Source organism: Streptomyces sp. NPDC107581 (assembly GCF_055657175.1).
The window spans coordinates 54,497-112,167 of sequence record NZ_JBVKBH010000016.1; the positions used below are offsets into that span (position 1 = coordinate 54,497).

The following is a 57,671-nucleotide window of genomic DNA, read 5'->3' on the forward strand; positions in this document are numbered from 1 at the left end:
TTCGGTGTCGTCGTCACTCCGGCATTCGCTGCCCCCTCCTCACTGAAGTCCCCCCGCATTCCGTGGTAGGGGAGGCGCCCCCGTCCCTCCCCCCCGCCCCCTTCGCCGTGTGTCACTCGGTCGCCCCGCCCGGCAGGATCCGCCGGAACCCGGTGTACGGGACCAGAGCGTCGGGCAGCAGCACCGAACCGTCGTCCTGGACACCCTGCTCCAGCAGCGCGGCCACCGTCCGGCCGATCGGGAGCGCCGAGCCGTTCAGGGTGGCCGCCGGCGTCTTGCGGCCGTTCGCCCCCTTGACCCGGATGTCGGCGCGACGGGCCTGGAAGGTGCCGCAGTCCGACACCGAGGAGATCTCCCGGTAGGAGCCGCCGCCGGGCAGCCACACCTCGATGTCGTACGTCATCCGCGCCGAGAAGCCCATGTCGCCCGCCGGCAGCAGCACGGTGCGGAAGGACAGTCCGAGCCGGCGCAGACACTCCTCGGCGTGCACGACCATCAGCTCCAGCTGCTCCTGGGCCGCCTCGGGAGCACAGATCCGCACCAGCTCCACCTTCTCGAACTGGTGCAGCCTGAGCACGCCCCGGGTGTCCCGGCCGTACGCCCCCGCCTCGGCGCGGAAGCAGGGCGTGCGGGCGGTGAACGCATACGGCAGGGTGCGCGCGTCCAGGAGCTGCCCGGCCACCAGGTTGGTCAGCGGCACCTCGGCCGTCGGGATCAGGAACAGCTCCCGGTCGCCGACCTGGGTGCGGAACAGGTCCTCCTCGAACTTGGGCAGCTGCCCGGTGCCGGTCATGGTGTCCCGGCCGACCAGGAACGGCACCGACTGCTCGGTGTAGCCGTGCTCGCGGGTGTGCAGATCCAGGAAGAAGTCGCCGAGGGCCCGCTCCAGCCGGGCCCCGGCACCGTGCGCGACGCTGAACCGGGCGCCGGAGAGCCGGGCCGCCGCGGGGGAGTCCAGGATGCCGAGCGCCTCACCGATCTCGGCGTGGTGCCGGGCCCCGTCCGCCGGACGCGGCGCCGGACCCCCGCGCCGTACCTCCACCGCCTCCTTCTCCGAGTCGCCGTCCGGAACGGCGTCCAGCGGCAGGTTGGGGATGCCGAGCAGCAGGTCGGTCAGCTCCCCGGCGGCCGTGCGGGCGGCGGCCTCCGCCTGCTGCACCTCGGCGCGCAGCGCGCGGGCGGCCTCCTTCTCCGCCTCGGTGGGCGGACCGGAACGACGGGCCTTGGCGGTGCGGTTCAGCTCGGTGCGCAGCCGGGTGACTTCCCCCTGCGTGGCCGAGCGGGCGCGCAGAGCGGCCGTCAGGGCGTCCAGGTCCAGGGTGTAGCGGCGGCGCGCCAGACGCCGTACGGCGTCCGGACCTTCCTCGATCAGCTGCTGGGCGTCATGCATGGCGGTCTCCTGACAGGACGGGGGCGGCGGGCGGCACGTCCGGCACGGCGGTGTGCCGGGTGCCGAGCAGGCGGTAGCGCACCGGCCGGGCCGAGCGCAGCCGGGCGGCGTACAGCAGGCCGCCCAGGGCGACCAGCACCAGCAGCCAGGGCAGGGCGGCGATCACCCGGGACGGGGAGCCGGTGAGCATGTCGAAGTTGCCGACCACCAGCCAGACGGAGGCGGCGAGTCCCGCGAAGCCCAGCAGCGGGGCCACGGTGTCCCGCCACCAGTGCCCGTGGCCCTCGCCGCGCAGCCGCAGCCCGAGCACGGACAGCGCGGCCAGCGCCTGCAGGGCGACGATGCCCAGGGTGCCGAGGCCGAGCATGCTGGTGGTCAGATCGGCGTACGGGTCGAGACCGGCGACGGCGAACCCGCCCACGACCACCGCGGTCAGCGCGCTCTGCGCGAGGCTGGCCCGGTGCGGGGAGCGGTGCCGGGGGTGCTCGGCGGCCAGCGCACCGGGCAGCAGACCGTCCTCGGCGAGGACCTGCGCATAGCGGTTGGCGGCGCTGTGCAGGGCCAGCGTCGCCGCGAACAGGCTGGTGCAGAGCAGGATCTGCAGCCCCGTGCTGCCCGCCTTGCCGAGGAAGTCGTCGCCGAGGACGAAGAACAGGTCGCCCATCTGCTTGCCCGCGACCTCGCGCACCCGGTCGCTGCCGACCGCACCCACCGCCAGCCAGCTGGTCAGGGCGTAGAAGCCGGCGATCAGGACGACGGCCGCGTAGGTGGCGCGCGGCACGCTGCGCCGCGGGTCCTTCGCCTCCTTGCCGTACAGGGCGGCCGACTCGAAGCCGATGAAGGACACGAACGCGAACATCAGCGAGACGCCGGCGCCGTGCCCGACCGCGACGTGCGGGGAGAAGGAGGCGGTGGGCAGCGCGTGCACGCCGTGCCGGGCGAGGATCGCCACGTCCAGGGCGGCCAGCACACCGATCTCGCCGAGCATCAGCAGGGCCAGCACCCGGGCGCTGAGGGCGATCTCCCGGTACCCGAGCACGGCCGTCAGGACCAGCCCGACCGCCGCGCACCACTCCCAGGACACCGTCAGCCCATGGGCCGCCAGCACCAGTTGGGTGAAGTAGCCGAGCGCGCCCGCAAGGCCGATGGTCGCGCAGTTGTAGGAGAGCAGGGCGACGTACCCGGCCGCGACCGCGGGCGGCCGGCCGAGCCCGTCGGCGACGGAGGCGTAGAAGCCGCCGGAGCCGCCGGTGCGACGGGCACTGACCGCATACCCGACCGAGAAGCACAGCAGGGTGACCCCGGCGAACAGGAAGGCCGCCGGCACACCCGCGCCGTCACCGAAGGCGAACGCGAGCGGGACGGTACCGACCATCGCGGACAGCGGGGCCGCGGCGGCGACGATGAGGAAGAGGATGTGCCCGGTACCGAGCCGGCCGGACGGGGGCGGGGAACCGCTGGTGGACATGGGGAACTCCAGGGATTCTCAGGAAGATGGGGAGAGGGACGGAGAAAACGGGAGACAGCCGCCCGCACCGGATGGGCGGACGGCTGTCGAAACACCCCGGGACGGGCGGCACAGCCGCCCACGAAGGGGCCCGGGGCCCTATCGATGTGCGGCTCCGCCGCGCGGGCGCGACCGGCCGAAGACGATCCGCACCCGCGGAACTGCCCGTCCGGGCGGCCGCTCAGGCGGGGGCGATCGCAAGTGATGTGTTCTGCCCGCCGAATCCCAGCGAGTTGCTCAGTGCCAGATCGATGGGCATGGAGGTGAGCGTCTGGGCCAGCTTGATCTCGATCCGCGGATCGGGCATGACCAGGTTGGCCGTGGGCGGAATGACTTCGTGCTCGACACTCAGCACGGCGAACGCGGCCTCGACCGCGCCGGCCGCTCCCAGCAGATGACCGGTGACTCCCTTCGTGGAGGTGACCAGCGGGTCCCCGCGCAGCGCCCGCTGGATCATGCGGGCCTCCGACAGATCGTTGAGCGGGGTCGAAGTCCCATGGGCGTTGACGTGCTGCACATCGTCCGGGTCCGCGCCCGCATCGGCGAGGGCCGCGCGTACGGCCGCCTCGATGCCGGCGCCGTCCGGGTGCGGCGACGTCATGTGGTGGGCATCGGCGGTGGCGCCGTACCCGATGATCCGGCCGTGTACGTGCGCGCCCCGGGCACGGGCGTCCGCGACCCGCTCCATCACGAGGATCCCGGCGCCCTCACCGGCGACGAAGCCGTCCCGGTCCACATCGAACGGTCGTGATGCGGACGAGGGGTCGTCGTGCCGCCCGGACAGCGCACCCATCTGCGCGAACCCGGCCATGACCAGTGGGGTGATCATGGCCTCGCTGCCGCCGGCCAGCACGATGTCGCACCGGCCCAGCGCCAGCAGGTCCCGGGCCGTCCCGATGGCGGTCGCGCCCGACGCACAGGCCGTCGCCACCACCAGGTTGGGCCCGGTCGCCCCGAACTCGATGGCCGTCTGACCGGCCAGCATGTTCGGCAGCTGCATGGGCAGCAGCAGCGGCGACACGCGGTCGGCGCCCTGCTCGCGCAGCACGTGGTGCTGGTCCTCGACGGTGCTCGGACCGCCGTCGGCGCAGCCCAGCACCACACCCACCCGCGCTCCGTCCCAGGTCTGCGGGTCGAGGCCCGCGTCGGCCACCGCCTCGTGCGCGGCGACCAGCGCGAACTGCACGAACCTGTCCAGGCGGTGGGCGCGCCTGGCACTGAGCAGGGTCTCGGGATCGAAGGAGGGTACTCGGCAGGAGATCTTCACAGGGTTGTTCGCCAGCACCGGATCGAGGGCGGCGGCCGGCCTGCCGTCGCAGACCGCCGCCCAGCTCGGCCCGACCCCTATTCCACCCGGGGTGACCAGGCCGAGCCCGGTGACGGCGATGTCCATCCCGGCCATCAGACCGTCGCGCTCCGCTCCTCCATGAGCCGGACCATGTCGGCCACGGTCTCGGCCTCCAGGAGGTCGTCGTCGCTGATGTCCAGGTCCAGCTCGGACTTCAGCAGCAGTGACAGCTCCACCACGGCCAGCGAGTCCAGCTCGATGTCCTCCCGGGTGGCCTCCGGAGTGATCGCCTCGGACGACACCTTGAGCTTGTTGGACAGGATTTCCTTGAGCTGCTCCAGCATCTCGGTTCCTTTCGAGGGTGTACGCGGGCCGCGTACCGCTGAATCGATATGAGTGACTGACGGTCGGTCAAATGGTCTGCAGCTCCGGCCAGACGACCGTGGCCGCGCCCCACGAAAGGCCTCCGCCGAACGCGGTGAGCAGCACCCGGTGGCCCTCGGTGAGCCGTCCCTCGGCGGTGGCCTCGGAGAGCAGCAGCGGAATCGAGGCGGCTCCGGTGTTGCCGACCCGCGCGATATTGCTCAGCTGCCGCTCGGCGGGGATGCCGAGCCGTTCCGAAACGGCCGTCAGGATCCGGGCGTTGGCCTGGTGGGCCGCGAACCGGTCGACGTCGTCCAGCTGCCAGCCGGCCCGTTCGACGGCCTGGTTGCACGAGGCGGTCATACGCTCCACCGCGTGCCGGTAGGTCTCCCGGCCGGCCATCTGGAAGTAGTGGTCCTCCGGGGCGACCGGCCGGTCGGTGGACCGCTGCCGGGAGCCGCCGGCCGGCACCTCGATCAGATGGCTCAGCTCGCCGTCGCTGCCGAGCACCATCGGACCGACGGCCCCGGGTTCGTCGGCCGAGCCGGCGCGCAGCACCACCGCGCCCGCGCCGTCCGCGAAGATCACCGCGGTGGAACGGTCGTCGGGGTTGATGATCGTGGTGAACGCGTCCGCCGCGACCAGCAGCACCCGGTCCGTGACCCCGGCCGCGATGAGCCCGGTGGCCGAGGCCAGGCCGTACAGGAAACCGGAGCAGACGGCCGACACGTCGAAGGCGGCCACCTGCCCGAGCCCCAGCCGCGCGGCCACCTGCGGCGCGGTCGCCGGGCAGGGCTGGTCCGGGGTGGTGGTGGCCAGCACCACCGCCCCGACCCGTTCCTCGCCCGCCGACTTCAGTGCCCGCAGACCCGCCTCCACCGCCAGGTCGCCGGTGGAGGTGCCCGGGGAGATGAAGTGCCGCTGGGCGATCCCGGTGCGCGTACGGATCCAGGCGTCGGAGGTGTCCAGCCGGGCGGTCAGGTCGTCGTTGGTCACCACGTTGGGCGGGACGTACGACCCGATGCCGGTGATGACCGCGGCCCGCCCGGTACTCATGCGCCGGCCTCCGAGGCGAGGACCCCGACGGGCAGGCCCATGTAGTCCATGCGGACCTCGGCCATCTCGTCGGTCCACTGCTCGGCCATGTCGTAGCGCTGCTCGGCGGTGGTGTCGAGCAGCCGCACGCCCGGCCAGATCTCGTAGTCCCCGATCCTGTCCGCGTGCTGGAGCATGCCCTCCTGGAACAGCTCCTCGCGGTGGATGACGAACTCCCGGTCGGGGATCTCGTCCCACAGCTTCACGCCCGAGCGCAGGATCTCCAGCAGCCGCGGCTTGTACTCCGGGTGCTCGATCACATGGTCGCGCAGGATGGTGCTGGCCACCGTGAGGTGGCGGATCTCGTCGATCGCGGTGCCGCGCGAGATCTCGCCGGTCGCCGGGGACAGCGGGGTCCACTTGCGCTCGCTCAGCTCGGCGGCCGGGGCCAGCACGCCCTCGATGATGATGGCGAACACGGCGACGCCGCCGGGGAAGTCGGCCTGGTCGCGCACGATGTCCAGGGTGAAGTCCACCACCGGGTCGAGGACCCGCTTGCGGTAGTCCCGGGCCATGTCCTCGATGTCCTTCAGCAGCGTGCTCGCCGGGACGCCCAGCTCCACCAGGTGCTGGCGGAAGACCCGGGCGTGCCGGGCCTCGTCGATCAGCTGGGTGGCGTAGAACTCCATCTGCGGGATGCCGGGCGCGATGGACACGTAGTGCCCGAGCAGCCGGGTGGCCAGCTCCTCCGCCAGTGCCCGGAAGCCGAACTCCAGCACCAGCGCCTGGCGCAGCGGGCCGGGTGCCTTCAGGAAGTCCGGGGTGATCGCGCTCTCGTGGTGGCCGGTCACCCCGCGGTCGCGCAGCGTGCCCTGGGCCACCGAGGTGATCCAGTAGGCGAGGTCGCACTCCTCGGGGCCGAGGGTGAGTTCCTTGGCGCCGTCCAGCAGACCGGGTGCCTTGTCCCAGTCCGCCTCAGGAGCAACGGGTGCGGTCATGATGCGGCGGCCTCCTTCGCCGGGCGCAGGGAGCCGGCGAACAGCCCGCCGGCGTAACTGAACAGGGGGAGCCGTCCGTTGTCGGCGGTGGCGCGGACGACATGGCCGAGCAGCAGCTCGCTGTCGCCCGCCGTCTGCGCGGAGTGGAACCGGCAGACGTAGTGGGCGAGCGCGCCCGCGATCAGCGGGGCGTGCGCATACCGGTCCGCCGTCCAGGCCAGGCCCGCGAAGGCCGCGTCGCCGTCGGGGCGGGAGCTGTCCGCGAACCGCCGGGCCACGTCGGCCTGGTCGTCGCCGAGCACGTTGATCGCGAACCGCCCCTCGGCGGCGGCCAGCCGGGCGAAGGACGAGCCCGCCCGCAGCACCACACCGACCAGCAGCGGCGAGCGCGAGACCAGGGTGACCGTGCTCGCGGTCGTGCCGTGCATCCGCTGCTCGGGGCCGGTGGTGAGCACCGACACCGGGGAGGCCAGGTGGTACAGGGCCCGGCGGCGATCGGCCGGGTCCTGCCGGACCGCCCGTCGGACATCGGTCGCGGTGGTCATCGCACGGCCTCCGTCTCCCGCACCACCGGCCGCGCCGTGACGTGTCCGACCGGCACCGGGTCCATCGCGTGCCCGACCGGCTTCGGATGGGGCAGGCCCAGATCGTCGAGGAGCCGCAGATAGCCCTCCTGGCGCACCGGTTCGAAGGGCAGGGCGAAGGACTTCATGAAGTTGCCGAACAGGCCGCGGTCGCCGAACAGATGGAACGGCAGCACCAGCAGCGCCCACTCGGGCTTGACCAGCCAGCACCACAGCGCGGCCACCGCGCCCTGCGTGATGAGGCTGTGCATGGTGTTGTACAGGACGTAGTACGCCTTGTGGATCGGCCGGCCGCCGCTCTTGCGGAACGCGATCGCGCCGGGGATGTAGCCGATCAGGTCGATGTAGAGAAACAGCCCGATCGCCGGCAGCCAGCGGATGTCGCCGAAGTGGTAGGCGATCAGGCCGGTGGTGACGGCGAGGCCCACCAGGTACTCGGCGCGGTGCAGCGAGTAGGTGCGCGGTGTCTCGAACGGGTTCGCCTGGTCCATGGTCAGCTCCTCGGCAGATTGCTAGGCGCCGACCGCGGCGGGCTGGGTGAGTTCGATGCCGCCCTGGATGCGCACGGCCGGGTACAGCCCGGTCAGCGCCCAGGCGACGGTCTCCTTGATGACCCGCTCGGCGATCGGGTCGAGGATGCCCTCCAGGCTCGGGATGCCGAAGTCGAAGTCGGCGTCGAAGCGGACGGTGACGTCGTCCCCGGCCTGCTGGACGGACCAGGTGCCGGTGAAGGAGTCGAAGTCGCCGTCGGACTGCTCGAAGCGGATCTGTCCGCTCTCGGGGAGGATCTCGTCGTCCTCGGTCCAGCGCAGCAGGCCGCTGCGGAAGTGCAGCTCCCAGCTGGAGGAGGCCTTGGGGTCGGGGTAGGTGGCGTGCACCGTGGTCGCGTTGACGTGGGGCGCCAGGTCCGGGTACTTCTCCCAGCGCCGTACGGCGTGCAGGACCGTTTCGGCCTGCTCCGCGGGTATCAGGGCATCGAGTTCGACGTGCCGCACGATCAGTTACCGCCTTCCGGCATCTTGGCCGCGCCCTTGATCAGGTCGCGAGTGGCCAGGTCGAAGGAGTTGACGAGGAAATCCACGTCGGTGTCGTCCAGCACGGCGGGCGGGGTGAACCGCACCACCGAGCTGCCGTTCATGGAGTGGTTGGCGACCACGCCGTGGTTGAACAGTTCGATCAGCAGCTCGCCGGCCAGGCCGGCCTCCACGAGCTCCACGCCGATGAGCAGGCCCCGGCCGCGCACGTCCACGACCAGCTCGGGAATGTTGCGGTGGGCGACCTCCGCGATCCGCGGCAGCAGCCGGGCACCGAGGTCCATCGCCCGGGTGACCAGGCGCTCCTCCTTGACGGCCCGGATCGCGCCCTGCACCGCGGCCATCAGCACCGGCTGCCCGGAGAAGGTGGCGGTGTGGACGTACGGGTCCTTGTCGAAGGGGCGGAAGGCCTTGCGGGTGGCGACGGCCGCCGACACCGGCATCACGCCGCCGCCGAGCGCCTTGCCGGCCAGCAGGACGTCAGGGACGACGCCCTCGACGTCCGCTCCCCACCACTCGCCGAGCCGCCCGAAGCCGGACTGCACCTCGTCGAGGATCAGGAAGCCCTCGTACTCGCGGACCAGTTCCTCGACCCGCTTGAGGTAGCCCTTCGGCGGGATGATCACACCGCCCTCGCCCTGCACCGGCTCCAGGATCACGCACACCTCGCCGGGGTGCGCCCTCAGCTCGGCCTCCAGGGCGTCGGCGTCACCGAACGGCAGGTGCAGGAAGTCCGGGACGAGCGGGCGGAACGGCGCCTGGTAGACGTCCTTCGCCGTCGCCGACAGGGCACCCAGCGTCTTGCCGTGGTAGCCGCCGCGCATCGAGACGGTCCGCTTGAAGCCGCCCGCGCGGGCCAGCTTCAGACCGGTCTCCACCGCCTCCGCGCCGGAGAGCGCGAAGTGCACACGGTCCAGTCCGGGCGGCAGCACCGACACCAGTGCCTCGGCGGCGCGGGCCACCGTCGGCTCCAGGAGGATGCGGGTCGCCGTGGGGTGGGTGCGCAGCTGGCGCTCCACCTCCTCCATGACGATCGGGTGGCGGGCGCCCATGATGAACACGCCGTAGCCGCCGGCGTTCAGGAAGCGCTCACCGTCGCTGGTGGTGAGCCAGGCGCCCTCGGACGCCACCTCCATGTGGCTGCCGAACAGCTCGGCGAGCGTGGCCCGGCCCTTGCTGAGGTGGGCCCGGTACAGACTGAGGATCTCCGCCTCGTAGGCGGCGGCCGACGCCGCCGGCGCGTGGGGGGATTCCTGGATGGTCGTCACTTGTCGCTCACTCCAAGGGATGTGGGTGGGGCGGGTCTCGGCCGGGCGGCCGGCGGCGCCGGTGCGGTACGGCGCCCCGAAGGGACGCGGGGCTGTGTCGGTGTGCGGCTCCGCCGCGCGGGCGTGACCGGCCACGGACGGCCCGCAGTCGCCCCACCGCGGGGCGCTCACGCCAGGACCAGCGGCCCCCCGCCGAAATACGCGAGAAGCGGCTCGGCGGCAGCGATGCGGGACGGCGGGTGGAAGGCCAGCGCACGCGTCGCCGCGGCGGCCTGCGCACTCGCCGAGTTGCTGATGAAGTCCAGACCGCCGAGCAGTTCGAGGGCCCGTCCGACGATGTCCGGCAGCGCGTTCTGCACCGCGTACCGGGCGACCAGCACCCGGGCCACCGACTCCTCGTCGCCCGGCTCCCGGCCGGTGCCGCGGGCCACGCCCTCCAGCAGGGAGAGGGCGGCCTCCATGTCGACGGCGAGCGCGGCCCGCTCCTGGACACCGCCCCGCTGCCGCTCCAGCACCTGCTCCACCAGCGCCGCGGCGGAACCCGCGTACCCGGCGGAGATCAGCATCTCGAACCACACGAACCCGGCCGACTGCAGGTCGTCCAGGCGCGTCGGGTCGTCGGCGCCGGCCCGCACGACCATCTCCGCCGGGACGAACACGTCCTCCAGGCGCACCTCGTCGCTCTCGGCGCCGGCCAGCAGGTCATTGCCCCAGAAGGGGTGCACGGACATGCCGGGCGCCTCGGCCGGGACCAGCGCCAGCGCCAGCTCCGGCTCCCCGCCGTCCTCGCCGTGGATGGCGATCGACGCGGTGAGCAGGCTCATCGAACGGGACAGGCTGCACGGCTTCTTCGCCCCGGACAGCAGGAAACCGCCCTCCACCGGGCGTGCGGTCACGGCCGGCTTCAGGATGTTCTGCGCGGTACGGCCCTCGGCCCAGCCGGAGGCCATCACCTGCTGCTCGGGCACGATCCGGTGCAGCAGTTCGGTCTGCGCGTCGGTGAGCCGGCCCGCCTTGACGGCCAGCGAGTACAGCATGGCGGCGGTGAAGTGGTGCATGGACACGGCCGCGACCAGCGACGGCGACAGCGCGCCGAGGGCCAGCTGCACCCGCAGCGCCTCCAGCGGGGCGGCGCCGTGGCCGCCGTAGCTCTCGGGTATGAGCAGGCCGACCCCGCCGTGGATGCGGAACAGGTCGAGCACGGGGCTGCCGGGCCGCTCCCGCTCGGCGTACGGAATCTGGTCCAGCTCCTTGAGCAGTCCGGGGTGGAACCGCTCGCAGACGGTCCGGGCAGCATCGAGGGAACGCACGGGAAACCTCCGGAAGACGTCGAAACCTGCTGTCAGGCGCCGAAGACCGCGTCGTACGGGCTCACGTCGCGGGCGATGCTGACTCCCTGGATGTGAGAGGTCTTGAGCATCGGGTAGTTGGCCTCGCCGAACGCGCCGCCGGTGCGGCCGGTGCCGCCGTGGCTGGGCAGGTACGGCAGGAAGCCGATGTGGGAGTCGTTGACCTTGAGCAGACCGCCGTTGACCACACGGCGCACGAAGGTCTCGATGACGTGGTCGGAGCGCGACCACAGGGAGTTGCGCAGCCCGTAGTCGTTGCTGTTGACGAACTGCAGGAAGGCCTCGAGCAGGGCGTCGTCGTTGTCGCGTTCGGCGATCACGATCGGGACCAGCGGGAAGAACGTCTCCTCACGGACCACGTCGTAGGTCCGCGCCCGGTCCAGGCCGTCCACCCGCACCACCGTCGGCTGCAGGAACACACCCGTCTCCGACACGGTGCCGTCGACCTCGGTGCGGTTGCCGCCGGTGACCAGCTCGGCGCCGTTGTCCAGTGCCTGGCGCAGCAGCCGGAAGAAGCGCTCGCTGCGCCTCACCGGCGACAGCAGGACGTCCTCCTCCTCGGGCAGGCCCGGCTTGATGCCCTTGACCTGCTCCTTCACCTCGGCGATCAGCGCGTCGGCGATCTCCGGGTGCACCAGTACGTAGTTGGGGACCATGCAGATCTGACCGGAGCCGTAGAAGGCCTCCGTGATGGCCTCGGCCGCCCACTTCACGTCGGCGTCCTTCCACACCACGATGCCGTCGTTGCCGGCGAGTTCGAGGATCGGCTTCTTGCCGTGCGCCACGCACTGCTGCTCGAAGCGCAGGCCCTCCTGGCTGCCGCCGATGTAGAAGATGTCGTTGATCAGCGGGTCGGCGATCCAGCGGTCCATGGTCTGCTTGGGGTTGGAGCACACCGCGTTGAGCACTCCGGCCGGCGCGTCGGCCTCCTCCAGCAGCGGCGCGACGATGTCCCGCAGCAGCCACATGGTGGACAGCGCGATACTGCGCGGCGCCCGCACCACCACGGCGTTGCCCGCCATGAGGGCCAGCACGCACAGGGCGGCGCTCGGCAGCGGGGCGTTCTGCGGCGGGTTGAAGGCGACCACACCGTCCGGCTGGCGCTGCAGGATCAGCTTGCGCCCGTTGTACTCCTTCTCGACCTGCATCTGCTTCACGTACCAGCGCAGGGAGCCGGGGGCGTAGATCTGCAGCAGGCAGCTCAGCTCCCAGCGGGCGAGCTTGACCGGGTGGGACTCGGCGACCAGCATCTCCAGGAACTCGTCCTGGTGCGCGATGAGTTCCTCGCGGAAGCGGGTGCCCAGCTGCATCCGCCGCTCCAGCGGGACGGCGGCCCAGTCGGGGGCGGCCGCGGCGGCCGCCTGGGTGGCCAGGTCGATGGCGGAGTCGTCCGCGATCGCGCAGCGCCCGACGACGTAGGGGTGCTGGGCCGCCTCGGACTCCGGGTCCTGTTCGAGGGAGCGCTTCAGGCTCACGCTGGTGAACACGTCTTCCAGCAGGGAGCGCCCGCTGACGGTGTAGACCCAGCCGTCTCCGGCGACGTCCTTGCCCGCGATGTAGAGGTCGTAACTCTTCAATCCGGAAGGTGCCTCAGCACTCTCCTCCTGCGCGGCTTCGCGAAGCATCTTCAGCCTTTCGGATATGGCGTGTGGATTTCTTGAAGCAATGCGAGCCTGGCAGCGGAATCTGACCCCGCGCTGACACGTGACTGACCGGCTCGATCCGGCCAACCCGGCGGGCCCGCGGTCGTCAGCGGGGCGTCAGCCGGCGCTGCTTGCATGACGGCATGTCACCTGTCGACAGCACCATCGAGCGGCTGCGCGACCTGCCGCGCAGCGAACTCGCTGAAGAGATCGAGACAATCGTCCTGGAGAAATTCAAGGTCATTCTCCTCATGGACGATTCCGAGGATCTTCCGCTCGACGTCAGCTATTTCGATCTCGGACTCACGTCGCTGCGACTGACCGAGATACGGCAGAGCCTGGAGCAGCTCCTCGATCTGTCGATCAACGTCAACGTGCTCTTCAACGAGCCGACGATCACCCACCTCGTGGACCACCTGACCCAGGCCATCCAGGAAGCTTGAGGAGTCGTTCCATGCCGCGTACGGAATCAGAGCAGGCGCCCGAGCCGGTCGCGATCGTCGGAATCGGTCTGCGGTTCCCCGGCGGCAGCGGCTCGCCCGACGAGTTCGACGCCTTCCTGCGGGAGGGCCGCAGCGGAATCGGCCCGATACCCCGGGACCGCTGGGACGTCGAGGCGTTCACCCCCGAGGGACCCGACGACAAGGGCAAGATCCGCGCCTCGGCCGGCGGATTCCTCGACCGTATCGATCTCTTCGACGCCGGCTTCTTCAACATCTCCCCGAAGGAAGCCCGCTACATGGACCCCCAGCAGCGGCTGCTCCTGGAGACCGCCTGGCAGGCCCTGGAGCACGCGGGCATCGACCCGGCGCCGCTGCGCCGCGGCAACGGCGGCGTGTACATCGGCGCCAGCTCCATCGACTACGCCCTGGAGCTGGACTCGCTGCCGTACGAGGAGATGGACGGCCACCTGGCCTCCGGCATCACCATGTTCCCGCTCTCGGGCCGGCTGTCCTACTTCCTCGGCTGGCGCGGCCCGAGCATGAGCGTCGACACCGCCTGCTCGTCCTCCCTGGTCGCCCTGCACCTCGCGGTCCAGGCGCTGCGCGCCGGCGAGAGCGACATCGCGCTGTGCGGCGGCGTCAACGCCCTGCACCACCCGCGCATCCCGGTGATGTTCTCCAACGCCCAGATGCTCGCCCCGGACGGGCAGTGCAAGACCTTCGACGAGTCCGCCGACGGCTACGCCCGCGCCGAGGGCTGCGGCCTCGTCGTCCTCAAGCGGCTCTCCGACGCCGAGCGCGACGGCGACCGGATCCTCGCCCTGGTGCGCGGCACCGCCGTCGGCCAGGACGGCGACAGCGCCGGTCTGACCGTGCCCAACGGCCCTGCCCAGGAGAAGGTGATCCGCAGCGCGCTGGCCGCTGCCCACCTCGCGCCCGAGGACGTCCAGTACGTCGAGGCGCACGGCACCGGCACCCCGCTCGGCGACCCCATCGAGTTCGGCGCCATCGGCGACGTGTTCGTCGACTCCCACACCAAGGACCGCCCGGTGCTGGTCGGTTCGGCCAAGACCAACCTGGGCCACATGGAGCCCGCCTCCGGCATGGTCGGCGTCATCAAGACCGTGCTCCAGCTGCGCTCCGGCACGGTCTACCCGCACATCAACCTCACCACCCCCTCCGGCCGCATCCCCTGGGACCTGTACCCGCTGCGGGTGCCCACCGCGTGCGAGCCCTGGGAGGCGGACGTCAGGCGCGCCGTCGTCAACAGCTTCGGGTTCGCCGGCACCATCGGCGCGGTGGTCCTGGAGCAGGCGCCGGAGCCGGCCGGGCGGCCGCGGGACGAGGACGGCGCCGCACCGCTGTTCACCCTGTCCGCGAAGAACGCCACCGCGCTGCGTGAACTCGCCGCACAGTACCGACGGTTGCTGGAGGACCGGCCGGACGTCTCGACCGCCTCGCTGTGCCACAGCGCCAACACCACCCGCGCCCACCACCCCTACCGCGTCGCCGCACCCGTCGCCGACCGTGCCGCGCTGGAAAAGCTCCTCGACCGGGCCGCCGAGCAGGAGCACGAGGGCCCTTCGGGCATCCGCAAGACCGCGTTCATGTTCACCGGCCAGGGCTCCCAGTACGCCGGCATGGGCGCCGCCCTCTACGCCGCCTTCCCCGTCTTCCGCGGCCACGTGGACGAGTGCGACCGGCTGTTCGCCGCACACCTCGGCCGCTCCGTGCGCGAGCTGCTCCTCGGCACCGCCGACGACCCCGAGGCCATCGACCGCACCGAGTACACCCAGCCCGCCCTGTTCACCCTGGAGTACGCCCTCGCCCAGCAGTGGATGGCCTGGGGCGTGCGCCCGAACGTGCTGATCGGGCACAGCATCGGCGAGGTCGTCGCCGCCGCCGTCGCCGGACTGTTCAGCCTGTCCGACGCCGTCACCCTGGTCGCGGCCCGCGCCCGGCTGATGCAGTCGGTACGCAGCGAGGGCGGCATGGCCGCGATCACCGCACCCGTCGACGAGGTCGCCCCCCTCCTGGAGGGCCACGCCGACCTGGCGCTGGCCGGGATCAACGCCGTCGACCAGACGGTGATCTCGGGCGCCACCGCCGCCCTCGACGAGGTGGTCGCCCACTTCACCGAGCAGGGTGTCCGCGTCGAACGCCTCACCGTCTCGCACGCCTTCCACTCGCCCCTGATGGCCGAGGTCTACGACGACTTCCGCGCCGCCCTCGACGGCATCACCTTCCACGAGCCGAAGATCAGCCTCATCTCCAACGTCACCGGACGCCTCGCCCGGTTCCGCGAGATCGGCGACCCGGACTACTGGGTACGGCACATCGGCCAGCCCGTCCGCTTCCTCGACGGCATCCGGGCCGTCGCCAAACGCGGCCGGCACGCCCTGATCGAGGTCGGCCCGCAGGCCGGGCTCACCGCGCTCGCCCGGCGCAGCGTCACGGTCGAGGACCACCTGTGGCTGGCCAGCCTGCGCCGCCGCGACACCACCATCGAGACCACCCTCACCGCGCTCGCCGGCTACTACGCGGACGGCCTGCCCGTCTCCTGGAGTGGCTACCACGCGGGCCACCCCGCGCCCGACCGGGTGGACCTGCCCACCTACGCCTTCCAGCGCAAGCGCTACTGGCTGCCCTCCACCACCCCCCGCAAGGCAGCCGCCAACGGGACCGCCCGGCACCTGCTGCTCGGCACCGAGGAGCGCTTCGCCAGCGGAGTGCGGGAGTTCAACGCGGAGTTCACCACCGAGGAACTCGGCGCGCTCGCCGACATCGCCGACGGCGGCCGGACCGTCCTGCCGGCCGGGGCCTACGTCGACCTGCTGCTCGCCGTCCAGGACGCGGTCCGGGGTCACGCCCGCTCCGCCGTGCGCGACCTGAAGCTGCTCGCCCCGCTGGAGCTGCCCGCCGAGACCCTGACCGCGCTGACCACCCGCTGGCGGCCGCGCCCCGGCGGCGGCGCCGAGGTGGAGGTGTTCACCGTCGTCGGCGGCGAGGAGAACCTGCACGCCACCGCCGTCGTCGCCGCGGAACCCGAACCCCTCGTCCCCGTCTCGGAGCTGGCCGAGCTGGACGCCACTCTCGCCCCGGCCGGGCAGCAGATCGACGACGAGGACATCTACACCGACCTCGCCTCCGTCGGCCGCCCGCAGGGCCCCCGGATGCGGCTGCTGCTGCGCGCCGCCCGGCACGGGGACGGCCTGGTCACCGGCGAGCTGACCGGCCGTGACGCCGGCGCCGTCGAGCACGTCCCGGCCGAGCTGCTGGAGGCCGCCGCCCAGGCCCTGGTCGTCCTCGACCCCGAGGGCCCGGTCTTCGTGCCGCGCGAGATCGCCTGCGTACGGCACTTCCGCAAGCCGCGCGGCGAGAACCTGCGGGTCCTCGCCCGGATCCGCGGCGACCAGAACCGGCGCCTGGCCGATGTGCTGCTGCTGGAGAACGGGGACCCGGTCGCCGAACTGCTCGGCGTGCGCCTGGCCCGGCCCGAGGGCCGCAGCGGCCGCCGCCAGTTCCTGCACCGGCCCGAGTGGGTGCGCCGGGCCCTGCCCGCGCCGCAGACCGCGCCCGTCCAGCGGCACGCCGTCCTGCTGGACCCGTCCGCCGTCCGCGCCGCCGAACTCGCCGGCGAGCCCGGACTGAAGGTCACCTGGCTGACCGAGCCGGCCGAGCTCAAGAGCGCCCTCGACGACCCGACCGTCACCGACGTCGTCCGGGTCTGGCGCACCCGGCCCGGTGAGATGTCCGTGGCGCGGCTGCGCGCCGAGTGCGAGGAGAACTACCGCGAACTGCTCGCCCTGGTCGGCGCGCTGGACGCGGCCGGCCGGTCCTTCCCGCCGCGGCTGTGGCTGATCACCCAGGGCGCCCAGGCGCTGCCCGGCGACCCCGCGGGCGACGGCGGTCACCTCGCCGCCGCCACCCTGTGGGGCTTCGGCCGGGTGCTGCTCACCGAGTACCCGCAGTACCGGGCCACCCTCGTCGACCTGGCCCCCGGCAGCGCCCTCACCCCGCTCCTGGAGGAGTGGCGGACCGAACCCGCCGGCGAGTACCAGGTCGCCCACCGGCCCGGCCGCCGCTACGTCCGCCGGCTGCTCGCCGGCGACGACTCGCTGCACTGGACCGGCGACTTCGAACTGCGCGCCGCCGAGTCCGGCGACCTGTCCGACCTGGCGCTCGTCCCCGCCTCCGACCACGCACCCGGTGACGGCGAGGTCCAGGTCCGGGTCCGCCTCGTCGGTCTGACCGCCGAGGACGCCCGCACCGCGCTGGACACCGGCCGCGCCGACCGCGAAGAGGAGGGCGCGCACGAGGAGGAGCCCCCGCCCGTGCTCGGCCGCACCGCCCACGGCACCGTCCTCGCGGTGGGCGAGGGCGCCGGGTTCGCGCCCGGCGACGAGGTCCTCGTCCGCCACGACGGCACCTTCCGCTCCACGCTCACGCTGCCCTCGACGGCCGTGGTGCACGCCGCGCTGCCCGAACCCGCCGACGCCGCCCGCCACTTCGGGCTCGACGAGACCGGCGAGGCACTGCGCTCCACCCTCGCCGACCCCACCGTCCCGGTCTGGGTGACGCTGCCCGAGGACCCGGCGGCCGAGCAGGCGGCCCACGCCGACGCGCGCCCGGCGGGCCTGCGCACCGACCGCACCTACCTCGTCACCGGCGGCCTCGGCGGCCTCGGCCTCGCCACCGCCCGCAAGCTGGCCGAGCTCGGCGCCAAGCACCTGACCCTGGTCAGCCGCAGCGGCAGGCCCGCCCCGGAGGCGGCGCCGCTGCTCGCCGAACTCGCCGAGGAGGCGGAGGTCGACATCGTCCGCGCCGATCTCGGCCGCGCCGAGGACGTCACCCGGCTGGTGCGCCACATCGAGGCCGGGCAGCACCTCCTCGGCGGCATAGTGCACGCGGCCGGCGGTTCCTACGACGAGCGGCTGATCTCCGAACTGACCTGGGAATCCATCGAGGACCAGCTGGAGGCGAAGGCGTACGGCGGCTGGCTGCTGCACGGGGCCGCCGAACAGGCCTTCCCCGAACTGGAGTTCTTCGTCGTCTACTCCTCGGTCTCCTCCGTGCTCGGCGGCTTCGTCGCCCAGGGGCACTACGCGGCCGGCAACGCCGCCCTCGACGGTCTCGCCGACTGGCGCTCCCGCCGCGGCCTGCCCGGACTCGCCCTCAACTGGAGCTCCTGGTCCCGGGTCGGCATGTCCTCCCGCATGGACGACGTCCTCATCCAGGAGCTGGAGCGCGGCGGCGTCCACCTGTTCTCGCCGACCCGGGCCCTGAACACCCTGGTCAGCCTCTGGGACCGGCCGCGCAGCCAGCGCGTCGTGGGCGACTTCGACTGGGACCGCTACATGGCGGGCCGGGCCACCGGCGACCTCTTCTTCGACCGGCTCGCCCGCCAGGCGCCCGAGGAGGACGGCGGCCTCGACGTCGCCGCGCTCGCCGCCCTGCCGACCGAGGACCGCGCCACGGCCATCACCGGCCTGGTCCGGGAGAAGGTCGCCGCGGTGCTGCACCTGGAAGAGGGCGACGAGCTGGATCCGAACACCGAGTTCGTGTCGCTGGGCCTGGACTCGCTGATGGCCCAGCAGGTCAAGGCCGGCCTGGAGCAGGCGTTCCGGCTGCCCCTGCCGGCCTCCCTCACCCACGACCATCCGACGGTACGGCAGCTCGCCGGCTTCCTCAGTGAGCGGCTCGCCCCGGCACCGGCCGCGTGACGGACGTTAAGGACACCCGACCATGACTGACATCTCCAGTGACACACCGCGGGAGCGCTGGACGCTCCACCACTCCGCCCGGGCCCACGCCGGAAGCCGCCCCGACCACCCGGCGGTCATCTGCGAGGGCCGCGTCACCACCTACGAGAAGCTGCACCGCGACAGCAACCGCGCCGCGCACGCCCTGCACACCAGCGGGGTCAGGCGGGGCGACCGGGTCGCCTACCTCGGCCGCGAGTCGGTGAACTACTACCTGGTGATGATCGCCTGCGCCAAGGCCGGCGCGGTGCTGGTGCCGGTCAACTGGCGGCTCACCCCGAGCGAGGTCGACCACATCCTGCGCGACTCCGGCGCCGCCCTGATCTTCGTCGACGACGAGTTCTGGGACACCGTCGCCACCGTCCGCCACCAGCTGCGCGGACTGCGCCGGGTGATCCGGGTCGACGGCACCGACGCCGACGGCGAACCCGCCCGCGGCGCCGGACTGCCCGCCTGGGCCGCCGACCAGCCCGACAGCGACCTCACGCCCGGCACCGGCCCGGACGACGCGGTCATCCAGATCTACACCAGCGGCACCACCGGACTGCCCAAGGGCGCGGTCCTCGCCCACCGCAGCTTCTTCACGCTGCCGCACGCGAGCCGTGAACGGGGCGTGGACTGGATCGACTGGCTGCCCGAGGACGTCGGCCTGATCTCCCTGCCGGGCTTCGGCGTGGCCGGCATCGGCTGGTTCCTGCACACGTTCAACGCCGGCGGCACGAACGTGATCATGCCGCAGTTCGACCCGCAGGAAGCGGTCCGCCTCATCCGTGAACACCGGGTCACCACCACCTTCGCCGCCCCGGCCATGCTCCAGGCGATGGCGGCCGAACGTGGGGCGGGACCCGAGGCGTTCGCCTCCCTGCGCAAGATCGCCTACGGCGCGGCCCCGATGTCCGAGACGCTGCTCAAGCAGTGCCTGGAGACCTACCGCTGCGAGTTCGCGCAGATCTACGCCAGCACCGAGACCGGCAGTGTGGCCGTCTGTCTGCCGCCCGAGGCCCACCACCCCGGCAGCACCGTGCTCACCTCCGTCGGCAAGCCCTGCCCCGGAAACGAGCTCAAGGTGGTCGGCCCCGACGGCGAGACCCTCCCGGCCGGCGCCATCGGCCAGATCTGCGTCCGCGCACCCTCCCGGATGCTCGGCTACTGGAACCTGCCCGAGGCCACCGCCCGCACCCTGGTGGGGGAGTGGCTGCACATGGGCGACGCCGGCTACCTCGACGAGGACGGCTACCTCCACCTGTGCGACCGCATCAACGACACGATCATCGTCGCCGGCCAGAACATCTACCCGGCCGAGGTCGAGAAGGCACTCGCCGCACATCCGGCGGTCGCCGACGCGGCCGTGGTCGGACTCCCCGACGAACGCTGGGGCGAGAGCGTGCACGCGGTGGTGGTGCTGCGCCCCGGCGCGAACGCCACCCCCCGGGAACTGCTGCTGTCCCTGCGCGGCCGCATCGCCGACTACAAGATCCCCGGCACCTACCACTTCACCGACTCCCTGCCCCGCAACCCGTCGGGCAAGATCCTGCGCCGCGCGGTCCGCGAGCAGCTGACGGCCCCGGCCAGGGACGCGCTCTCCGGAACGGTCGTCTGACGCCCCACCCACCAGCTGAAAGGAACCTCATGCCTTCCGACTCCGGGGACATTCCAGGGACGCGGGGAACTGCGCGACCAGCCCCCACCGGCTCGCGGACCGCGGACGACCGCCGGCCCCCCTTGCAGATCGGCATTCTCCTGCCCACCCGGGAGCAGGCCATCAACGGCACCTACGCGGCAGCGCCGTTGCTGGACTTCGCCCGCCAGGCGGAAGCGCTCGGCTTCGACTCCCTGTGGGCCGGAGACTCCCTCACCGCCCGCCCCCGCCTGGACCCCCTGGTCGTCCTGTCGGCCGCGGCGGCGGCCACCGAGCGCATCGCGGTCGGCACCGCGGCCCTCACCCCGGCGCTGCGCCACCCGCTCATCGGCGCCAACATGGTCGCCAGCCTCAGCCACGTCGCCGCCGGCCGGCTGATCCTCGGCCTCGGCTCGGGCTTCCCCATGGCCGAGACCGAGGAGGAGTTCGCCTCGGTCGGCGCCTCCTTCCAGGGCCGCGTGGGCCGCCTGGACGAGATCGCCGCACTGTGGCGCACGGCCTGGCACTCCGGCGAGGAGGGCGAACCCACGGAGTTCCAGGGCAGGTTCTGGCAGGCGGAGAACCTGGACCGGCTCCCCGCGCCCGCCCTGCCCGGCGGCCCGCCCCTCTGGCTCGCCGGCAGCGACACCCCCAAGGTGCTCGCCCGCGTGGCGACCCGCTACGACGGCTGGCTGCCCTTCCTGCCCGACGTCGAGGCCTACGCCCGCGCCCGCCGCCGTATCGCCGAGCTCGCGCAGGAGGCCGGCAGGCGCCCCGACGCGGTCGTTCCCGCGCTGTACGCCACCGTCACGGTCAACACCAGTGAGAGCGCGGCCAAGGCCGAGCTCGAGCACTACATCAGCCACTACTACGGCCGCTCCCTGGAGCAGATGCAGACCATCCAGGCCTACGCCTGGGGCAGCGCCGAGAAGTGCGCCGAGTGGCTCGGCGGCTATGTCCGCGCCGGTGCCCGGCACCTGGTCGTCCGGATCGGATCCCTCGACCCCGAGCCGCAGCTGAAAGAGATCGCCGAGGTGCTGCTGCCCGCGGTGCGCGCCGTCGGCCAGTCCACCACCGTTGGGAGCACCCAGTCGTGACCAGTGCCATCGCCGCCGTCGGCCAGGACATGTCCCGCGCGGGGCAGTGGTTCCATCCCGTCGAGCCCTCCTCCGACGCCTCGATCCGGCTGTTCATGCTGCCCCACGCCGGTAGCGGCGCCATCATCTACCGCGACTGGGAGCGCCTGCTGCCCCCCGACATCGCCCCGCAGGCGGTCACCCTGCCCGGCCGGCACAACCGCCGCGACGAGCGGACGTACGAGGAGTTCGAGCCGCTGCTGGAGGCGCTGCACGAGGCCGTGCTCGACGACCTCGACGACCGCCCGTTCGCTCTGTTCGGACACTGCCTCGGCGCCCAGCTGGCGTTCCGGCTGACCATCCGCATGGAGGAGGAGGGCGGACCCTCGCCCGTCATGCTCGGCACCTCCGGCTGGTCCCCGCAGGGCTTCTTCAAGCCCACCGAGGAGCAGAGCCGGATGCCCGAGCCCGAAATGGTCGACTGGATCAAGAAACTGGGCTCCTTCCCGGCGGAGATCTACGACAACCCCGAGATGCTCGCCCTGGTCGTGCCCGCGCTCCGCGCCGATCTGCGTGTCGCCGCCGACCACGACGACGACGGCGCCAAGGTCGCCTGCCCGCTCGCCTCCTACGGCGGCCGCTCCGACCCGCTGCAGGAGCACCCGGACGCCATGTCCCACTGGGCCGGGCGCAGCCCCACCTACCTGGGCCACAACGAGTACCCGGGCGGCCACTTCTACATCGACACCCACGGCCAGTCCGTCACCGCCCACTTCGCCCACCGGCTGCAGCGCATCGTCGCGACCCGGTCGGCCTGACACCGCACGGGCAGCGGCCGGCCGCGAGGCGCGCCCGGCCGCCGTCGCCCGCGCTCGGGACGGGATCCCGCGCCGGCGCCCCGAGCAGGGAAAAGAGATGTCATGAAGTTCGAGAGCGATCTGTTCGTGGCCTCGGCGGCCTCCTGGCTGCCGGACGTCCTGCCGCTGAGCGACGCCGTCGCGCAGGGCCTCGTCGACGAGGAACACCGGCACCTGGGGTACGAGTCGATCGCGGTGGCGGAGGGGATCTCCGGTCCGGAGATGGCGGTCAGGGCAGGGCGGCTGGCGCTGGAGCGGGGCGGCATCGACCGCGCGGAGGTCGGTCTGGTCCTGCACTCCTTCTGCGGCTACCAGGGTCACGAGATGTGGCCCGCGGCCGCCTACGTGGCCCATGAGACCGTGGGCGCGACGGTGCCCGGTCTCGAGGTCCAGCAGCGCTGCGCCGCGGGCCTGGGCACCCTGTGCCTGGCGGCGGCCCACATCAGCGCGGGCTTCACCGGCGCCGCCCTGCTCACCACGGGCGACCACTTCGCCCCGCCGTGGGTGGACCGGTGGAACGGGCAGCTCAACTTCATCTTCGCCGACGGCGGCAGTGCGCTGCTGCTGTCGGGCCGGCGCGGTTTCGCCCGGGTCGTCGCGGCCTGCATGGGGGCCGACAACTCGCTGGAGCGCTGGAACCGGGGCCTGGAACCCTTCGGCACCGTGCCCGGCAGGGAACTGCCGTTGCGGCTGCGCCGGCGGGGCCTGCAGCACGCGGCCACCCCCGAGGCCGAGGGCTCCTGGGAGCGCTACCAGAACGCACTGTGCGCCACCACCGCGCGTGTCCTCGCCGACGCGAACGTCACCACCGAGGACATCGCCCGGGTCGTCGTGCCGCAGATCCACCGCGGGGAATCACCCGAGAACTACGAGGTGCTGGGCTTCAGCGAGAAGCAGAGCGCCTGGGACCTGGGCCGCCGCGTCGGGCACGTGGGCGTCGGGGACCAGTTCCTCGGTCTGGAGCACCTGGTCCAGCAGCGGTCCGTGGGTCCCGGCGACCTCGTCCTGCTGGTCGCGGCGGGGGAGGGGTTCAGTTTCTCCGCAGTGGTCGTGGAGATCCTCGACGTTCCGCACTGGTCGTAGCGGGGGTCCGGGGTGTGGGGTTCTTCGGTGTTCCGTACGGGTTGTAGTGGGGGTCCGGGGTGTGGGGTTCTTCGGTGTTCCGTACGGGTTGTAGTGGGGGTCCGGGGTGTGGGGTTCTTCGGTGTTCCGTACGGGTTGTAGCGGGGGTCCGGGGTGTGGGGATCCCCGATGTCCCGTGCCGGTCCCGGCGGGGCTGCGCCGGGGCTCGTCCCGGGTCAAGTCCGTACAGGCCTCCGGCCGGTGTGTCCCGCGCCCGCCGGAGGCCGCCGCGTCAGCGCGGTGTCAGCGGGCCGCGGGACAGTGGTCGTCCGTCGCACACGGGAAACCGTTGCTGGATGCGCGCAGACGGGGGACGTCCGCGCCGAAACCCCGAGCGAAGGAAACAGACGCCATGAAGTTCGACGACCTCTACATAGCCTCGGCAGGCTCCTGGCTCCCGGACGCCCGCCCCCTGAGCGACGCCGTCGCGCAGGGCCTCGTGGACGAGCAGCACCAGAACCTCGGCTACGAGTCGATCACGATCGCCCACGGTGTCTCCGGCCCCGAGATGGCGGTGCGCGCCGGGCGGCTCGCGCTGGAGCGGGCCGGGACCGACCACACCGACGTCGGCCTGGTGCTGCACTCCTCCTGCGGCTACCAGGGCCACGACATGTGGCCCTCGGCCGCCTACGTCGCCAACGAGACCGTGGGCAACCTGGCACCCGGCTTCGACCTCCAGCAGCGCTGCAACGCAGGACTCGGCTCGCTGTGCCTGGCCGCCGGGCACATCGCGGCCGGTTTCACCTCCGCGGTGCTGCTGACCAGCGGCGACAACTTCGCCCCGCCGTGGGTCGACCGCTGGAACGTCCAGCTCAACCTGATCTTCGCCGACGGTGGCAGCGCCCTGCTGGTGTCGAGCCGGCCGGGCTTCGCCCGGGTCGTCTCCGCCTGTGTGGGCGCCGACAACTCCCTGGAGCGCTGGAACCGGGGACTGGAGCCGTTCGGGACGATACCGGGAGGGGAGATGCCGGTTCCGCTGCGCGCCCGCGGCGTCCAGCACGGCGCCACCGCCGAGGCCGAGGGCTCCTGGGAGCGCATCGAGGCCGGGCTGACCGACATCACCGCGCGGGCGCTGGCCGACGCCGGTGTCACCGTCGAGGACATATCCCGGGTGGCGACACCGCTGATACACCGCGGCGAGTACCCGGAGAACTACGACGTGCTGGGCTTCACCGAGAAGCAGAGCACCTGGGACCTCGGCCGGCACGTCGGGCACATCGGCGCGGGCGACCAGTTCCTCGGCCTCGAACACCTCGTCAAGCAGCGGTCCGTGGGCCCCGGCGACCTCGTCCTGATGGTGGCGGCCGGAGCCGGCTTCAGCTTCTCCGCCGCCGTGATCGAGATCCTCCGCGTACCCGACTGGCAGTAGCCGCGTGTCCGCCGGCTCCGGTCCGCAGTGGCCCCGACCGGACACACGCAGGACAAGAAAGGAACCGTCAACCATGTCCCTGCAAGAAGCGCGGACTTCCGCCGCCCGGACCCGGGAGCGGGCACCGGCCGGGCCGCACTGGGCCACCCTGCCCCTCATTCTCGTCGGCACGTTCGTGATCACGCTGGATGTCTTCATCGTGAACGTGGCCATCCCCGAGACCCAGCGCGACCTGCACGCGAGCGCATCCGCCGTCGAGTTCGTCGTCGCCGGGTACGCGCTCGCCTACGCCGCCGGGCTCATCACCGGCGGCCGGCTCGGCGACCTGTACGGCCGCCGGCGGATGTTCCTGCTGGGCGTCGCGCTGTTCACCCTCGCCTCCGCGTGGGCGGGCATGGCGCCCACCGCGGGGCAGCTGGTCGTGGCCCGTGTGGCACAGGGCCTGGCCTCCGCACTGATGGGCCCGCAGGTCCTGGCGATCATCGGCGTCACCTACGAAGGCCAGGCCCGGGTACGGGCCTTCAACGCGTTCGGGCTGACCATGGGGCTCGCCGGCGTCTTCGGACAGCTCATCGGGGGCCTGCTGATCCACGCGGACATCGCCGGCCTCGGCTGGCGGACCTGCTTCCTGGTCAACGTGCCCGTGGGCATCGGCGCGCTGCTGCTCGGGCCGCGGCTGATCCCCGAGTCCCGGGCCGAGGGCCGGCCCAGGCTGGACCCGCTCGGCATGGTCCTGGTCTCCGCGGGGCTCGTCGCCGTGGTGCTGCCGCTCGCCGAGGGCCAGCAGAAGGGCTGGCCGCTGTGGACCTGGCTGTGCCTGGCCGCCTCCCCGGTGCTGCTCCTGCTGTTCGCCGCCCACCAGCGGCGCCTGGCGGCGGCCGAGGGCAGTCCCCTGGTCAACCCCGTGCTGTTCCGGAAGCGGCCGTTCACCATCGGCGTCATGACCAGCCTCGTCTACTACTCCGGGATGTCGTCCTTCTTCCTGGTCCTCGCCCTGTACCTGCAGTCCGGTGTCGGGCTGAGCGCCCTGGAGTCGGGGCTGGTGTTCCTGCCGCTCGGCGTGGGCTTCCTGGTCACCTCGATGCTCGCCCGCAAGGTCGCCGCGGCCCTGGGCCGTCAGACCCTCGCGGTCGGCGCCCTGGTGCTGCTGGCCGGGCTCGGCGGGCTGTGGGCCGCGGTCGAGCACATCGGCACGCACGGCGCCGTGGCCTGGCTGGTGCCCGGTCTGATGGTGGGCGGCGCCGGCATGGCCATGGTGATGGCGCCGCTGGCCTCCATCGCCCTCGCCGGCACCGACCCGCGCTACGCGGGAGCCGCCTCGGGCGTGCTCTCCACGGCCGCGCAGGTCGGCGGTGCGGTGGGCGTCGCCGCGGTCGGCGTGATCTTCTACCACGTGCTGGGTGACGCGAGCACCAGCCAGGCGTACGCGGACGGCTTCATCGCCAGCCTCGGTCTGCTCGGCCCGCTGGCCCTGGGCGTCGCGCTTCTGGTCCAGCTCATCCCGAAGCCGAAGCAGCAGGCCTGAGCAGGCGGTTCCGTACCGCCCGCGGCAGGCCCGGGCAGGCGTTGCACAGCACCTGCGGCGGGCTTGAGCAGGCGTTGCGAACCGCCTGCGGGAGGCCTGAGCGGGCGGTTGCGTACCGCCCGCGGCAGGCCTGAGCAGGCCCTTCGTACCGTTTCAGCGTCCGGCCGTCCCTCCCGTGCGGGAGGGGCGGCCGGACGTCTGTGTGCGGTGCGGGCGTCGCGGTCCGCTCCCTCTCCACGGACGTGCGGCGGGCGGGCACGCCGGCCGGGCCGGCGCGCTCGCCCCCGTGCGGGCCCGACGTACCGTCAGTAGACGGCGTGGCTGAGCCAGAAGTCCAGCAGCGCACGGTCGCCCCGCACCGTCACGCGCGGGGACTGCGGCCGCAGCCGCCCCTTGACCACGAGGAGCAGGTCCGAGGGCGCGGCGACCACGGTGGCGTCGGCCGCCTCGGTGTCCCCGGCGTTCCGGGTGATGCGCACACCCTCCGGCGCACAGGTGACCAGCCAGTCCGAGACGCCTCCCGACGACGGCTCGGCGGACCGGAAGGACAGCGTCTGACCGTCCCGCGGCACCTCGGCGAACAGGGGCGATATGAACCGCCTGGCCTCGGGCACCCCGAACGCGGCCAGACAGTAGTCCACGCAGTCCAGGGCGATGTCCGTGTCCAGCTCGAACGGCAGCCCGGCCAGCAGGGCGGCGTCGCCGCGGTGCACGGTCGTCTCGAACATCGCCCAGCGCGGCCAGAACTCCTTGTTCTGCTTGCCGTGCGGCGCCCAGATCGGCACGTCAGGGCCGACCGAGTCGATCGCCTCGAGCAGCCGGTCCGCGCCCTCGGTGACGAACCGCTCCCGCAGCCCGGCGTCGTCGAGACGGTCCTCGGGGCCGGTCTCCTGCGTCCCGAGCTCGGCCACCCGCTCGGTCCAGCTCTTGTCCTCGTCCGCGGCACCGGAGGGGGCCCCGGGCGCGATGAATTCGGTGCTCCGTGTCGTCAGGATCGTCGTGGCCCAGTCATGGGCCTGGCGTAAGTGCCGTACCAGGTCACCCAGCGTCCATCCCGGGCACGTCGGCACCGGCGTGGTCAGCGGGCCGGCGCTCGCCGCCTTGGCGAAGCGGGTCGCCTCCAGGCGGATCTCGGCGCTGTAGCGGCTCATGGGCAGGGGCGGATACGTATGTGCGGTCATCGTGGCCTCACTCAGCTCGACAGGACTCGCAGAACTCGATGCGCGCGGCGGACCTCGGCCTTTGTCGCATCCCGTCCATCGGATCACAGGGTGCCGACCGGACGCGATGCTTCCCCGGCCGTCGGTTTTGCCGGGCGGCGTCAGCGGTGTGTCAGTACCGGGTCAGCCGCGTTTGTCAGAGTCGTTCCTGTCGCACGCTGCCCCCGCCGGAGCCGCCCGGCTCGTCCGAGCCGCGCGAACCCGTCAGGCGGGGGAGCCCCCATCGTTGCCGACCCGGTCCGCCGCCGGTGCGTCCGACGTGAGGAGAACGCTCGCCATGGCAGACACCGCAGCCCCGGGGCCCACCCGGGCCCTGATCCTGGCCAACCCGGCCTCCGGCAGCCACAGTCCCGAACTGGTGCGTCAGGTGCGGGAGCTGTGCGAGTCCTACGTGGAGCGCACCGAGGTTCACCCGACCACCGCCCCGGGTGACGCGACCGTCGCCGTACGACGGGCGCTGGAGCGGGCGGACACCGCACCGGACCTGGTCGTCGCCATCGGCGGGGACGGTACGGTCCGCGAGGTCGTCCAGGGGCTCGTCCCCGCCGGCGGCCGCGCGACCCTGGCCGTGGTACCGGGCGGCACCGGCAACTCCGGTTACAAGATGCTGTGGGGCGACCGTCCCTGGAGCGAGTCCCTGAAGGCGATCCTGACCGACTACGGCATCGGCGGCAGCGCCCGCCTGCGCCGTCTGGACCTGGCCCGCCTCGCCGAGACCCGCAACTACGTGTATCTGGGGGCCTGCTCAGGGGTGATCGCCGATGCGCTGATCACCGCCAAGGACCTGCCGCTGACCGGCCGGGAGCGCTATGCCCGCGCCTTCGCGGACACGGCGGCCGGCTACCCGCCCTACCCGGGCCGGGTCACCGTCGACGGCCGTGTCGTGCACGAGGGCCCCACGGTCCTCGCCAACGTCGGCGGCGGCCGTTACCGCGGCGGCCGGTTCCTGGTGCTGCCCGACTCGCTGCTGGACGACGGACTGCTCGACGTCTGTGTGATCGGCGGCGAGGTCGCGGCGGCGGACGTGCCCGGGCTGACCCTGGACGCCGGGCACATGGACCACCCGGCGACGGTGTACGCACGCGGCCGCACGATCACCGTGGAGCGCACCGACGGCCGGCGGCTGCCGCTGGAGCACGACGGCGAGTACCAGCACGGCATCGGCGCCTCGGCCACCTTCGAGGTGCTCCCCGGAGCCCTCCCGGTCTGGGCGCCGGCCACCCCCTGAAACCCGTACAAAGCCACCTGTCAGAAGAACAAGTCAAGCAGTCACAGAGGAGAAGGCCCGCATGAGCGACCTGACCACCACCGTCACCCGTTACCTCGACATCTGGAACGAGGCGGACGCCGGCAAGCGTGCCGCGGCCATCGCCGAGCTGTTCACCGCCGATGCCCCGTACATCGACCCGCTGGCGGCGGTCGAGGGCCACGAGGGCTTCGGGGCCGTGGTGGCCGGTGCCCGCGACCAGTTCAAGGGCCTCACCTTCGAACTGCACGGCACCGTCGACGCCCACCACGGCCAGGCCCGCTTCCAGTGGGGCCTGGTGACCGAGCCGGGCGCCGAGCCGATCGCCATCGGCTTCGACGTCATGGTCACCGACGACAACGGCAAGATCAAGGGCGTCTACGGCTTCCTGGACAAGGTCCCGGCCGCCTAGGACCCACCCACACCGCGGGAGCACCGGGCCAACGGTGCTCCCGTACGTGCGTTCCCGCCCTCGATGTCCCGATGCGCGTTTCCGCTCTCGACGCACGCACGGCAAGGAAGGTAGCCGCCTCATGACCGCTGTCCTCGCGGAGAGCGTCGCCCGGGCCCTGTGCGCCGACTGGGCCGACCGTGCACAATCCCTGCCCCGGGCCGCCCGCGGCCGCCGGCCGGCCGACACCCCGCTGCGCGAACTCTCGCACTGGGCGGCGACATTGCGCCCGCAGGACATACCGTGCCGGGTGCTGAAGCTCGCCGCGAGCCAGGTGCTGTCGCAGATCGCCTCCATCCGGGCCGGTCTCCAGCACCCCCTCGGCAGAAAACTGGTGGCCGCGTTCGGGCACCCCATGCAGCGCGACCCGCGGCAGGCCGCGGGCGTCTTCGCGGCGCTCGGTTCCTGGCTCAACCTGGACGACACCGCGTACGCCGGGCATCTGTCGAACTCCACGGTCGCGGTCCCGCTCGCCTTCGCCTACGCCCGCCGGCTGGACGGACTGTCGCTGCTCACCGCGGTGGTGGCGGCCAACGAGTGCGCCGCCCGCATCACCGCCTCCGCGACCCTCGGACCGCTGCGCGGCCAGAGCGCCGTGCACACCCACCTGGCCGGCGCCGTCGCCGCACGCCTGCACTGCGACCGGGCCCCCGCCGGCCTCTTCGAGAACGCCTTCGGGCTGGCCTTCGCCATGCCCAACTGGCCGCTGATGCGGGCGTTCCTGGCCAGTGACGCCCGCCTGTTCAACACCTTCACCCCGGTGCGCACCGCCATGGACGCCTGCGACGCGGCGTATGCGGGGCTGCGCGGGGCGCCCGACATCCTGGAGCACAGCGACGGCTTCCTGGCCCGGTTCGCGACCGTGCCGCTGCCGCAGGCGGTGGCGAAGGGGCTCGGCCGGCGCTGGCACACCGACACGCTGTCGTTCAAGATGCACCCCGGCGGGCCCGGCATCGACGCGGCGGTGGACTGCGCCGCCGAGATCCACCGGGAACTCGGCGCCGTCAAGCCGCAGGACGTGGCCGAAGTGGTCGTCGAGGCCTCGCTGTACACGCTGTTCGCGGGGGAGCGGGCCGCCCGGTACGTCACCGGCCCCGGCTCCCCGCTGGGCGCGCTGGTCCTGGACGTGCCCTACCCGGTCGCCACCACCCTGCTCACCGGCGAGTTCTCGGTGGACGACTTCTCCCCGCCGTATCTGGACGACCCCGACCGCTGGGCACTGGCGAAGCGGATCCGGCTGGAGCACGACACGGAGATGACGCGTGAACTGTTCCTGTCCGACGCGCCGTTCGGGGAGGCGGTGCGGGAGGCGGGGGAGCTGGCCGTACCGTGGCTGCGCGGCTTCGGCGGGGACGAGCTCGTGGACCTGGTCGGCGCGGCGCAGGCGGACGACCGGGACTTCTCCCGGTCCACCAAGGCCACCGGCGCCCGGGTCACCGTACGGCTGACCGACGGCCGTACGGTCTCCCGCATGCGGCTGATCCCGGTGGGCGCCGCCGGTCCGGAGACCCGGTCCGGCCACGCCGACCTGGTGCGGGAGAAGTTCCTGTCGGTCGGCGGCTCCCCGGAGGTGGCCGACACCGTCGGCCGCCTGCACCGGATGCGTCCGCGGGCGGTGCGCCGCTGGATCGAGACGGCGTTCCTGGACTGAGCGCACGCTCCCGGACCGCGTGCGCCGTTCCTGGCCTGGGCGCGCCGCTCCTGCACTGAGGGCACTCCGGGCTGAGCGTCGCTTCTGCACTGAGGGTGCTCCTGGACTGAGCACCGCTCGTGCACTGAGGGCGCTCCTGGGCTGAGCGCGCCGCTCCCGGAGTGCGTGCGTCACGGGGACAGCCGCCGTGGCCGGCCCCTCACCAGGGGTGCAGGGACCGTACCCGTGGCTGTACGGCGCCGTGTGCCACGTACAGGCGCACCGCGTCGTACAGGCGGTAGCGGACCTGACCGCTGCGGTCCGGCCGGCCGGCATGGATCATCTGGCGGTCCAGCAGCTCCTCCAGCAGGTCCACGGCGAGCCGCCGCGACGGTGTCACCCGGGCCGGCATCTGGTCGATCCCGAAGTCGCCGCGCAGCGGCTGCAGCTGGTGCAGCGACGCGCGCAACGGGGGCGGCAGCAGACGGTAGTAGGCGGTCACGCTCGTATGCAGGGACAGGTCCCCGATCCGCAGCGAGCGCAGCCGGTCGTCCTCGTCCGCCAGCCGGTCGGCCAGGTCGCCGAGGGACCGGTGCGGGCGCGCGGTGAGCCACAGGCCGGCGATGTGCAGGGCCAGCGGCAGCCCCGCGCAGGACTCCACGATGCCGAACGCCGCCGTCCGCTCGGCCCGGGTGCGGGCGGCGCCCGCCAGGCCGGCCAGCATCCGGTAGGCGTCCGGCCGGTCCAGCGCTCCGACGCGGCGGCGGAACGCTTCGGGCAGCGCGGACAGTTCGCGGCGCGCGGCCACCAGGACGGCGCTCGGCCCGCCGTCCACGAGCAGGGGCCGCACCTGCGCCTCGCTGTCGGCGTTGTCGAGGACCACGAGCACCCGCCGTCGGCTGAGTGCGTCCCGCAGCCGGGCGCGGGCCTCGTCGGGGTTCTCCGCGGCCTGGGCGCCGCCGAGGGAACGCAGGATCCGGCGTACGAGCACGTCCGGGGTGAGGGGGAGCGAGGCGGCGGCGGGGTGCAGGTCGACGAAGACCTGTCCGTCCGGGAACCGGCCGCGCACCTCGTGGGCGGCCCGCAGCACCAGCGCGGTCTTCCCCGCGCCGGGCGGCCCGACGACGACGGCGGGCCTGCCGTGCGCGGACCCGGGGTGCGCGAGATGGGCCGTCAGCTCCGCCACCGGCGCACCTCGTCCGGCGAGCCGGTGGCGGGGCGCGGCCGGCAGTTCCGCCGGTGCGGACGGGGCCGGGGTGAGCGCCGGGGACCCGGTGCGGGGCAGCCGCAGTAACCGTCCGGCCTCACGGGACGGCAGCCCGAGCGCCTCGGCGAGCAGCAGCAGCGACTGTGTGCGGGGACGGGCGGTGTGACCGGTCTCCAGGTTGCGGATGGCCCGCACGCTCAGCCCCGAACGCCGTGCCAGTTCCCCCTGGGTGAGGCAGGCCGCCTCGCGGGCCCGGACCAGCGCACCGGCCAGGCTGTCCGGGCCGGCCCCGGCCCGGTGCGGACCGGCCACCGCATCCCCCTGCGTCACCATCCCCGTATCAACATCCCCGTATCGGCATCCCCGTATCGGCATCCCCGTATCAACATCCCCGTATCGACATCCCGGTGTCGGCATCCCGGCGTCAGCGGTGTCAGCGGTGTCGGCATCCCCCAGTCGGCAGCCCGATGCCGGCAGCCCGATGCCGGCATCCCCGTGCCGGCGTCCCTCGCATCGGCCGGCCGGCGGATCACAGGGCGTCGGAACGCCCCGGGGCCGGCCGGCGCAGGGCGGCGACGAACTTGTAGCGGGAGCCCCGGTACACCGAACGCACCCACTCCACCGGGGTGCCGTGGGCGTCCCGGGAGTGCCGGGACAGCAGCAGCATCGGCAGGCCCACGTCGGTGGCGAGGAGCTGGGCCTCGCGGGGAGTCGACAGCGAGGTCTCGATGGTCTCGTCGGCCTCCGCGAGATGGACGCCGTACACCTCGGCGAGGGCCGTGTACAGCGACGGGTACGTCGTCAGCGACCGCCGCAGCCCCGGGAAGCGCCGCGCGGACAGATGGGTCGTCTCGATCGCCATGGGATCGCCGCTGGCCAGCCGCAGCCGCTCGATGCGCAGGACCCGTTCGCCGGCCTCGATGCCCAGCAGGCCCGCCAGCTTTCCGTCCGCCGGGACCTCGCCGATGTCCAGCATCTGCGAGGCGGGCTCCAGGCCCTGGGCGCGCATGTCCTCGGTGTGCGAGGTGAGCTGGAGGGTCCGGTACAGCTTGGGCTGGGCGACGAAGGTGCCCTTGCCCTGGATGCGGTCGAGCCGGCCTTCCCCGACCAGCTCCTGCAGCGCCTGCCGGATGGTGGTGCGCGAGGTGTCGAACCGTACGGCGAGCAGACGTTCCGCGGGCATGGCCGAGCCGGGTTCGAGCGCCTGCGTCATCTCCAGCACCTGCTGCTTGATGCGGTAGTACTTCGGCACGCGTGCGGTGCGGCCGGGCTCCCTGTGCTGCTGGGCGCTGCTGACGTCGGTGGTCATGCCTGCCTTCCCGGCTCGGTGGGTGGGCTCCCGTTATAGCGACCAACTGCCCTATGGTCTAGTCCAACTCATGCTGGAGGTCTAGTCCAGTAGGCGGGGCGCGGCAAAAGGGGACGGATGCGCTCCGGTGACTTTCTCGTAACGGCCGGGACCGGCTTCCTGAACCACCCTTGACACCTCAAAAGGTCTAGGCCAAGCTCCACCGTACTGGTCTACACCATTAGTGACCAGGTCCCGAGCCCTACGTGCAACAGCGTCGTACGCAGGTCACCGCCGAGGGCGTGGGGGGATAAGTGGCATCCCTGAGGAGGGTGGCGTGAAGCGCAAGCTTGCTGCCGCGATCGTGATCGCGGGCATGATGGTCTCCGTCTCGGCGTGCGGCGGCGACGACGATAAGGACAGTGGCAAGGCCGCAGGACCGGACAGCTTCAAGGGCCAGACGCTGACGGTCTGGACGATGGACGGCTCGGCGCCGCCGCAGTGGTCGAAGGACGTCCAGGCCGCCTTCGAGAAGAAGACCGGCGCCAAGCTGAAGTTCGAGATCCAGAAGTGGGACGGGATCCAGCAGAAGATCACCACCGCCCTCTCCGAGTCCAACCCGCCGGATGTCATCGAGGTCGGCAACACCCAGACCCCGGCCTACGCCGCCACCGGCGGCCTGGCCGAACTGGGCGACCTCAAGCAGCAGATCGGCTCGGACTGGACCCCGTCGGTCTCCCAGTCCTCCGTCTACGACGGCAAGCAGTACGCCGCCCCGTGGTACTTCGCCAACCGCGTCGTCATCTACAACAAGGCGATCTGGGCCAAGGCCGGCATCAAGGACACCCCGAAGACCCGGGACGAGTTCTTCAAGGACCTGGAGACCATCGGCAAGAAGACCGACGCCGAGCCGCTCTACCTGCCCGGCCAGAACTGGTACTTCTTCGACGGCCTGACCATCGGCCAGGGCGCCGACCTGGTGAAGAAGGACGGCGACAAGTACGTCTCCAACCTCGGTGACCCGAAGGTCGCCGCGGCCATGGAGGTCTACAAGAAGTACGCCGCCTACTCCAAGGCCCCCAAGGACAAGGACGAGGCCACCCCGCAGCAGGCCGAGGTCTTCGCCAAGGGCAAGACCGGCGCGTTCATCGGCATGGGCTGGGAGGCCGGCACCGCCGTCACCGCCAACAAGGCCATCGAGAAGGACCTCGGCTACTTCACCATCCCGGGCGTCTCGGCCGACAAGCCCGAGGGCGTCTTCCTCGGCGGCTCCAACCTCGCGGTCGCCCAGGGCAGCAAGAAGCAGGACCTGGCCAAGGAGTTCCTCAAGATCGCCCTGTCCGACCAGTACGAGGGCGAACTGGCCAAGCTCAACGGCATCATCCCGAACAAGCAGTCCCTGGAGACCAACCTCAAGGGCAACGCCGTCGCCGAGGCCGCCGCGCCCGGCGCCGCCGTCGGCGGTACCACCCCGCTGATCCCCGAGTGGGCCGCGGTGGAGAACACCCCGAACCCGATCAAGTCCTACATGACCGCGGTGCTGAACGGTAAGTCCCCGGCGGACGCCGCCAAGCAGGTCGAGGGCGAGATCAACAAGCGCCTGGCCCAGCAGAACTGATGACCCGCTCCGGGGGCGTCCGCGGACGCCCCCGGCTCAGTCGTTCGTACGTACGGCCGATGCGGCCCAAGCCGCCACGGAAGAGATGACAACTCATGTCAGTGCAGACCGAAGGCACGGACACGGCCGGGGAGCCCGCTGTCCGCAAGGCCCGGACACCCGGACCGCCGACGGGTGAGGACCGCGGCTCCCGGTCCCCGTCCCGCCGCGGTGCCGCCGCCCCCTATCTGCTCCTGCTGCCCGCGCTGCTGGCCACACTGATCCTGCTCGGCTGGCCGCTGGTGAAGAACGGCATGCTGTCGTTCCAGAACCTCAACCCGCGGCAGCTCATCCAGCACCTCACCGAGTGGAACGGCGTCGACAACTACAAGGAGGTCCTGACCGGTTCGGACTTCTGGAAGGTCGTCGAGCGCTCGGTCCTCTTCACCGCCGTCAATGTCGTCCTGATCATGCTGATCGGCACCCTGATCGGGCTGCTGCTGGCCCGTCTCGGCAGGAAGATGCGGCTGCTGCTCCTGGTGGGCCTCGTCCTCGCCTGGGCCATGCCCGTCATCGCGGCCACCACCGTCTACCAGTGGCTGTTCGCCCAGCGCTTCGGCGTCGTCAACTGGGTCCTGGACAAGCTCGGCTGGCACTCCATGGCCGACTACAACTGGTTCGGCTCCCAGTTCTCCACCTTCTCCGTGATCACCCTGCTGATCGTCTGGATGTCGATCCCGTTCGTCGCGATCAACCTGTACGCGGCCACCACCACGATCCCCAGGGAGCTGTACGAGGCCGCGTCCCTGGACGGCGCCGGTGCCTGGAAGAGCTTCACCTCGGTGACCTTCCCCTTCCTGCGGCCCTTCCTGTACGCCACGACCTTTCTCGAGGTCATCTGGGTCTTCAAGGCGTTCCCGCAGGTCTTCGCGATGAACGAGGGCGGACCCGACCGCCTGACCGAGACGCTGCCGGTCTACGCCTTCGTCGAGGGCGTCGGCAACCAGCACTTCGGCGTCGGCGCCGCGATCTCCTTCCTGACCATCCTGGTGCTGCTCGCGCTCACCTCGTACTACCTGCGCATGGTGCTCAAGCAAGAGGAGGACGAGCTGTGAAGCGCTCCGTCTTCGGCCGTATCTGGCCCAACGCGACCGCCGTCATCCTCTTCGTCGGCTTCGTGTTCCCCGTCTACTGGATGTTCGCCACGGCCTTCAAGCCCACCAGCGACATCATCTCCGACAACCCGGTGTGGCTCCCGACCCACCTCACCCTCGGCCACTTCGACAAGGCCGTGCACGCCGACCACTTCTGGACCCTGGTCGCCAACTCGGTCACCGTCACGGTCTGCGCGGTGCTCCTGTCGCTCGTCATCGCCCTGTTCGCCGCCTTCGCGCTCGCCCGGATGCGGTTCAAGGGCCGGCGCGGCTTCATCGTGACCTTCATGCTGGCGCAGATGGCGCCCTGGGAGGTCATGGTCATCGCCATCTACATGCTGGTCCGCGACAACGACATGCTCGACAGCCTGGTCCCGCTCACCGTCTTCTACACGATCATGGTGCTCCCGCTGACCGTCCTGACGCTGCGCGGCTACGTGGCCGCCGTGCCCAAGGAGCTGGAGGAGTCCGCGATGGTCGACGGCTGCACCCGGCCCCAGGCCTTCATCAAGGTGATCTTCCCGCTGCTCGCGCCCGGTCTGATGGCCACCTCGCTGTTCGGCTTCATCACCGCCTGGAACGAGTTCCCGCTCGTCCTGATCCTCAACAAGGACATCGAGAAGCAGACCCTGCCGCTGTGGCTCTCCCAGTTCCAGACCGCCTTCGGCGACGACTGGGGCGCCACCATGGCCGCCTCCTCCCTGTTCGCGCTGCCCATCCTGATCCTCTTCATCTTCCTGCAACGCAAGGCTGTCAGCGGTCTGACCGACGGCGCCGTGAAGGGATGACGCCCCGATGACCACACTCACCACCGGTTCCGGCACCCTCACCCGGGACGCGCTCGCGGTGCTGCAGCCGGGCTTCGACGGCACCACCGCCCCGGACTGGGTGCGCCGCCGGCTCGGCGAAGGGCTCGCCTCCGTCGCCCTGTTCGGTCGCAACGTCGTCACCGAGGAGCAGGTCACCGCGCTGACCGCGCAGCTGCGCGTCGAGCGGGACGACCTGCTGGTGGCCATCGACGAGGAGAGCGGCGACGTCACCCGCCTGGACGTGCGCACCGGTTCCTCCTTCCCCGGCAACCACGCCCTGGGCGCCGTCGACGACCCCGGCCTCACCCGGGGCGTGGCCCGCGAACTGGGCCGGCGCCTGGCCGCCTGCGGAGTGAACTTCGACTGGGCGCCGTCCGCCGACGTCAACGCCAACCCCGACAACCCCGTCATCGGCGTGCGCTCCTTCGGCGCGGACACCGGCCTGGTGGCCCGGCACACCGCCGCCTGGGTCGAGGGCCTGCAGTCCACCGGTGTCGCCGCGTGCACCAAGCACTTCCCCGGCCACGGCGACACCAACGTCGACTCGCACCACGCCGTCCCGCGCATCGACGTGGACGCGGACACGCTGTACGAGCGTGAACTGCCCCCGTTCCGCGCCGCCATCGCGGCCGGCACCCGGGCCGTGATGAGCGCGCACATCCTCGTACCCGCCCTGGACGCCGAGCGCCCGGGCACCCTCTCCCGCCGCATCCTCACCGAGCTGCTGCGGGGCGAACTCGGCTACCGCGGTCTGATCGTCACGGACGGCATGGAGATGCGCGCCATCTCCGGCACCTACGGTCTGGAGCACGGCGTGGTCCTCGCGATAGCCGCGGGCGCGGACGCGATCTGCGTCGGCGGGGGCCTGTGCGACGAGGCCACCGTGCTGAACCTGCGGGACGCGCTCGTGGCCGCGGTGCGCTCCGGCGAACTGCCCGAGGAGCGTCTGGCCGACGCGGCCGCGCGGGTGCGGGAGCTCGCCCGGTGGACGGCCGAGAGCAGGAAGGACGCCGAAACCGTCGTACCCGAACCGGAGATCGGCCTGGTCGCGGCCCGCCGCGCCCTGACCGTGACCCGGGCCGGATCCGGCGCGCCGCTCACGGAGCCGGTGCACATCGCCCAGTTCAACCCGGCCCCGAACATCGCCGTCGGCGACCAGACCCCCTGGGGCGTGGCGGCCGAGCTGCTGCGGCTGCTGCCGGGCAGCACGGAGGCCTCCTTCAGCGGGCCCGACGCGGGCCGCGAGGCCCTCGCGGCCGCGGCCGGCCGCCGAGTCGTCGCCGTGGTCCGCGACGAGCACCGGCACGCCTGGATGGGCGCCGGGCTGGACGTCCTGCTCGCCGCCCGCCCCGACACCGTCGTGGTCGAGATGGGCGTACCGCAGGCTCCGCCGCGCGGCGCCCTGCACATCGCCACCCACGGCGCCGCCCGTGTCTGCGGCGCGGCGGCGGCGGAGGCCGTCGTCGCGGGCTGAACCACCCGACTGGTCATCGCACGGCCCGCCACCGTCGCGGCGCGCACCGCCACCGTCCACCACTCTTCACCGCACGGCTCAACTCTCCACCGCACGGCCCGCACTCTCCGCCGCACGGCTCATCACTCTCCGCCGCATGGCCCATTCTCCACCGCACGGCTCATCCCTCCGGCCGGCACCGAGCGCCTCTCCGAGGCCCGGTGCCGGCCGTTTCCTTTGTTCAACGGGCGGCATTCCAGCGGCAGTTGGGCGGCACTTTCACGGGGGTACCGACCGGTAATCATTGACACCCTCAATTGGTCTAGTCCAGCTTGGGAAGGCGCTTCAGTTCGATCAGCACGGAGTGACGGCATGCACAAGCCCTCCCCCTTTCTCCACCGAGCGGCCTCCGGCCGCCCCTACTTCAGCGCCGACGGCGAGTCCTACCTCGCCCCGACCCCCCTGCGTGACCTGGAGAAGTCCCGGCCCCTGCGGGTGCTGTCCGACGAGGACTTCGCCTTCTGGCAGACGTACGGCTACGTCGTCGTCCGGGAGGCCATCACCCCCGGCGAGGCGAAGGGCCTGCTCGCCTTCGCCTGGGACTTCCAGGGACTCGACCCCGACCGCCCCGAAACCTGGTACGCGGAACCGGAGTTCCGGTCCGAACTCGACCAGCACCTGTTCATCTACGGCTTCGTGGAGGCCTACCACCACCAGCTCCTGTGGGACAGCCGCCAGAGCCGGCGCGTCTACGACGCCTTCGTGGACGTATGGGACTGCGAGGAGCTGTGGGTCACCCTGGACCGGCTCAACCTCAACCCGCCCAACGTCCGCACCCGTTCCCGCTCCCTGATCGAACCCACCGACGAGGGCTTCGACATCGAGCTGCACTGGGACGTCGACACCACCCTCGCCGTACTGCCGCAGCGGGTCCAGGGCATCATCGCCCTCAACGACACCCGCCCCGAACTCGGCGGCTTCCAGTGCGCCCCGGAGCTGTTCCGCCGCCTCGAGCGGTGGCGCACCGGGCAGCCGGCCGGCCGTGACCCGATCCGGCCCGGGACCGACCACGCCGAGTTCCCCGTGGTCCGGCCCGAACTCCAGGCCGGCGACCTGCTGATCTTCAACGGGCTGCTGGCGCACGGTGTGGCGCCGAACCGCTCCGACAACGCCGTCCGGGCCGTCCAGTACCTGTCGATGATGCCCGCCCTGGAGGAGCACACGCGGCTGCGGCAATCGCGGGTCGAGTCCTGGCGCACCCTCGCCACCCCCGACTGGAACGCCACCCTGCTCGGCGACGCCCACCGGCCGGAAGCCCTCCGCTACGGCCCCGCCGAACTGAACGGCCTGGGCCGCAGGCTGCTGGGCCTGGACTCCTGGGCCGCCGTGGAAGGGGCGCAGTGAACCGGATCTGCCTCTGCCTGCCCACCAACCGGGCCTGCTCCGCCACCATCACCGCGATCCACGGGGAAGCCGCCCACGCCGCCCGCCGCTTCGGCGCCGACGTCCAGCTCCTGATCCTCGACTCCTCCGACGAGCGCACCCGCGCCGGGCACACCCGTACCGTGGCCGCGCTGCCCCCGGCCGCGCACGTCACCGTGCACCACCTCGGCGAGGACCCGCAGCGCGACTTCCTGCGCCGCGTGATCCGGCGGGCCGGCCTGTCCGACCCGGACCGGATCCTCGGCCTCCTGCTCCCGTCCGGCGTCTCCTACGGCTCCTGCACCGACCGCGCGTTCCTGCTGGCCGCCGCGCTCGGCTGCGACTCGGTGCACCGCCGGGACTCCGACAGCACCTACCAACTCCTCGACGGCGAACCGGTCTTCCCCGTCCACCACGAACTGCCCTGGCTGGGCCGCCCCGCCGCGGAGGCGTCGGCCGCCGGCACCCGCACCGACCTCGACCCGGCCCACGCGCAGCGCCCGGTGTCGATGGCCGGCGCCTCCTTCATCGGTGAACTCTCCGTCGACATCGGCGGGATACGCGACCTGGACGAGGGCGTCTACCACGAGGTGGTCGGCCTGTGGGCGCCCGCCGGCACCTCCCCCGAGCAGCGGCGCGAGCTGGCCGAGGAGTCCTTCACCGGAGCGGGCACGAGCCCTTTCACCGGCGACCGCGCCACCCTGACCCTCGTCGACCCGATGCGCGTCGACATGTGCAACATCGCCTTCCACCACGACGTGTACGAGCGGATCCCGCTGCCTCCGGCGACCGACACCATCGGCAGCGACTACTTCCTCATCCACCTGGTCCACGACGCCACGCTCCCCGGCATCCTGCACAACCGGCACATCCGGAACCACTACACCGCGGAGCGCCGGACGGACCCGGGCTTCCTCGCGTACCAGACCCGTTTCGTGAAGTTCCTGCTGTCGATGCTGTACTTCCACCACGTCTACGACCGGATGACCGCCGACGGGGCCCGGCTCCTCGACGACCGGCAGCACGTGCGGGCGGACAGGATCACCGCGTTCCTGCGCGAGAGCACCGGTCTGGACCCCGCCGAGAACATGTGGCGCCTGGACCGGGTCGACACCGCCTGCCGCAAGCTGGGCGGCCGCTACCAGGAGTTCGCGGAGCACCTCGCGGGGCGCCGCGAACGGCTGCTGGCCGAGGCACGGCAGGACATCGAGGACTTCGCCCTGCTCGTGGAGGCCTGGCCCGCACTGGTCGACGCGGCCCGGCACACCGCACCCGGGCACGGAGGCGGGTGAGCGTGGAGACCAGCCCGCGGCTGGCCGCCGCACTGGCCGCCGCCCCGGCCGACCGCCTCGTCTACGACCTCGACGGCATCGAGGCCCAGTACGACCGGCTGTCGGCCGAACTGCCCGGCATCCGGGTCCGCTTCGCCCTGAAGGCCTGCCCGGTGGACGAGGTGCTGCAGTGCCTCGCGGACCGGGGCGCCGGCTTCGACGCGGCGAGCTGTGCCGAGATCCGCCAGGCGCTGCGGACCGGCGTGCCCGTGGACCGGATCCACTACGGCAACACCGTCAAGTCCGACACGGACATCGCCGAGGCCCACCGGCTGGGCATCCGCACCTTCGCCACCGACAGCGTGCAGGACGTGACGGCGATCGCCCGGCACGCCCCCGGCGCCCGGGTGTTCTGCCGCCTCGCCACCAGCGGGGACGGCGCCCTGTGGGGTCTGAACCGCAAGTTCGGCTGCTCGGCCGGGGACGCCGTCCGGATCCTCGCCACCGCGCGCGCCTCCGGTCTCCTCCCGGCGGGCCTGTCCGTGCACGTCGGCTCCCAGCAGCTGACCGGCGAGGCCTGGCAGCAGGCCCTCGGCTCCCTCGCCGAGGTGCTGGTGACCCTGGACGGGCTGGGGATCGTACTCGATCACGTCAACCTCGGCGGCGGCCTGCCCGCGCTCGGCTACCTCGACCGGCACGGCGACCCCCTCGACCCGCCCCTGGACAAGATCCTCACCGTGATCCGCGAGGGCATGGAGCACCTGGGCGGCCTCACCGCGGCCCCGCTCGCCTTCGTCATGGAACCGGGCCGCCACCTGGTCGCCGACCACGGCGCGGTCCGCGCCCATGCGTACCGGCTGACCGGACGGGCCCAGCCGGACGGGACGCACACGCGCTGGCTGTACCTGAGCGTGGGCAAGTTCAACGGCCTGTACGAGATGGACCAGGTGCGGCACCGGCTGGTCTTCCCCGGGCACCAGGGAGCGGACGACGCGGAGTCCGTCCCCGCCGTCGTCGCGGGACCGACCTGCGACAGCGACGACGCCTACGGCGACGGCCGGCACCCGGTGCGCGTGCCCCGTGCCCTCGCCTCCGGCGACCCGGTCTGGATCCTGTCCGCCGGCGCCTACGCCACCAGTTACACGACCCAGGGCTTCAACGGCATCCGCCCGCTGCCGTGCGTGTGCACACGCGGCCCGGAAGGACACCACTGACATGACACACCTCATTCGGGGCATCACCGAGGCCGACTGGCCCCAGGTCGCGGCCCTGGAGGCCGGGGCGTACGCGGACACCTCCCTGGCCGAGGGGGAGAGCACGCTGCGCTCCCGGGCCTCGGCCGGTACCTGCTTCGTCCTGGACCTGGACGGCCGCATCGCGGGTTACGTACTGGCCCTGCCCTACCCGATGTTCCGCTACCCGGACCTGACCCGGCCGGAGCGGGCCGCCCACCACCACTCGCCCAACCTCCATCTGCACGACCTCGTCATCGGCGCGCCGCTGCGGCGCAGGGGACTGGGCAGCGGACTGGTCCGCCACCTGACGGCGGTGGCCGGCGCGCGCGGCTTCGAGACGATGTCGCTGATCGCGGTCGGCGGCAAGGAGCCGTTCTGGCGGGCCAACGGCTACCGGGCCCACCGCGGGACCCGGCTGCCGTCCGGTTACGGCAGCGACGCGGTGTACATGTCGGCCCCGGTGGCCGCCCACCGGGAGGCGAGCTGATGGACCACTCCGGCTTCCGCCGCGCCAAGTGGGCGATCGCGGCGCTGTTCTGCTTCCTCGGCTTCCAGTACGCCACCTGGGCCGCCCGCCTGCCCGCGCTGAAGGCCAGGCTCGACCTCGGGGCCGGCGAGCTGGGTCTGCTGCTGATGGCCTGCGGTGCGGGCGCAGCGGCGTCCTTCCCGCTCGTCGCCGTGCTGATGCGCAGGCTCGGCTCGCGGCGGCTGTCCCTCGCCTCCGCCCTGTGTCTCGTGGCGCTGCTGGCGGCCCTGTCGGTGGTGCCTGACTACCCGCTGGCCCTGCTGGTCATCTGCGCCGACGGTGTCGCCGTCGGCTGCCTGAACGTCGCGATGAACGCCCAGGGTGCGGCCCTGGAGGCGGCGTACGGCCGCACCGCCGTGTCCCAGCTGCACGCGACGTTCAGCGCGGGTCTGCTCGGCGCCGCCCTCCTGGCCTCCGGCGTCACCGCCGCCACTGCCTCCGTGCCGGCCCACTTCGCGGTGGCCGCGGCCCTGCTGCTGCTCCTGACGGCAGGCGCGCGCCGGGGTCTCCTGCCCTCCGCGGAACCCGGGCCCGCGGACCCGGACACGCCGAGGAAGCGGGCCCGGACGACCCTGCCGGCCGGGACGACCCTGCTGATGGGCTGCGCCATGGCGTTCGGCACCGTCACCGAGGGGGCCATGAACGACTGGTCGACGCTCTACATGAAGGACGTCGTCAAGGCATCCTCCACGGTGGCGCCGATGGGCATCGCGGTCGTCTCGGGCATGATGCTGCTGGCCCGGGTGCGCGCGGACCGCTGGCGCAGCCGCTGGGGCGACGGGGCGGTGGTGCGCACCGGCAGTGCCGTGGCCGGCGTCGGCCTTGCCCTCGCCCTGTCGGCGGGCGGGGTGGTGCCCACCCTGCTCGGGTTCGCCTGCGTCGGCCTGGGAGCGGCCGCCGTGACCCCCTGCGTGTACGTGGCCGCCGCCGAACGCGGCCCGGACGCGCTCGCCCTGGTCGCCGCGATGGGCACGACGGGACTGCTGGCCGGCCCCGCCCTGATCGGCTTCGTCGCGGGCGCGGGCGGTCTGACCCTGGGCATGACCACGGTCGCGGCCTCGGCCCTCGTCGTCACCCTGGCCGCCGTCTGGATCCCCTGGCCCGCCCGTCGCGCCGAACCCGACCGTGTGCCCGCCGAGGCGGGGTAGGAGGGGCCCGCGGGAAGGGCATGGCAGTATCTGCAAGTTGCACGACATTGCTGCCATGCCGGGCGGCTCCTAGCGTGGAGTCATGACTACAACAACCCTTCGTGAACTCAACGGCTTCGACCAGACCCCGGCCTCGCTGGCCGACGCCACCGTGATCCTGATCGACTACCAGAACACCTACACCCGCGGCGTGATGGAGCTGGAGGGGTGGGAGCCCGCCCTGGACGCCGCCGCCGACCTCCTCGCCCGCGCCCGCAGCGCCGGCGCCAGGGTCGTCCATGTCATCAACGACGGCGGCGAGGGCACCCCGTACGACGTCCGGGCCGAGATCGGCCAGATCCACCCCCGCGTCGCCCCGCTCGACAGCGAGACCGTCGTCGTCAAGCAGGTGCCCAACGCGTTCCTCGACACCGACCTGGGCGACCACGTCGACGCCGCCGGCCACAAGGACCTCGTCATCGCCGGCTTCATGACCCACATGTGCGTGGCCTTCACCGCCCAGGGCGCGTTCCTGCGCGGCAACCGTGCCACCGTCGTCGCCGACGCCTCCGCGACCCGCCCGCTGCGGACGGCGGTGGCGGAGGTGAGCGCCGAGCAGGTCCATCACGGCGCACTCGCCACGATCGAGGACCTCTACGGAGTGGTCGTCCCCTCGGCGTCCGCGCTGGGCTGACAGCACACCGGACCCGCACCCCCCTTCGCCGCCGCCGTCGCCTGCCGGCTTCCCGGGGCTTTCCCCGCCCTTGAAAATACCCCCGGGGGTACTCGTGCTACCGTCGAAGACATACCCCCCGGGGTAATTCTTCGACGGAAGGGAGTCACCCGGTGTTCTTCGTCGACACGATCGAGGTGTCGGGACTCGGCAACCGCTGCTATCTGGCGGGCGGCGGGCGCACGGCGGTGGCGGTCGACCCACCGCGCGACGTCGACCGGGTGATCGCGGCGGCGGCGCGGCGCGGGGTGCGGATCTCGCACGTCGTCGAGACGCACGTGCACAACGACTACGTCACCGGCGGCCTGCAGCTGGCCCGGGTCGCCGGTGCCGCCTATCTCGTTCCCGCCGGGGCCCGCGTCTCCTTCGAGCGCACCCCGGTCCACGACGGCGACCGTGCGGTGATAGACGCCGCCGCAGGACTGACCCTGCGCGCGGTGGCGACGCCCGGCCACACACCCCACCACACGTCCTATGTGCTGGAGGAGGCCGGAACGGCCGTCTCGGTGTTCACCGGCGGCTCCCTGCTGATAGGCACCGTCGGCCGCCCCGACCTCGTCGAGCCCCGCCTGACCGAGCGCCTCGCCCGTGCGCAGCACGCCTCCGTGCACCGCCTGGCCGCCGAACTGCCCGACGAAACCGCGGTGCTGCCCACGCACGGCTTCGGCAGCTTCTGCTCGTCCTCCCAGGCGCAGGGGCAGTCCACCACGATCGGCAAGGAGAGGGCGTCCAACGAGGCCCTCACCCGGGACGTGGACACCTTCGTCGCCGACCTGCTGGCCGGTCTGGACGACATACCGGCGTACTACACGCACATGGGCCCGGCCAACGCCGCGGGGCCCGCACCGGTCGACCTGACACCGCCCGCCGTCGCGGACGCAGGCGAGATCGCCGCCCGGCTGGCCGCGGGGGAGTGGGTGGTGGACCTGCGCAACCGGGTCGCGTTCGCCGCGGGACATGTCTCGGGCTCGTTCAACTTCGAGGCCGAGGGCCAGTTGGCCCCCTATCTCGCCTGGCTGATCCCGTGGGGCAAGCCGGTCACGCTGCTTGCCGGGTCCGCCGAGCAGCTCGCCGCCGCACAGCGTGAGCTGGTGCGCGTGGGCATCGACCGTCCGGCCGCCGCGGCCACCGGGGACCCGCACGGCTGGGTCCGCAGGAACGAGGCCCTGGCCTCCTTCCCCCGGGCCACCTTCGCGGACCTCGCCGGCCGGTACCCGGCACCGGGGCTCGTCCTCCTCGACGTACGGCGCACCTCGGAGCGCGCGGGCGGCTTCATCGAGGGCTCGGTCCACATCCCGGTCCACACCCTGCACCGCCGTCTCGACGAGATTCCCGACGGCCGGGTGTGGGTGCACTGTGCGGGCGGCATGCGCGCCGCCATCGCCGCCTCCCTGCTGGACGCGGCCGGCCGTGAGGTCGTCGCCGTGGACGACGCCTTCGCCGAGGCCGAGGACGCCGGACTCACCATCCGCACCGGCTGACCGCGGCGGATGCCGAAGACGTCCTTGCCGAGCCGCCGCACCGTCCAGGGAAACAGGAGCGCGAAGCCACGATGACCATCTTCCGACGAGACCCGCGCGCCCCGGGCCGGGTGACCGCCCAGGAGGCCGCCGCCCGCACCGGCCACGGGAACGCCGCCGGCAGCGGGGGCGACGCCCTGCTGCTGGACGTGCGCGAACCCGCCGAGTGGGCGGCGGGGCACGCGCCGGGCGCGGTGCACCTGCCGCTGTCCGCACTGACCGCCGGGGCCGTACTGCCCGCACACGCACAGGCCCGGCCGCTCGTCGTGATCTGCCGCTCGGGCAGACGCTCCCAGCAGGCGGCCGAGCTGCTGGCCGCGCGAGGAGCGGACGCCGTGGACGTCATCGGCGGGATGCAGGACTGGGCCGGGGCGGGACTGCCCGTCGTGGACGAGCGGGGCGGGAACGGGACCGTCGCGTGAGCGCTCTCCTGCTCGCCCTGGCCGCCGGGGCGGTCATCGGCCTGGCGCTCGGCGCGCTCGGGGGCGGTGGCAGCGTGCTGGCCGTCCCGGCCCTGATCTACCTGCTCGGCTTCACCCCGGTCGCGGCCACCACCGCCAGCCTGGTCGTCGTCAGTGTCACCTCGGCCACCGCATTGTCCGCGCACGCTCGGGACGGCCACGTCCGGTGGCGGACCGGGCTGTTGTTCGCCGCGGCGGGCACCGTCCCCGCGATGCTGGGCGGCGCGCTCGCCGGGCGCCTGCCCGCGGCCGCCCTGACGGCAGCCTTCGCCGTGGTGGCGGGGGCGGCCGCGGTCCGGATGCTGCGGCCGCGTCCCGCGGCGGACACCGTCGTACCGGTGCGGCCGGGCCGGGCGGCCGCCGCGGGTGCGGGGCTCGGATCGGTCACCGGAGTCCTCGGTGTGGGCGGGGGCTTCCTCGCCGTGCCCGCGCTGGTGAACGTGCTCGGCATGCGGATGCGCGACGCGGTGGGCACCAGCCTGCTGGTGATAACCGTCAACTCGCTGGCCGCGCTGGTGATGCGGGCCGGTACGGCCGACGGGCTGGACTGGGCCCTCATAGCGCCCTTCGCCGGGGCGGCGGTCCTGGGCGCCTGGGACGGCAGACGCCTGGCCTCGAAGATCTCCGGCAGCACGCTGCAGCGCACCTTCGCCCTGGTGCTCCTGGCCGTGGCCGCGTTCATGATGATCGACGCGGTGATCTGATGCACCGCCGCCCACCGCCCCGCGCGAGCCCGCGCGCCGGCCCCCACCGCCGCCCGCCGCGCCTCCGCACGCCGACGACAGGACGGCCCGTGCGCGTCCTCACGCGAGCGACAGGACGGCCTGTGCGCGTCCTCACGCGACAGGATGCCCCGTGCCGAGTCCTTGCGCGAGCGACGGGAGACGGCCTGTGCGAGTCTTCGCGCGAGCGACGGGAGACGGCCTGTGCGAGTCCTTGCGCGAGCCGCGGGACGGCCCGCGAGTCCTCACGCGAGCGACAGGAAGAGCCTCTCCAGCCGGGCCCGCATCTGTTCGGGATCCTCACCGTTCTTGCGGCCGGACTCCATGTCGGTGATGCACCGCTGCAGGCCGGTGGCGATGAGCGCGAAACCGGCACGGTCGAGCGCCCGGGACGCGGCGGCGAGCTGCGTGATCACTTCCTCGCAGTCGCGGCCCTCCTCGATCATCCGGATCACCCCGGCGATCTGGCCCTGCGCGCGGCGCAGACGGTTCAGGACGGACTTCAGCTCCGCACCCGCGAGTTCCAGTTCCACCATCGCTCCTCGACCCATACCCCTAGGGGTACTGTACGTCCCGTTTCGGGACGGCGTCGACCACCAAGGATCACACTGCCATGGCCTCTCCCCACGCCCCCGTCACCCTCCGCACCGATCAGGTCCGCACCCGGCTGCCCGAGCTGACCGTCGTCGACGTGCGCACCCCCGGCGAGTACGCCTCCGGCCACCTGCCGGGCGCCCTCAACATTCCCCTGGACCGGATCCGGCACGCCCTGCCCGAGCTGCGGCACGCCGCCGGGCGCGGCGACGTCCTCTTCGTGTGCGCCTCCGGAGCGCGCTCCGAGAGCGCCGGCAGACTGCTGGCCGAGCAGGGCGTGCGGACCGCCACCCTGGCCGGCGGCACCGGCGCGTGGGCCGCGGCCGGCCATGACCTGGAGCGGCCCGCGGCCTGCGGCACCCGGGCCGGGTGGAGCATGGAGCGGCAGGTCCGTTTCACCGCGGGAGCGGTGGTGCTCGTCGGGCTCGTCCTCGGGCTGCTGGTGCACCCGGCCTTTCAGATCCTGTCGGCGGGCATCGCGGGCGGCCTGGTCTTCTCCGCGCTCACCGACACCTGCGCCATGGCGGCCGTGCTCGGCAGACTGCCCCACAACCGTCCGCGCGCGGCCGATCTCGACACCGCACTCGCCACGCTGCGCAGCCGCTGAGCCACCGGCGACTCGGGCACGCCGGTCCGCACGGCACGGGCGTACCCGTACGGATGGCACGGGCGTACCCGTACGTGCGACGTGGGCGTGCCCGCACACGCGGTGCGGGCACGCCCGTGTGCTTCAGCCGGTGCCGAGCCGCGTTCCTCGGGTTCGCTCCAGGCAGACGGGAGGCAGCGGGAACCAGCGCATGCGCTCGAAGTCGGCGGGCAGTCCGGTCGGGCCCTCCTCGAGCCGGCCGGAACGGGAGCCGAGCAGCTCGCGGGCCTGCTCCAGCTGACCGGCCAGCGCGTCCTCGCCCAGCCGGCGGCGGGCCGGGGCCGGGGCGGCGATCGCTCCGTCGGCGGTGAAGGACACATCGGTCAGCCGCAGCAGGGGGGCGGCGGCCCCGGTGTGGTGGTGCCACTGGCCCGTGCTCGGGTCGAAGCGGTAGTCGGGCAGGAGCCGGTGGCCGTGCGCGGCGATCAGGTCGACGGCCTCGACCAGGTAGTCGCGGACGGTGTCGCTGATGAAGTAGTTGAAGTTGACCCGGATCCAGCCGAGCTTGATGCCGTCGCAGCCGCGCGCGACTTCGTCGAGCAGGGCGTGCGAGGTGGCCGTGTCGATCGCCAGGAGGCGATGACCGTACGGTCCCGCGCAGGAGCAGCCGCCCCGGGCCTGAATGCCGAACAGGTCGTTGAGGAGGGCGACGACGTAGTTGTGGTGCAGATGGGAGCCGTCGTCGTGGCGGATGCGGAAGGAGACGATGGACAGCCGGCGGGCGTGCCGGTTGCCGAGGATCTCCATGCGCGGGCTGGCGGACCAGCGTGCCAGCGCCCGGCGCACATGGCGTTCCTCGGCGGCCTGGATGGTGCCGGTGCCGACGGCCTGCTTGAGGGTGAACACCAGCCCGGCCCGGACGGATTCGACGATGGCCGGGGTGCCGCCCTCCTCGCGGGCGACCGGGTCGTCGAGGTAGCGGTGACCGTGGGGGTCGACGAAGGTGACCGTGCCGCCGCCGGGTGCGGTGGGCACACGGTTGCGGACCAGGTCCCGGCGTACGACGAGGACCCCAGGAGTCTGCGGGCCGCCGACGAACTTGTGCGGGGACAGGAAGACCGCGTCCTTCCGGTCGTCCGCACCCGGCGCGCTCGCCGCGACCCGGATCGGGACGTAGGGGGCGGCCGCCGCGTAGTCCCAGAACGACAGGGCGCCGTGCGCGTGCAGCAGGCGCGTGACGCGGTCGGTGTCCGTCAGGATCCCGGTGACGTTGGAGGCGGCCGAGAAGCTGCCGATGCGCAGCGGGCGGTCCGCGTAGCGGCGCAGGCCCGCCTCCAGTGCGCCGAGGTCGATGTGGCCGTCGGCGTCCTCGTCGATCACCACGACGTCGGCGACGGACTCGCGCCAGGGCAGTTCGTTGGAGTGGTGCTCGTACGGGCCCACGAACACCACGGGCCGCACGGCCGGCGGCGGCGCGTCCGGGCCGCGCAGTTCCAGGATGCCGACCAGCTTGTTCACTGCGGCGGTGGCCCCCGCGCCGCAGAAGATCACGACGTCGTCCTCGGTGCCGCCCACCGCGTCCCGGACGACGAGGCGGGCGTCCTCGCGCAGCCGGGTCGTCTGCAGGCCGGTGCGGGAGCTCTCGGTGTGGGTGTTGCCGTAGCCCGGCAGCACCCGCTCACGGATGAAGTCCTCGATGAAGTCGAGCGAGCGGCCGGAGGCGGTGTAGTCGGCGTAGACGATCCGCTTCGGTCCGTACGGCCCCTCCAGGACCTCGTCGTCGCCGATCACCCCGCGGCGTATGCGCTCCAGCAGCGCCGAGGCGGCCGGTGACGGTAAGGCGCTCACGACCGGGGTCCGTTGTCGCCCGTGGGCTGGTGCCGACGTATGTCCACTCTGTGGCGGTGCGCTGCGCTGCCGGTCATGGCCGGGCCTTTCGCGTCGGCGCCGACCGCTGCCGACGTCCAGTCGACCGCGGACGGCGCGGCGGATCGAGAGGTCGACGGGGTGCGACGAGGACCGTGACGCCCTCGCGCTAGCCGCCGCGGGACATACCCTACCGGGTATTTTTCCAGGGGCGGAAGCGGCAGGGTGGGGCCCCGCGGAATGACCGAGAGTAGACACACGGAGCGGATCCGCAGGGCGGGCGCACCCCTTCGGCCGGCTCCTCGGCCGACCTGACGGTGGTGTCGCCCCCGCGTCCGGGCCGGAACCGGGAAGCCGGGCTTCGGTTCGGTCCGGCCATCGGCCGAGCCGGTCCAAAGTGGCCGTTCCACCTGCCGGCGGCCGTCGGGGAGGAGTCCTCGCTCGCCCGGTGAGCCGCAGTAGGGAGACCCTCTTCTCGCGACGGAACGTGGGGGAGCGCCGGCTGTGCCGGTGGGGGGTCAGCCGGCCGGCTGCTGACGAGCGGTGATTCCGGTGAGGATGAGGTCGACGCCGGCCAGGAACTCCGCCCGGTCGTCGTGCTCGCGCAGCTGTCCCGCGACGTCCCGGGTGAACGCGTACTGCCCGGGGTCGAGTTCCGCCCATGCGGTCGCCACGGCATCGAGGAAGGGGATCCAGGCCCACCGGGAGAGCGGCGGGACCCTCCACATCTACGTGGCGCTCTCCAGGCCGCAGGAATGGTTCGCCGGTATCGACTTCACCGACACCGACACCGACACCGACACCGGCGCGGCGACCGTGCGGATCGCGCGGGAGTTCGACGGCTGGGCGCCGGAACTCACCGCGCTGATCACCGAAAGTGACACGACGCGTTGAGCGAGACGCCCTGTTCCAGCCGTGTGTCGTGCGAATCGCTGACCCCGGCGACCAGGGCCAGTTCGTCGCGCCGCAGTCCTGCGACCCGCCGGCGCTCGTCGAACACCGGCAGCCCGACGTCTGCGGGTTGCAGCTGCGCGCGGCGTGTCCGCAGGAACTTTCCCAGCTCCGACTTACTGCTCATGGATCCGAGTGTGGGCTTGCCCGGCCGTGTCTGCCTGCCCCTGCGAGTGCCGGTTTCAGCCCGGCCGTCTCCACGGCGGGCCGCCGGGGCACTCCGGCCCCGGGTTCACGCCGCCACGGGCCCGGAGAAGCCACGAGGATGGCCGCACCCTTCCCCGACCCCGTGCATGGCAGGCCGGGCGGGGGTGCGGCGGCATTCGCCCGTCAGATGTCGCGGAAGATCTCGATCTGCGCCCCGATCGAGTTCAGACGCTCGGCGAGGTCCTCGTAACCCCGGTTGATGACATACACGTTGCGCAGGACCGAGGTGCCCTCGGCCGCCATCATGGCCAGCAGGACGACCACCGCGGGGCGCAGCGCCGGCGGGCACATCATCTCGGCGGCGCGCCAGCGGGTCGGACCCTCGACCAGGACGCGGTGCGGGTCCAGCAACTGCAGCCGGCCGCCGAGCCGGTTGAGGTCCGTGAGGTAGATCGCACGGTTGTCGTAGACCCAGTCGTGGATCAGCGTCTTGCCCTGCGCGACCGCCGCGATGGCAGCGAAGAAGGGGACGTTGTCGATGTTCAGACCCGGGAACGGCATCGGGTGGATCTTGTCGATCGGGGCCTCCAGCTTGGAGGGCCGGACCGTCAGGTCCACCAGGCGCGTGCGGCCGTTGTCCGCGAAGTACTCGGGGCTGCGGTCGTGGTCGAGGCCCATCTCCTCCAGGACCGCCAGCTCGATCTCCAGGAACTCGATCGGCACCCGGCGCACCGTCAGCTCCGATTCCGTGACCACGGCGGCGGCCAGCAGGCTCATCGCCTCGACCGGGTCCTCGGAGGGGGAGTAGTCGACGTCGGCGTCGATGTTCGGCACACCGTGCACGGTCAGCGTGGTGGTGCCGATGCCCTCGACCTTGACACCGAGCGCCTCCAGGAAGAAGCACAGGTCCTGGACCATGTAGTTGGAGGAGGCGTTGCGGATGACCGTCACGCCGTCGTGCCGGGCGGCGGCCAGCAGCGCGTTCTCGGTCACCGTGTCCCCGCGCTCGGTCAGCACGATCGGCCGGTCGGGGCGGACCGTGCGGTCGACCTGCGCGTGGTACTGGCCCTCGGTCGCCGCGATGTCCAGACCGAACCGGCGCAGCGCGATCATGTGCGGCTCGATGGTGCGCGTGCCGAGGTCGCAGCCGCCGGCGTACGGCAGCTTGAAGTGGTCCATGCGGTGCAGCAGCGGGCCGAGGAACATGATGATCGAGCGGGTGCGGACGGCCGCCTCCGCGTCGATCGCGGCCATCTCCAGCTCGGCGGGCGGGACCAGCTCCAGGTCCACCCCGTCGTTGATCCAGCGGGTGCGCACGCCGATGGAGTTGAGCACCTCCAGCAGGCGGTACACCTCCTCGATCCGGGCCACCCGGCGCAGCACCGTGCGCCCCTTGTTCAGCAGCGAGGCGCACAGCAGCGCCACGCACGCGTTCTTGCTGGTCTTCACATCGATGGCGCCGGACAGCCGACGGCCGCCGACCACGCGCAGATGCATCGGACCCGCATAGCCGAGCGACACGATCTCGCTGTCCAGGGCTTCACCGATGCGGGCGATCATCTCAAGGCTGATGTTCTGGTTCCCGCGCTCGATGCGATTGACCGCGCTCTGGCTGGTACCGAGAGCCTCTGCGAGCTGCGTCTGTGTCCAGCCGCGGTGTTGCCGGGCGTCACGAATGAGCTTGCCGATGCGTACGAGGTAGTCGTCTGACATGAGGTTGAGGTTATCTCAGATATGAGATGGCGCCCGTTGGGGGGTCCATTCGGGTGACGAGACGTCAGTGAGCAGCGATGATGCGGAGGATGTGGAATGATATGGCGTAATCAAGTGGTTATTTCAGAATGTCCGGGTTTCGCGAAAATTCACACGGAAGCACCACATGCCCGGGCGTATTCCCGGGCGAAGAGCAGGGGTGGCTCGAAGCGGACCGCCGGTACGGGGTCCGGTGTGTACGCCGGTACGGCACGCCCGACGGTGTAGGCGACCCGCTCGACGGTGCCGTACGCGTCACACACCTCCAGCACCCCGGGCTCCGGGCAGTGCCAGGTGAATTCCGTGACGTCCTCGCCCAGGGCGTTGGCCACCGTGCCGCGCCCCCGTCCGTCGTTGAGGAACTCCAGCTCCGACGCCTCCATGGCGCCGCGGTCGAAGGGGGAGCTGTCCCAGTGGCCGGTCAGTGCGGTGTCAAGGGGCATGGGGGTGATCCTCGTCCATCGCGCGCTGTGGCCGACGCCACCGGAAAACGGCAGGGCCGGGCCCGGCCGGACATGACCAGCCAGCCCCCATGTACTAGAGTTATCTCGACATCGAGATATCTGCCGAGGTGCACCGCGGCCGCCACCCTAGTAAGGGTTACCTAACTTAGCCTCACCTTAGCGTACTGGCTCGACCGGCGTGGCGGCAGGATTGCGGTGGTACGCGCACATCAATGAAGGAGACTGTCGTGTCGGCGAACAGCTTCGACGCCCGCAGCACGCTGCAGGTGGGCGACGAGTCGTACGAGATCTTCCGGCTGGACAAGGTCGAGGGCTCCGCGCGCCTTCCCTACAGCCTGAAGGTCCTGCTGGAGAACCTGCTCCGCACGGAGGACGGCGCGAACATCACCGCCGACCACATCCGCGCCCTCGGCACCTGGGACTCGCAGGCCCAGCCGTCGCAGGAGATCCAGTTCACGCCGGCCCGCGTGATCATGCAGGACTTCACCGGCGTTCCCTGCGTCGTGGACCTTGCGACCATGCGTGAAGCCGTGAAGGAGCTGGGCGGCGACCCGGCGAAGATCAACCCGCTGGCGCCGGCCGAGCTGGTCATCGACCACTCCGTCATCGCCGACAAGTTCGGCACGAACGACGCCTTCAAGCAGAACGTCGAGCTGGAGTACGGCCGCAACAAGGAGCGCTACCAGTTCCTGCGCTGGGGCCAGACCGCCTTCGACGAGTTCAAGGTCGTCCCGCCGGGCACCGGCATCGTCCACCAGGTGAACATCGAGCACCTGGCCCGGACCGTCATGGTCCGCAACGGGCAGGCGTACCCCGACACCCTGGTCGGCACCGACTCGCACACCACCATGGTCAACGGCCTCGGTGTGCTGGGCTGGGGCGTCGGCGGCATCGAGGCCGAGGCCGCGATGCTCGGCCAGCCGGTCTCCATGCTCATCCCGCGCGTCGTCGGCTTCAAGCTCACCGGTGAGCTGCAGCCCGGCACCACCGCCACCGACCTCGTGCTCACCATCACCGAGATGCTCCGCAAGCACGGTGTGGTCGGCAAGTTCGTCGAGTTCTACGGCGAGGGCGTCGCCGCCACCTCGCTGGCCAACCGCGCCACCATCGGCAACATGTCGCCGGAGTTCGGCTCCACCGCCGCGATCTTCCCGATCGACGGCGAGACCCTGAACTACCTGCGCCTGACCGGCCGCTCGAACCAGCAGGTCGCGCTCGTCGAGGCGTACGCCAAGGAGCAGGGCCTCTGGCTGGACCCGACGGCCGAGCCGGACTTCTCCGAGAAGCTGGAGCTGGACCTGTCGACGGTCGTCCCGTCGATCGCCGGCCCGAAGCGCCCGCAGGACCGCATCGTCCTCGCGAACGCCGCCGAGCAGTTCAAGAGCGACGTCCGCAACTACGTCGCCACCGCCGACGAGGCCGGCGAGGAGTCCTTCCCGGCCTCCGACGCCCCGGCCGCCGCCAACGGCGTCCCGACCAACCCGGTCACCGTCACCGCCCCCGACGGCTCGACCTACGAGATCGACCACGGCGCGGTCACCGTCGCGGCCATCACGTCCTGCACCAACACCTCGAACCCGTACGTCATGGTCGCCGCCGCCCTGGTGGCCAAGAAGGCGGTCGAGAAGGGCCTGACCCGCAAGCCCTGGGTCAAGACCACCCTCGCCCCGGGCTCCAAGGTCGTCACCGACTACTTCGACAAGGCGGGCCTGACCCCGTACCTGGACAAGGTCGGCTTCAACCTCGTCGGCTACGGCTGCACCACCTGCATCGGCAACTCCGGCCCGCTGCCGGAGGAGGTCTCCAAGGCCGTCAACGACCACGACCTCGCGGTCACCTCGGTCCTCTCCGGCAACCGGAACTTCGAGGGCCGGATCAACCCCGACGTCAAGATGAACTACCTGGCCTCCCCGCCGCTGGTCGTCGCGTACGCCCTCGCGGGCTCCATGAAGGTGGACATCACCAAGGACGCCCTCGGCACCGACCAGGACGGCAAGCCGGTCTTCCTGTCCGACATCTGGCCGACCGAGGCCGAGGTCAACGACGTCGTGGCCAACGCCATCGGCGAGGACATGTTCAACAAGTCCTACCAGGACGTCTTCGCGGGCGACGCCCAGTGGCAGTCGCTGCCGATCCCGACCGGCAACACCTTCGAGTGGGACGCCGAGTCGACCTACGTCCGCAAGCCCCCGTACTTCGAGGGCATGGAGATGGAGCCGGCCCCGGTCACCGACATCGCCGGTGCCCGCGTCCTCGCCAAGCTCGGCGACTCGGTCACCACCGACCACATCTCCCCGGCCGGTGCCATCAAGGCCGACACCCCGGCGGGCAAGTACCTCACGGAGCACGGCGTCAAGCGCGCCGACTTCAACTCCTACGGCTCGCGCCGAGGCAACCACGAGGTCATGATCCGCGGCACGTTCGCCAACATCCGCCTGCGCAACCAGATCGCGCCGGGCACCGAGGGCGGCTACACCCGCGACTTCACCCAGGCGGACGCGCCGGTGTCGTTCATCTACGACGCCTCGCGCAACTACATCGAGCAGGGCATCCCGCTGGTCGTCCTGGCCGGCAAGGAGTACGGCTCCGGCTCCTCGCGCGACTGGGCCGCCAAGGGCACCGCGCTGCTCGGCGTCAAGGCCGTCATCGCCGAGTCGTACGAGCGCATCCACCGCTCGAACCTCATCGGCATGGGCGTCCTGCCGCTGCAGTTCCCGGAGGGAACCTCCGCCGAGTCCCTCGGCCTGACCGGTGAGGAGACCTTCTCCTTCTCCGGCGTCACCGAGCTGAACGACGGCACCACGCCGCGCACGGTCAAGGTCACCACCGACTCGGGCGTCGAGTTCGACGCGGTCGTCCGCATCGACACCCCCGGTGAGGCCGACTACTACCGCAACGGCGGCATCATGCAGTACGTGCTGCGCAACCTGATCCGCAAGTAAGCGGCAGGCAGAGCACGGCGGTACAGGGCCGCACCCCCGGCGACGGGGGTGCGGCCCTTCGCCTTCGCCGAGGCAGGGGCCGGGGCCGGGTGCGGGTCCGGGTCCGGGTCCGGGTCGGCCTCTGGCAGTCCGCTCGCCCCGGACCGGCCGCCCCCTTCCGGCAGACCGCCCGCCTCCGACAGACCGCCCGTCGGACAGACCGCCGGACGGACCGGCCGCCCGCCGGACGGATCGGACACCCCCGCCGGAAGAGCCCGGACACCCGCCGGACGACTCGCCCGGCGCCCGTGCCCGGACGCTCCGGGGCTCCCGGCCGCTCGGCGGCTCGGGCCGGCTCGCTCGGTTCGGCAGCTCGGGTCGGTTCCCTCGGCGTGGTGGCTCGGGTCGGCTCTCTCGGCGTGGTGGCTCGGGTCGGCTCTCTCGGCGTGGTGGCTCGGGTCGGTTCCCTCGGCGTGGTGGCTCGGGTCGGTTCCCTCGGCGTGGCAATTCCGGCCGGCTCTCTCAGTCCGGCAGGAGCCCCGGGAGGTTCGGCAGGGCCACCTCCGCCCAGATCACCTTGCCCTGAGGCGTGTACCGGGTGCCCCAGCGCTCGGTCATCTGCGAGACCAGGAACAGACCCCGGCCTCCCTCGTCGGTCGTCGCGGCGTACCGCAGATGCGGCGAGGTGCTGCTGCCGTCGGCCACCTCGCAGATCAGCGTGCGGTCGCGGATCAGGCGCACATGGATCGGCTCGGAGCCGTAGCGGATGGCGTTGGTGATCAGCTCGCTCAGGACGAGTTCCATGCCGAAGCCGAGCTCGGCCAGCCCCCACTCCTCCAGCTGGGCGGAGACGGCACTGCGCATCCCCGACACGGCGGCCGGGTCCCGCGGCACGTCCCAGTCGGCGACGTTCCCGGGCGGCAGGGCACGGGTGCGCGCGATGAGCAGGGCGACGTCGTCCTTCGGGCGCCCGGGCAGCAGCTCGTCCAGCACCGCCTGGCAGCTCTCCTCCGGCGGCCGGTCCGGGTGCCCCGCCAGCGCCCGGCGCAGCATCTCCATGCCCACGTCCAGGTCCCGTCGGCGGTCC

The 57,671-nt window shown here is 72.2% G+C and carries 47 protein-coding genes and 2 pseudogenes (1 of these 49 cut by a window edge); 27 read left to right on the forward strand and 22 right to left on the reverse strand.

Annotated features, from left to right (window positions below):
- Positions 1-112: 112 nt before the first annotated feature.
- The 12 genes from serS to ACZ7P3_RS33220 form a co-directional block, all read right to left on the reverse strand.
- Positions 113-1,390, reverse strand: a complete 1,278-nt coding sequence (gene serS, locus ACZ7P3_RS33165; RefSeq protein WP_472087323.1) for a serine--tRNA ligase — start codon at positions 1,388-1,390, stop codon at positions 113-115.
- Entirely contained in the window at positions 1,383-2,858 is a 1,476-nt protein-coding gene (locus tag ACZ7P3_RS33170) for an APC family permease (RefSeq protein WP_472087324.1), read from the reverse strand. The genes serS and ACZ7P3_RS33170 overlap by 8 nt, the downstream gene beginning before the upstream one ends.
- A gap of 220 nt (positions 2,859-3,078) precedes the next feature.
- The gene (locus ACZ7P3_RS33175) at positions 3,079-4,299 is read right to left on the reverse strand and encodes a beta-ketoacyl-[acyl-carrier-protein] synthase family protein (protein ID WP_472087325.1); all 1,221 of its coding nucleotides are present in this window, start codon (positions 4,297-4,299) and stop codon (positions 3,079-3,081) included.
- A complete protein-coding gene (locus ACZ7P3_RS33180; RefSeq protein WP_472087326.1) occupies positions 4,299-4,529 on the reverse strand; it encodes a phosphopantetheine-binding protein in 231 nt (76 codons plus the stop codon). The genes ACZ7P3_RS33175 and ACZ7P3_RS33180 overlap by 1 nt, the downstream gene beginning before the upstream one ends.
- Positions 4,530-4,596: 67 nt before the next feature.
- On the reverse strand, positions 4,597-5,604 hold the full coding sequence (locus tag ACZ7P3_RS33185) for a beta-ketoacyl-ACP synthase III (RefSeq protein WP_472087327.1): 1,008 nt from the start codon (positions 5,602-5,604) through the stop codon (positions 4,597-4,599).
- Entirely contained in the window at positions 5,601-6,581 is a 981-nt protein-coding gene (locus ACZ7P3_RS33190) for a ferritin family protein (RefSeq protein WP_472087328.1), read from the reverse strand. Before ACZ7P3_RS33190 ends, ACZ7P3_RS33185 begins: the two co-directional genes overlap by 4 nt.
- A complete protein-coding gene (locus tag ACZ7P3_RS33195) occupies positions 6,578-7,126 on the reverse strand; it encodes a flavin reductase family protein (protein ID WP_472087329.1) in 549 nt (182 codons plus the stop codon). The genes ACZ7P3_RS33190 and ACZ7P3_RS33195 overlap by 4 nt, the downstream gene beginning before the upstream one ends.
- Complete coding sequence (locus tag ACZ7P3_RS33200) at positions 7,123-7,656, reverse strand: hypothetical protein (protein ID WP_472087331.1); 534 nt, start codon at positions 7,654-7,656, stop codon at positions 7,123-7,125. Before ACZ7P3_RS33200 ends, ACZ7P3_RS33195 begins: the two co-directional genes overlap by 4 nt.
- A 21-nt stretch (positions 7,657-7,677) precedes the next feature.
- Positions 7,678-8,160 carry a type II toxin-antitoxin system RatA family toxin gene (locus tag ACZ7P3_RS33205; protein WP_472087333.1) on the reverse strand — a complete coding sequence of 161 codons (483 nt, stop codon included), beginning with the start codon at positions 8,158-8,160 and terminating at the stop codon, positions 7,678-7,680.
- Positions 8,161-8,162: 2 nt separating this feature from the next.
- Complete coding sequence (locus tag ACZ7P3_RS33210) at positions 8,163-9,467, reverse strand: aspartate aminotransferase family protein (RefSeq protein WP_472087335.1); 1,305 nt, start codon at positions 9,465-9,467, stop codon at positions 8,163-8,165.
- Between the two features lie 167 nt (positions 9,468-9,634).
- Positions 9,635-10,777 (reverse strand): acyl-CoA dehydrogenase, encoded by a 1,143-nt coding sequence (locus ACZ7P3_RS33215; protein ID WP_472087337.1) that lies wholly within the window; start codon positions 10,775-10,777, stop codon positions 9,635-9,637.
- 32 nt (positions 10,778-10,809) lie between these two features.
- Positions 10,810-12,441, reverse strand: coding sequence for an aldehyde dehydrogenase family protein (locus ACZ7P3_RS33220; protein WP_472087339.1), 1,632 nt, complete (start codon positions 12,439-12,441; stop codon positions 10,810-10,812).
- A 161-nt stretch (positions 12,442-12,602) separates the two neighbouring features.
- Here ACZ7P3_RS33220 and ACZ7P3_RS33225 point away from each other — a divergent pair, with 161 nt between their 5' ends.
- The 8 genes from ACZ7P3_RS33225 (at position 12,603) to ACZ7P3_RS33260 (ending at position 26,231) form a co-directional block, all read left to right on the forward strand.
- On the forward strand, positions 12,603-12,902 hold the full coding sequence (locus ACZ7P3_RS33225; RefSeq protein ID WP_472087341.1) for an acyl carrier protein: 300 nt from the start codon (positions 12,603-12,605) through the stop codon (positions 12,900-12,902).
- An 11-nt stretch (positions 12,903-12,913) separates the two neighbouring features.
- Positions 12,914-18,625 (forward strand): type I polyketide synthase, encoded by a 5,712-nt coding sequence (locus tag ACZ7P3_RS33230; protein ID WP_472087343.1) that lies wholly within the window; start codon positions 12,914-12,916, stop codon positions 18,623-18,625.
- 22 nt (positions 18,626-18,647) lie between these two features.
- Complete coding sequence (locus ACZ7P3_RS33235; RefSeq protein ID WP_472087344.1) at positions 18,648-20,264, forward strand: fatty acid--CoA ligase; 1,617 nt, start codon at positions 18,648-18,650, stop codon at positions 20,262-20,264.
- A 122-nt stretch (positions 20,265-20,386) separates the two neighbouring features.
- Positions 20,387-21,379, forward strand: a complete 993-nt coding sequence (locus ACZ7P3_RS33240) for an LLM class flavin-dependent oxidoreductase (RefSeq protein WP_472087346.1) — start codon at positions 20,387-20,389, stop codon at positions 21,377-21,379.
- A gap of 29 nt (positions 21,380-21,408) precedes the next feature.
- Entirely contained in the window at positions 21,409-22,176 is a 768-nt protein-coding gene (locus tag ACZ7P3_RS33245) for a thioesterase II family protein (protein ID WP_472087562.1), read from the forward strand.
- 102 nt (positions 22,177-22,278) lie between these two features.
- Positions 22,279-23,298, forward strand: a complete 1,020-nt coding sequence (locus ACZ7P3_RS33250; RefSeq protein WP_472087347.1) for a ketoacyl-ACP synthase III family protein — start codon at positions 22,279-22,281, stop codon at positions 23,296-23,298.
- 391 nt (positions 23,299-23,689) lie between these two features.
- Positions 23,690-24,706, forward strand: a complete 1,017-nt coding sequence (locus tag ACZ7P3_RS33255) for a ketoacyl-ACP synthase III family protein (protein ID WP_472087348.1) — start codon at positions 23,690-23,692, stop codon at positions 24,704-24,706.
- A 73-nt stretch (positions 24,707-24,779) separates the two neighbouring features.
- Positions 24,780-26,231, forward strand: coding sequence for an MFS transporter (locus ACZ7P3_RS33260; RefSeq protein WP_472087350.1), 1,452 nt, complete (start codon positions 24,780-24,782; stop codon positions 26,229-26,231).
- Between the two features lie 305 nt (positions 26,232-26,536).
- Here ACZ7P3_RS33260 and ACZ7P3_RS33265 read toward each other — a convergent pair whose 3' ends face one another.
- On the reverse strand, positions 26,537-27,412 hold the full coding sequence (locus ACZ7P3_RS33265) for a maleylpyruvate isomerase N-terminal domain-containing protein (protein ID WP_472087352.1): 876 nt from the start codon (positions 27,410-27,412) through the stop codon (positions 26,537-26,539).
- A 316-nt stretch (positions 27,413-27,728) separates the two neighbouring features.
- On the opposite strand from ACZ7P3_RS33265, the gene ACZ7P3_RS33270 reads away from it, so the two are divergent.
- The 3 genes from ACZ7P3_RS33270 (at position 27,729) to ACZ7P3_RS33280 (ending at position 30,799) form a co-directional block, all read left to right on the forward strand.
- Entirely contained in the window at positions 27,729-28,679 is a 951-nt protein-coding gene (locus tag ACZ7P3_RS33270) for a diacylglycerol/lipid kinase family protein (protein ID WP_472087354.1), read from the forward strand.
- A 61-nt stretch (positions 28,680-28,740) separates the two neighbouring features.
- On the forward strand, positions 28,741-29,109 hold the full coding sequence (locus ACZ7P3_RS33275) for a nuclear transport factor 2 family protein (protein WP_472087356.1): 369 nt from the start codon (positions 28,741-28,743) through the stop codon (positions 29,107-29,109).
- 121 nt (positions 29,110-29,230) lie between these two features.
- A complete protein-coding gene (locus ACZ7P3_RS33280) occupies positions 29,231-30,799 on the forward strand; it encodes an MmgE/PrpD family protein (RefSeq protein WP_472087357.1) in 1,569 nt (522 codons plus the stop codon).
- Positions 30,800-30,998: 199 nt separating this feature from the next.
- On the opposite strand, the gene ACZ7P3_RS33285 is transcribed toward ACZ7P3_RS33280, so the two are convergent.
- Positions 30,999-32,318: an AAA family ATPase gene (locus ACZ7P3_RS33285; RefSeq protein WP_472087359.1), complete on the reverse strand. Its 1,320-nt coding sequence runs from the start codon at positions 32,316-32,318 to the stop codon at positions 30,999-31,001.
- A 196-nt stretch (positions 32,319-32,514) separates the two neighbouring features.
- Complete coding sequence (locus tag ACZ7P3_RS33290) at positions 32,515-33,294, reverse strand: GntR family transcriptional regulator (RefSeq protein WP_472087360.1); 780 nt, start codon at positions 33,292-33,294, stop codon at positions 32,515-32,517.
- A gap of 316 nt (positions 33,295-33,610) precedes the next feature.
- Between ACZ7P3_RS33290 and ACZ7P3_RS33295 the strand changes: the two genes are divergently transcribed.
- The 13 genes from ACZ7P3_RS33295 (at position 33,611) to ACZ7P3_RS33355 (ending at position 47,285) form a co-directional block, all read left to right on the forward strand.
- A complete protein-coding gene (locus ACZ7P3_RS33295) occupies positions 33,611-34,891 on the forward strand; it encodes an extracellular solute-binding protein (RefSeq protein WP_472087362.1) in 1,281 nt (426 codons plus the stop codon).
- 95 nt (positions 34,892-34,986) lie between these two features.
- Positions 34,987-35,985, forward strand: coding sequence for a carbohydrate ABC transporter permease (locus ACZ7P3_RS33300; RefSeq protein ID WP_472087364.1), 999 nt, complete (start codon positions 34,987-34,989; stop codon positions 35,983-35,985).
- Positions 35,982-36,812 carry a carbohydrate ABC transporter permease gene (locus ACZ7P3_RS33305; RefSeq protein WP_472087366.1) on the forward strand — a complete coding sequence of 277 codons (831 nt, stop codon included), beginning with the start codon at positions 35,982-35,984 and terminating at the stop codon, positions 36,810-36,812. The genes ACZ7P3_RS33300 and ACZ7P3_RS33305 overlap by 4 nt, the downstream gene beginning before the upstream one ends.
- Positions 36,813-36,819: 7 nt before the next feature.
- Positions 36,820-38,307, forward strand: a complete 1,488-nt coding sequence (locus tag ACZ7P3_RS33310; RefSeq protein ID WP_472087368.1) for a glycoside hydrolase family 3 protein — start codon at positions 36,820-36,822, stop codon at positions 38,305-38,307.
- Positions 38,308-38,658: 351 nt separating this feature from the next.
- Positions 38,659-39,690, forward strand: coding sequence for a phytanoyl-CoA dioxygenase family protein (locus ACZ7P3_RS33315; RefSeq protein ID WP_472087370.1), 1,032 nt, complete (start codon positions 38,659-38,661; stop codon positions 39,688-39,690).
- Positions 39,687-41,000 carry a DUF6271 family protein gene (locus tag ACZ7P3_RS33320; RefSeq protein ID WP_472087372.1) on the forward strand — a complete coding sequence of 438 codons (1,314 nt, stop codon included), beginning with the start codon at positions 39,687-39,689 and terminating at the stop codon, positions 40,998-41,000. Before ACZ7P3_RS33315 ends, ACZ7P3_RS33320 begins: the two co-directional genes overlap by 4 nt.
- Positions 40,997-42,193 (forward strand): type III PLP-dependent enzyme, encoded by a 1,197-nt coding sequence (locus ACZ7P3_RS33325; protein ID WP_472087374.1) that lies wholly within the window; start codon positions 40,997-40,999, stop codon positions 42,191-42,193. The genes ACZ7P3_RS33320 and ACZ7P3_RS33325 overlap by 4 nt, the downstream gene beginning before the upstream one ends.
- Before the next feature lies 1 nt (position 42,194).
- Complete coding sequence (locus ACZ7P3_RS33330) at positions 42,195-42,701, forward strand: GNAT family N-acetyltransferase (protein ID WP_472087376.1); 507 nt, start codon at positions 42,195-42,197, stop codon at positions 42,699-42,701.
- Complete coding sequence (locus ACZ7P3_RS33335) at positions 42,701-43,888, forward strand: MFS transporter (protein ID WP_472087378.1); 1,188 nt, start codon at positions 42,701-42,703, stop codon at positions 43,886-43,888. Before ACZ7P3_RS33330 ends, ACZ7P3_RS33335 begins: the two co-directional genes overlap by 1 nt.
- 82 nt (positions 43,889-43,970) lie before the next feature.
- Positions 43,971-44,561, forward strand: coding sequence for an isochorismatase family protein (locus tag ACZ7P3_RS33340; protein ID WP_472087380.1), 591 nt, complete (start codon positions 43,971-43,973; stop codon positions 44,559-44,561).
- A gap of 152 nt (positions 44,562-44,713) precedes the next feature.
- The gene (locus tag ACZ7P3_RS33345) at positions 44,714-46,081 is read left to right on the forward strand and encodes a rhodanese-like domain-containing protein (protein WP_472087381.1); all 1,368 of its coding nucleotides are present in this window, start codon (positions 44,714-44,716) and stop codon (positions 46,079-46,081) included.
- 71 nt (positions 46,082-46,152) lie between these two features.
- Positions 46,153-46,542 carry a rhodanese-like domain-containing protein gene (locus tag ACZ7P3_RS33350; RefSeq protein WP_472087382.1) on the forward strand — a complete coding sequence of 130 codons (390 nt, stop codon included), beginning with the start codon at positions 46,153-46,155 and terminating at the stop codon, positions 46,540-46,542.
- Complete coding sequence (locus tag ACZ7P3_RS33355; protein ID WP_472087383.1) at positions 46,539-47,285, forward strand: sulfite exporter TauE/SafE family protein; 747 nt, start codon at positions 46,539-46,541, stop codon at positions 47,283-47,285. Before ACZ7P3_RS33350 ends, ACZ7P3_RS33355 begins: the two co-directional genes overlap by 4 nt.
- A gap of 263 nt (positions 47,286-47,548) precedes the next feature.
- Here the strand turns inward: ACZ7P3_RS33355 and ACZ7P3_RS33360 are convergent, their stop codons facing one another.
- Positions 47,549-47,836 (reverse strand): metal-sensitive transcriptional regulator, encoded by a 288-nt coding sequence (locus tag ACZ7P3_RS33360; RefSeq protein ID WP_472087563.1) that lies wholly within the window; start codon positions 47,834-47,836, stop codon positions 47,549-47,551.
- 80 nt (positions 47,837-47,916) lie between these two features.
- On the opposite strand from ACZ7P3_RS33360, the gene ACZ7P3_RS33365 reads away from it, so the two are divergent.
- Positions 47,917-48,504: a rhodanese-like domain-containing protein gene (locus tag ACZ7P3_RS33365; RefSeq protein ID WP_472087384.1), complete on the forward strand. Its 588-nt coding sequence runs from the start codon at positions 47,917-47,919 to the stop codon at positions 48,502-48,504.
- A 123-nt stretch (positions 48,505-48,627) separates the two neighbouring features.
- Here ACZ7P3_RS33365 and ACZ7P3_RS33370 read toward each other — a convergent pair whose 3' ends face one another.
- Positions 48,628-50,331, reverse strand: coding sequence for an aminotransferase class V-fold PLP-dependent enzyme (locus tag ACZ7P3_RS33370; RefSeq protein ID WP_472087386.1), 1,704 nt, complete (start codon positions 50,329-50,331; stop codon positions 48,628-48,630).
- 536 nt (positions 50,332-50,867) lie between these two features.
- Positions 50,868-51,032: pseudogene (locus ACZ7P3_RS33375) on the reverse strand (TetR/AcrR family transcriptional regulator); the annotation flags it as partial.
- On the opposite strand from ACZ7P3_RS33375, the pseudogene ACZ7P3_RS33380 reads away from it, so the two are divergent.
- A pseudogene (locus ACZ7P3_RS33380) lies at positions 51,019-51,234 on the forward strand (FAD-dependent monooxygenase); the annotation flags it as partial. The pseudogenes ACZ7P3_RS33375 and ACZ7P3_RS33380 sit on opposite strands and share 14 nt — an antisense overlap.
- Here ACZ7P3_RS33380 and ACZ7P3_RS33385 read toward each other — a convergent pair.
- From ACZ7P3_RS33385 to ACZ7P3_RS33395, 3 genes are all read right to left on the reverse strand, one after another.
- On the reverse strand, positions 51,218-51,427 hold the full coding sequence (locus ACZ7P3_RS33385) for a hypothetical protein (RefSeq protein ID WP_472087387.1): 210 nt from the start codon (positions 51,425-51,427) through the stop codon (positions 51,218-51,220). The pseudogene ACZ7P3_RS33380 and the gene ACZ7P3_RS33385 overlap by 17 nt on opposite strands.
- Positions 51,428-51,630: 203 nt before the next feature.
- Positions 51,631-53,160 (reverse strand): helix-turn-helix domain-containing protein, encoded by a 1,530-nt coding sequence (locus tag ACZ7P3_RS33390; protein WP_472087389.1) that lies wholly within the window; start codon positions 53,158-53,160, stop codon positions 51,631-51,633.
- 149 nt (positions 53,161-53,309) lie between these two features.
- The gene (locus tag ACZ7P3_RS33395; RefSeq protein WP_472087390.1) at positions 53,310-53,642 is read right to left on the reverse strand and encodes a hypothetical protein; all 333 of its coding nucleotides are present in this window, start codon (positions 53,640-53,642) and stop codon (positions 53,310-53,312) included.
- Positions 53,643-53,890: 248 nt separating this feature from the next.
- Between ACZ7P3_RS33395 and acnA the strand changes: the two genes are divergently transcribed.
- Positions 53,891-56,605: an aconitate hydratase AcnA gene (gene acnA, locus ACZ7P3_RS33400; protein ID WP_472087391.1), complete on the forward strand. Its 2,715-nt coding sequence runs from the start codon at positions 53,891-53,893 to the stop codon at positions 56,603-56,605.
- A gap of 501 nt (positions 56,606-57,106) precedes the next feature.
- Here acnA and ACZ7P3_RS33405 read toward each other — a convergent pair.
- Positions 57,107-57,671: the end of a SpoIIE family protein phosphatase gene (locus ACZ7P3_RS33405; RefSeq protein ID WP_472087392.1), read on the reverse strand. Its footprint extends 2,084 nt past the window's final position; the window shows 565 of its 2,649 coding nt (coding positions 2,085-2,649); its start codon lies off the right edge, out of view — the gene reads right to left on this strand; it ends in the stop codon at positions 57,107-57,109.

Excerpts from the sequence above, each read along its gene's own strand:
- serS (WP_472087323.1), bottom strand. The coding sequence starts at position 1,390 with ATGCATGACGCCCAGCAGCTGATCGAGGAAGGTCCGGACGCCGTACGG.
- ACZ7P3_RS33170 (WP_472087324.1), bottom strand. The coding sequence starts at position 2,858 with ATGTCCACCAGCGGTTCCCCGCCCCCGTCCGGCCGGCTCGGTACCGGG.
- ACZ7P3_RS33175 (WP_472087325.1), bottom strand. The coding sequence starts at position 4,299 with ATGGCCGGGATGGACATCGCCGTCACCGGGCTCGGCCTGGTCACCCCG.
- ACZ7P3_RS33180 (WP_472087326.1), bottom strand. The coding sequence starts at position 4,529 with ATGCTGGAGCAGCTCAAGGAAATCCTGTCCAACAAGCTCAAGGTGTCG.
- ACZ7P3_RS33185 (WP_472087327.1), bottom strand. The coding sequence starts at position 5,604 with ATGAGTACCGGGCGGGCCGCGGTCATCACCGGCATCGGGTCGTACGTC.
- ACZ7P3_RS33190 (WP_472087328.1), bottom strand. The coding sequence starts at position 6,581 with ATGACCGCACCCGTTGCTCCTGAGGCGGACTGGGACAAGGCACCCGGT.
- ACZ7P3_RS33195 (WP_472087329.1), bottom strand. The coding sequence starts at position 7,126 with ATGACCACCGCGACCGATGTCCGACGGGCGGTCCGGCAGGACCCGGCC.
- ACZ7P3_RS33200 (WP_472087331.1), bottom strand. The coding sequence starts at position 7,656 with ATGGACCAGGCGAACCCGTTCGAGACACCGCGCACCTACTCGCTGCAC.
- ACZ7P3_RS33220 (WP_472087339.1), bottom strand. The coding sequence starts at position 12,441 with ATGCTTCGCGAAGCCGCGCAGGAGGAGAGTGCTGAGGCACCTTCCGGA.
- ACZ7P3_RS33225 (WP_472087341.1), top strand. The coding sequence starts at position 12,603 with ATGTCACCTGTCGACAGCACCATCGAGCGGCTGCGCGACCTGCCGCGC.
- ACZ7P3_RS33230 (WP_472087343.1), top strand. The coding sequence starts at position 12,914 with ATGCCGCGTACGGAATCAGAGCAGGCGCCCGAGCCGGTCGCGATCGTC.
- ACZ7P3_RS33235 (WP_472087344.1), top strand. The coding sequence starts at position 18,648 with ATGACTGACATCTCCAGTGACACACCGCGGGAGCGCTGGACGCTCCAC.
- ACZ7P3_RS33245 (WP_472087562.1), top strand. The coding sequence starts at position 21,409 with ATGTCCCGCGCGGGGCAGTGGTTCCATCCCGTCGAGCCCTCCTCCGAC.
- ACZ7P3_RS33250 (WP_472087347.1), top strand. The coding sequence starts at position 22,279 with ATGAAGTTCGAGAGCGATCTGTTCGTGGCCTCGGCGGCCTCCTGGCTG.
- ACZ7P3_RS33255 (WP_472087348.1), top strand. The coding sequence starts at position 23,690 with ATGAAGTTCGACGACCTCTACATAGCCTCGGCAGGCTCCTGGCTCCCG.
- ACZ7P3_RS33260 (WP_472087350.1), top strand. The coding sequence starts at position 24,780 with ATGTCCCTGCAAGAAGCGCGGACTTCCGCCGCCCGGACCCGGGAGCGG.
- ACZ7P3_RS33265 (WP_472087352.1), bottom strand. The coding sequence starts at position 27,412 with ATGACCGCACATACGTATCCGCCCCTGCCCATGAGCCGCTACAGCGCC.
- ACZ7P3_RS33270 (WP_472087354.1), top strand. The coding sequence starts at position 27,729 with ATGGCAGACACCGCAGCCCCGGGGCCCACCCGGGCCCTGATCCTGGCC.
- ACZ7P3_RS33275 (WP_472087356.1), top strand. The coding sequence starts at position 28,741 with ATGAGCGACCTGACCACCACCGTCACCCGTTACCTCGACATCTGGAAC.
- ACZ7P3_RS33280 (WP_472087357.1), top strand. The coding sequence starts at position 29,231 with ATGACCGCTGTCCTCGCGGAGAGCGTCGCCCGGGCCCTGTGCGCCGAC.
- ACZ7P3_RS33285 (WP_472087359.1), bottom strand. The coding sequence starts at position 32,318 with ATGGTGACGCAGGGGGATGCGGTGGCCGGTCCGCACCGGGCCGGGGCC.
- ACZ7P3_RS33290 (WP_472087360.1), bottom strand. The coding sequence starts at position 33,294 with ATGACCACCGACGTCAGCAGCGCCCAGCAGCACAGGGAGCCCGGCCGC.
- ACZ7P3_RS33300 (WP_472087364.1), top strand. The coding sequence starts at position 34,987 with ATGTCAGTGCAGACCGAAGGCACGGACACGGCCGGGGAGCCCGCTGTC.
- ACZ7P3_RS33310 (WP_472087368.1), top strand. The coding sequence starts at position 36,820 with ATGACCACACTCACCACCGGTTCCGGCACCCTCACCCGGGACGCGCTC.
- ACZ7P3_RS33315 (WP_472087370.1), top strand. The coding sequence starts at position 38,659 with ATGCACAAGCCCTCCCCCTTTCTCCACCGAGCGGCCTCCGGCCGCCCC.
- ACZ7P3_RS33330 (WP_472087376.1), top strand. The coding sequence starts at position 42,195 with ATGACACACCTCATTCGGGGCATCACCGAGGCCGACTGGCCCCAGGTC.
- ACZ7P3_RS33335 (WP_472087378.1), top strand. The coding sequence starts at position 42,701 with ATGGACCACTCCGGCTTCCGCCGCGCCAAGTGGGCGATCGCGGCGCTG.
- ACZ7P3_RS33340 (WP_472087380.1), top strand. The coding sequence starts at position 43,971 with ATGACTACAACAACCCTTCGTGAACTCAACGGCTTCGACCAGACCCCG.
- ACZ7P3_RS33350 (WP_472087382.1), top strand. The coding sequence starts at position 46,153 with ATGACCATCTTCCGACGAGACCCGCGCGCCCCGGGCCGGGTGACCGCC.
- ACZ7P3_RS33365 (WP_472087384.1), top strand. The coding sequence starts at position 47,917 with ATGGCCTCTCCCCACGCCCCCGTCACCCTCCGCACCGATCAGGTCCGC.
- ACZ7P3_RS33385 (WP_472087387.1), bottom strand. The coding sequence starts at position 51,427 with ATGAGCAGTAAGTCGGAGCTGGGAAAGTTCCTGCGGACACGCCGCGCG.
- ACZ7P3_RS33390 (WP_472087389.1), bottom strand. The coding sequence starts at position 53,160 with ATGTCAGACGACTACCTCGTACGCATCGGCAAGCTCATTCGTGACGCC.
- ACZ7P3_RS33395 (WP_472087390.1), bottom strand. The coding sequence starts at position 53,642 with ATGCCCCTTGACACCGCACTGACCGGCCACTGGGACAGCTCCCCCTTC.